Here is a 57,671-nt window from a genome sequence, read left to right as displayed (position 1 = left end):
TTAATTTGTTACAACTGGCAATTTCTTCTTTGGTGCCATTAACAGTAACAATACTGGTAACAGCACCAGGTTGGTTACTGTAGCCACAAATAAAGTAACAGATGTAAGCCAGCCAAGCGATTGTGTACCGCCAAAGCTGCTCATACAAAAAATAACAAAGCCGGCAATTAATACAAGTGATGTATAAACAATGCTCAAACCGGTGCTTTTAATGGTTGCACTTACGGTTGCCTGCACATCATTATCATAAAGCGGAAGCTCCTGTTTATAGTTTACCAAAAACCGGATGGTAATATCGATGGCAATACCGAGGGCTACGCTAAAAATCAATACTGTAGAAGGTTTCAGCGGTACTCCGGCCCAGCCCATCACACCGGCTGTTATAATTAAAGGAATAACATTGGGTATTAAAGAACATACCAGTATCCTCGCCGATCTGAAGAGGTAAAGCATACAAACAGCGATCAGTAAAAACGCATAAAAAATACTTTCCTTTAACCCGTTAATAATAAAGCGGCTGCCTTCCAAAAAGGTAATGCTGCTTCCGGTAAATGTTACTTTGTATTGCGTACTATCAAAAAGCTGGTTGGTTTGCTGTTGAATACCGTTTAACAAAACGGGCAATTTTTCTGTGCCTACATCCGCCATACTAATGCTGATACGGGTTGTTTGTTTTGCAGTATCTATAAAAGACGCCAGCATATTAGACACATTATTTTTGTTGCTGCTATCGCCCTTGCCTGCTTTTAAATAATCGCCTAAAAATGCGATGTCGGATGAATTAGGCAATTGATAATTGGCCGAATCACCATCATAAAAAGCCTGCTTTACAAACTTCAATCCTTCTGCAATACTCAGCGGTCTGTTCATTTCTTTTTGCCCGGAAACATACTGCGACAGAGAATCAATCTTACTAAAAACAGTCAGCGCCCGCATGCCACTTATACCGCGCCGTTTTTTAGAATCAACCATAATTTCAAGCGGCATCACGCCTTTAAAATTGTGCTCAAAAAATTTAAGGTCGGTATAAATTTTATTATCCTTTGGCAGATCATCTACTATATAAGCCACCGTTTTCAATTTAAAAATACCAGCGATAGCCACCACCAGCACAACAGCCGTAATACCAAACACTACCCCTTTGTGGTTCATTACCCATTGCTCAATTTTCAACAATAAATAAGTAATCCACCTGTTATGCAAATATTTTGTTTGTACCGGTTTGGGAGCGGGTAAATAACTTAACGCGGCCGGCAATAAAATAAAAGAAATCACAAAAATCAGCATAATGCTGATACCTGCCACCACACCAAATTCTTTTAAAATAGAACTGCGTGTTAACGCAAATACGGCAAAACCAATGGCAGCGGTGATATTGCAGAAAAGCGTTACCACGCCCATTTTACTCACCATATCTACCAATGACTTCATTTTATCGTGGCTGGCTAAAAAACCGGTGTGGTATTTATTGATAAAATAAATGCAATTGGGAATGCCTATTACCACTATGAGAGGAGGTGTTAATGCCGTAAGCAATGTAATTTTATAACCCAGCAGAAATAAGACCCCTACACTCCAGATAACCCCTGAAAGTACTACCAGTAAAGAAAGCAACATGGTGCTTAAAGAGCGAAAAAATACAAGTAAGATTAATGCACTTAACACCAGTGAGCCGATCAAAAAAAGCCGCATTTCTTTTTTAATCATATCAGATACAAGCGTTCTTATCAAAGGCAAACCGCTGATGTAGGTAGTGATTTTTGTTTCGCTTTCAAATGCAGTAACGGCTTTGCTTATATCGCCGACTATCCTGGTTCGTTTAGGAGAACTCAGCGAATCCTTATTAATGCGGACACCCAATAAATAAGCCTTCGTTTCAGGATTATATAAAAGCGTTCTGTAAAAAGGAAGACTAAAAAAAAGTGCTTTGGACGAATCGAGTTCTGCCTGCGTAGCAATAGAATCAGGAAATATTTTTACTGCAACCAGCTTTTCACTTGACTCATCTTTGTGCAGTGTTATGGAGGAAGGAACACTCAATACACTTTCTACATTCTTTACTTTTTTTAATTCCGCCTCCAGGTGCCGGTAAGCCTGGAAAGTTTTCAACTCAAAAATTTGATCGGTTTGTACTGCTACCACCAGCAAATTGCCATCATCACCAAATTTTTGCCTGAAGGCTACATAGTCAAGATACTTCGGATTGTCAGATGGAATAGCCTTTGCAAATTCGTAACTCAATGTTACTTTGCTGGCAAAATAGCCCATTACGGCAGTTGATGCAAACAGTATAATTAAAAGCGGTAACCGGTATTTTAATACAAATTTCGCCAGGCCTTGCCACATAATATTGTTGTTTTATTGGTAAATCAGTTACGATTTGCAAAGAAAGACTTTTTACGCCGCTTAGCCATATCTGTTGCAGTCAATGTTGTTTATACTATCTTCAATTTTATTATCAAGTCTAGACCGGAATGGGCACTAAAAGCCGCGAAATTATTTTGAAAATTTAATTTGCTCCATTTTTAGTTGCGGTAAAACAGCCGGCTTGGCGGTGGCTTTATAAGGCGATAATTAAACAATTTGCTGTTTCAATGACACACAAAACAAAAGGTATTGTTTTACGCACTATCAAATATGGCGAAACCAGTTTGGTAGCGACCATTTTTACCGAATTGTTTGGCGTGCAAACCTATATGATAAATGGAGTCCGGTCTGCAAAAAAGTCTTCCTCCAAAGCCAATCAATTTCAGCCCGGCGCTATACTGGACATGATTGTTTACCATAACGACCTGCACAATATGCAGCGAATTAAGGAATTTAAATGGGATTACTTATTTGACCAGGTTTTAAGCGATGTAATCAAGAACAGCATTGCATTGTATATGGTAGAACTTTTGCATAAATGTTTGCCTGAACCCGAACAAAACACACCGCTTTTTTATTTTTGTGAAGATATCCTGATACAATTGGACAAGGCATCTAAAGCAGTTACCGCCAATTTTGCCCTCTATTTTTCATTACAGCTGCCCCAGTTTTTTGGGTTTAAAATGAATGATGATTACGATGAGCAACAGCCTGTTTTAGACCTTCGGGAAGGGAATTTTGTTGGCGAACAGCCTGCACATCCGAATTTTATTGAAGGAGAACTCGCTTTAGTAACTTCACAGCTGCTAAAAGTTATGCAGCCATTTGAACTGGAAGATATCAGGCTGCACCATGATAAAAGAAAATTGCTGTTGCAATACTACCAGGATTATTATGCGCTGCACATTACTGACTTTGGACCAATGAAAACACTCCAGGTATTACATGAGGTATTGGGATGAACTTATTTATTAGCCGCCACGGGCAATACTATAATATTCTTTTTGCCGTAGATGCAGAAGTAAGTTTTAAGCCAGACATATGATCTATTAAAACAATCCCGGGCTTTTTATTTTTTTCAAAACTTCCTAACTCATCATCCATTTTTAAAGCTTGCGCTCCATTGATTGTAGCCCATTGTAATATCTCTGTAAGAGGTACATCTGCTGCACCCTGCTGAATTGTTTTCATCTCTTCCAGGATACTGAGTTGCCAGTTGCTGGCATAACTATCGGTGCCGATAACCAGGTTACAATTATTTTTTCTAAGCATATCAATTGGAGGAAGCTGTTGTTCAATGTATTGATTGGCATTTACACACAAACAAAAGTAAAGACTGGCTTTCTCTTCATCATACGCCTTGTAAAAATCAATATCAGCCAAGCTGGTAAAAGTATTATGAACGGACAGTATAGATTGGTGATTATTAAATAAAGGCAACCAGCTTTGCAGGCTGGTTTTTCTTGTTGGCTGAAAGCCGGAAATATTGATTCCAAAATTGTTATACAGGTTTAGAAAATCGCCCTTCTTGTTTTGATACAAATCATTTTCCGCAATACATTCCTGGTTGTGGATAGAAATAAGCTGGTTGGCAGTTACCGTGTTAAGTTGATTGAATAAGGTTTTTGAAACGGAATAGGGAGCATGCGGTGATAACGAAACAGCTTGAGGCAACCGGGCTCTAAATTCATTGTAAACCTGTTTTGCGCTATCCAGTCTTGCTGTGGCAGCTGCATCTACAAAGCCGCTTACTTCAATAAAATTATGCCAGTATAAGCTGCCTTTTTGTTTAACTGCAATTGAATCTGTAGTATTACAAATATCACCCACTGCTACTATCCCTCCTTCGTACATTTCCATTTCGGCTTGCTGGATAGCTTCCAGTTTCAATTCATCCAGCGCACCCCTGCTCTTCATCACCTGTTGTACAAACTTCACCAGCCCCGTATTTGCAGCAACTGCTCCTTTTAAATAGCTCAATTCGGTATGGCAATGTGCATTGATGAAACCCGGTATAAGTAATCCGTCAAAAAACTCAATATCATCGCCGGCATCTGCTTTATCAACAATATCTCTCACCACACCTTCCGGCGTTGTAATTAAAACACGCTGCGGGGGAAATAAATCGTAACCGTTAAAAATGTTATGGGCTGTAAATTTTCTGTACAAATTGATTGGTTGATATACTGTAATTTTGCCGCCACATCGCAAAAGCAATAGGTTGCTGCAAAGTTATAGCGTATAGTTTTCTGTCAATGGATATAGCTTTGTTTATTTTGATTGCGCAAAACAGGTATCAACCAATTATTTCAAAAACACAATTATTCCCTCTGGGAAAGAAGTACTAAACTATGTTAGATAAATTAGACGCCATTAAGGGAAGATTTGACAATTTGGGTGTTGCCTTAACCAACCCTGAAATTGTAAGTGACAATAAAAAATTCACCGCTATCAGTAAGGAATACCGCAGTTTGGAAAAAATTGTGAATGCCCGCAATGCCTACATCAAAGTACTGGATGATATTGAGTTTAACAAAGAAGTGCTGAACGGAGATGATGCAGAAATGCGTGACCTGGCAAAACAGGAAATTCCCGCTTTGGAAGAAAGTAAAGAGGCCTGGGAAAAAGCATTGCGCAACATGCTGATACCAAAAGATCCCTATGATGAAAAAAATGCCATCCTTGAAATCAGGGCAGGTACGGGTGGAGATGAGGCCTCACTGTTTGCAGGCAACCTGTTAAGGATGTATATGAAATACTGTGAGAAAAAGGGTTGGAAAACTGCTTTGTTAAGTGAAAGTGAAGGTACTGCAGGTGGCTTTAAGGAAGTACAGGTAGAAGTAGTAGGCGATGATGTATATGGCACCTTAAAATTTGAAAGCGGTGTTCACCGTGTACAACGTGTACCTGATACAGAAGCAAGCGGGCGTGTGCATACGAGTGCAGCTACAGTGGCTGTAATGCCGGAGGCGGAAGAAGTGGATTTTGAATTGAAAGAGAGTGATGTCAAAATGGAAACGGCGCGAAGTGGCGGCGCCGGCGGTCAAAATGTAAACAAGGTAGAAACCAAAGTTTTTTTAACGCATAAACCCACTGGTATTGTAGTAATGTGTCAAACAGAGCGCAGCCAGCTGGGCAACAAAGAAAAAGCAATGGATATGCTGCGTACCAGGCTTTATGATGAAGAGGTACGCAAAGCTGAGGAAGCCATTGCCCATAAAAGAAAAAGTTTGGTGAGTACAGGTGACCGCAGTGCCAAGATAAGAACCTATAATTACCCACAAGGCAGGGTTACCGATCACCGCATTGGCCTTACTGCATATAACCTGGATAATGTCCTTAATGGCGATATACAGGAATTTATTGATGCTCTTCAATTTGCTGAAAATGCGGAGAAAATGGCGACAGAAGGATCATAGCATTTTCTTGTCAATAATATATTATGCTTTATTGCTTTTGTTATGGTTTTTACCTACTTTGAGCCCTCTAAAATATATATTATGCTTGAGAACCTTTTTAACCTGATCAAAGAACAGAGCTCAGATGCGGTGATTAATAACCCAGCAATTCCCAATGAAAAAAATGATGCAGTAATTGCAGATGCTACGCATTCAGTTGCAGACGGATTGCAGGGCGTTTTAGCTAGCGGCGGATTACAATCCGTTTTATCTCTTTTTAATAATAACAACTCAGGGGGAAATGGATTACTCAACAACCCCATAGTGAGTAATATTATCAGCAGTTTTACCAACAAGCTTACAACTAACCATGGCATTGCTGCGGATCAGGCCGGTGGTATTGCCAGCAGCCTGATTCCTTCTGTATTGAGCAGCCTGGTAAATCGCACCAACGATCCAAACAATTCCAGTTTCAACATAGGAAGTATTATCAGTTCATTAGCCGGAGGCGGAAATGCCCAGGGAGGTGCAGGAGGATTTGATATAGGAAGCCTGGTAAGTAGATTTACAAGCGGAGGTTTAGATGCCAATAACGACGGACATGTCGGTATAGATGATATCATCAGTAAGGTTACCGGCGGCGCCCAGCAGCAACAAGCGCAAAGCAGTGGTGGTGGTTTAATGGATATCATCAGCGGCTTTATAAAATAGACCATTTTAAAGTATTGTTAAACCAACTTGTCTGAGTGTTTAAATTGTATGTAGCTTTGAATTATTACTTACCTTTACAGTGTAAATAAATAATTCAATTATTGATTTACAAAAAGTTCTTTTTACTTGATTTTAAGCGAAATAATGAATACTTTACATTAGGGTATTATTAACAAAAGCCGGTTTTTATGGCATTCATTTTGCAACATTGTAATCAGAACACTTTAAATTTAAAATAAACTTTTTCTCATAAGCAGTTAGTTTTGGTAAACGGCCCCGATTTCTATCGGGGCTTCTCTTTTTTATAAGATGTTCCGGTCAGTGAGATAGACAAATAAAAAATTAAAATGCTTTGCCGTCAATCAGGCATTCAAACGGAAACCAATACCGTGAATGGTTTCCAGCACAATAGAGGGATCTTCCTTAAAATGCTTTCTTAGTTTGGTTATAAAAACATCCATGCTTCTTCCTAAGAAGTAATCATCCTTACCCCAAACATTTATCAGCACTTCTTCTCTTTTTAAAACTTTGTTGGTATGCTGGCAAAAGAAATTTAAAAGGTCGGCTTCCCGCTGTGTTAATGAGATCACTTTGTCTCCGTCGTAAATTTTTAAATCTGCAAAAGAAAAACGCATTCTGCCGATGGCATATTCGTGCGATTTTTCGAAGTGCATTTTTTTAGTTCTTCTTAAAAAAACCTCCATACGCATTATTAACTCCTGCATGCTGAATGGTTTTGTAATATAATCGTCAGCGCCTGTTTTAAAACCATCGAGCTTGTCCTGTTCCATGGAACGGGCTGTGATAAATAAAATTGGCACTACGTCACTTTTTTGACGGATTTTTTTTGCAACCGTAAAGCCATCTTTTACCGGCATCATTACATCCAGCAAGCAAATGTCGAAATGATTTTTTTGGTATTGCTGCCAGGCAGCTTCACCGTCACTGCACCACAGTACGTCATACCCCGCTTCTTCCAGGTTATCTTTTATTACGAAAGCCAGTGAAGTATCGTCTTCTGCTAACAGAACTTTTGCTTTATCGGCCATGGAGATTATTTTTCAGGTAATAATATTTTGAATTCAGTACCAACACCGGGTACGCTTTTTAATACAATTTTTCCGTCGTGGGCGTCCACAATTTTTTTCACAAAATTTAATCCGAGCCCAAACCCGTTTACCTGGTGAATGTTACCAGTAGGCACACGATAAAATTTTTTAAACAAATACTTGAAATTCTTTTCCTCAATTCCTATGCCCTTATCTTTAACCGAAACAGCATAAAAGTTATTTGCCTCGTGCTGTACGTCTATGGCTATATAAGGCGCGCCATCACTGTATTTCAAAGCATTTTCAATCAGGTTTATAATAACCAGTTGCAAATGTACCTTATCTGCCATCACTAACGGATCATTTTCGTTTGGTGTAAAATGCACATCTGCATTTTTGTCTTTTATCAATGGCTCCAACTGATCGATCGCATGCTCAATCACCTCATTCAATTTACAGGGCTCCTTATTGACAATAATGTCTTTATTATCCCCCGAAGCCGTTTTTAATAACCGCTCTACCTGGTTTTGAAGGTGTTCCGTTTGTTCTTTAATTACAGTACCATATTTCAGCAACCTGCCCGGTTGGGTTGTAATAGAGGGCTGTGTCAACACATCGCTGGCAATTTTCATCACGGCCAGCGGTGTTTTAAATTCATGCGTAAAATTATTAACAAAATCCCGTTGCAGTTCGTTTAAAAACTTTTGCTTGTACAAATAAATGAGGCTTACCGAAAGGCCGATAAGCACCAGCAACAACACGATAGCAGTTACAATCCAAAAAAGCATTTCATGAATAATGTATTTATTACGGTGAGGAAAGTTCAGCAATAAATAGTCGTAAGTTTTATTCACAGGTAACAAGGTTACATTACCATTCTGCGGGTAACGGGAAGCTGCTGTAGATAGATAGAACTCATACAGAAAAGCCGATTTTCTGCTGCTGAATACGCCGACGTTACAATCCGTCCAAACATCAAAATCTTCAAATTCGTTACTCAGGTGATAATATAAAGAATCTTTATTGGGTATAGAATCCAACTTAACCAGGTAAGTATTTTGATCAATCACTTCCACAATTTGTTTTACCTGGAAGGCTGGGTTATCTGCAATTTTTACATCTTCAAACAGGCCGCGGATACTTTTAACTACCCCTGTGCTAAATTGCTGCTCCTCCAAAGTATACACCCGTTTAAGCCAGTATAACTGAGATACAATTATTAATGCAATAATAATGGTAATGCTCAGCATGATCCATCGGAGTGTGGTTGACTTCATCATTACAAAGTTCATCTATACTGTTAATATAAACCTTTGATACTGGTTAATTGCATGTTAAACGGACTTTTTGCTGATTTTTAGTGTTCTTTCTTGTACAATAGGGCATCCAGCAAAAAATTAAAAACACACAATTCCAATTGCTATTTTTATAAAATTTTGACAAAAATGCACTCTTAACAGTTTAAAACCTTACTAATTTTATAAAGCCGTATAAAGGGTATAGTTTTACATCATGAGTGATAATTCACAAATATTTCAAACCAGCAGCGCTGCACGCTGGCGTAGTTTTAAATGGTCTTTCAGAATTTTACTGATGATCGTTCTTTTCTTTTTTGTGGTGTTGGTAGTTGCCCTGGTAAGAGGGGTAAATCCATCACCGGTTAATATTGAAAACCTTTCAAAATCATACGAAAACAAACTGGATCCCTCCAACCCGTTGACATTTGCCAACACCCAAAACAAAAAATACAAGGGCTTTAAAGATTTTTTAATCAGGAAAATAAAAGAGGATTCACTAAAAGCCATTCGTCAGGCAAAGAACAAACCCGTCAACAAACTACCTTTTATAAGAGCCGCATTTTATACGCCCTGGACAGCTTCCACATCATTGCCTGATTTAGATAAATATGGAGATAAATTAAATACCATTTTTCCTGAATGGTTTTTTATTGATACCGCTAATAATTTCAGGTTACAAACCAGAATAGACACTGCAGGCCTTAAAACAATGCGGGCAAAGGGTTTGCGCATAATGCCCATACTGAACAATTTCAATTCAACTTTAAGAGATGCTGCAGGCCATCTTAAACCGGATTTTGATGGAAGACTAATCCATGGAATATTAAATAACCCGGCCAAACAAAAGAAATTTATTCAGCAGGTGGTTGATACCTTATCTTTTTATAACCTGCAAGGCATTAACATAGATTTTGAAGACCTGGTTGAGCCTACCAATGAACCGCTCACGCTTTTTCAGCAACAATTATATACTGCTTTACACGCAAAAAATATGATTGTAACCATGGACGTTGCTGTAAAAAACGATGACTATGACTATAAAAAATTATCAGACTCTAATGACTATTTGATATTGATGGCCTACGACCAGTATAACAGTGTTGAATCCGGTCCTGGCCCGGTGAGCGGACAGAAATGGATTGAAGAAGCTCTGGACTGGACTGCTTCTAAAATTGAAAGCAACAAAATAATTTTAGGAGTAGCAGGCTACGGTTACGACTGGACAACGGACGATGAGGGCAAGAAAATCGTAAAAGAAATTACTTACACTGAGGCAATCAACAGGGCTAAAATATCCAACGCGACCATTGATTATGATAATGACAGTTATAACCTTCACTTTAGTTATACTGATGAACATACAGATGATACTACCAAAGAAGTAATTAAAATAAAGCACGAAATATGGTGCACTGATGCGGCTACTACATTTAATGTGCTTCGATTCAGCGATGAGTATGCAACAGCAGGTACCGCCCTGTGGCGTATGGGCGGAGAAGACCCCCGCATGTGGAATTATTACAGCACCAACTTAAGCAATGCTGCACTCCAAAAAATCCCGTTCGATTTCAACCAGCTTGCTACCATTCCATATAACGTAAACCAAAAACCAACAGCAACAGGCGAGGGAGAATTATTACGGATCATTTATACACCGCAGGAAGGAAGGATTGATTTGCAAGTGGACAGCTCCGAATTACTTATCACCGAACAAGACTATAAAGTATTACCCTCAGGCTATGTATATCAAAAATTTGCAGAAGATAAAACAGATATCGGACGGCCGGGGCATAAAATAATTTTAACTTTTGATGATGGGCCCAGTGCAGAGTTTACGCCTAAAATATTAGACATCCTGGAACGGGAAAAAGTACCAGCCACCTTTTTTGTTATTGGCTTAAATACAGAACAAAATATTCCATTATTTCAAAGGATTTATAAAGACGGCTACGAAATTGGCAATCATACATTTACACACGGCAATATTGCAAAAATGAGTCCGCAAAGGGCCGAGCTGGAAATGAAATCCACCCGGCTGTTAATTGAAAGTATTACCGGACGGTCCACCATTTTATTCCGGGCTCCGTATAATGCGGATAGTGAGCCTCAAACCTACGAAGAAATTGAGCCGATTGCCCGCAGCAAAAAAGATAATTATATCACTGTAGGAGAAAGTATTGATCCCAACGACTGGCAAACAAATGTAAGCGCAGACAGCATTGTAGCAAGAACTATCCGGCTGGCAGAATCAACCAATGCCAATATTATATTGTTGCATGATGCAGGTGGTGAAACAAGACAAGCCACTGTGGATGCCTTGCCAAAAATAATCGCCTACTTTAAAAAGAGAGGCTGTGTCTTTACTACGGTGGCAGATTTAATGGGCAAAAAAAGAGATGATGTTATGCCCCCGCTTCCACCCAGCAAAGACAGCTGGATGAGAAAACTTAATTTCTTTTTTGCCGAAGCTGCTTATTGGGGAAGCCATATTTTGTTCGCCTTGTTTATAGTGGGCATTTTTCTTTCTGTTGGCAGAATGGTAGTTATGGCTATACTTGCAGGCATTCAAAAGCAAAGAGAAGCTAAACAAGTTCTTCCAGCCTTTTTGCCTGCCCACGGAATGCCAATGGTGAGCATCGTTGTACCGGCTTATAACGAAGAAGTAAATGCAGTTAGAACCGTAAATAGTTTGCTGAAACAGGATTACCCCAACCTGCAGGTTGTTTTTGTGGATGATGGCAGTAAAGATGCTACTTATACCAGGGTAAGCGACGCTTTTAAAGGTATCGCCAATGTAAAGGTATTTACCAAATTGAATGGCGGTAAGGCTTCTGCACTAAATGTTGGTATTGAAAAAGCGGAGAGCGAATTTGTAGTTTGCATAGATGCCGATACCCAGTTAAAAACCGATGCCGTAACCAAACTGATGCAGAAATTTACCAGCGAAAAAGTAGCTGCGGTGGCAGGTAATGTAAAAGTGGGTAACGAAGTAAACATGATTACCAAGTGGCAAAGTATTGAATACATTACGTCACAAAATTTTGATCGCCGGGCATTTGATTTACTGGATTGTATTACGGTTGTACCCGGCGCCATTGGTGCGTTTAGGAAAGCTGCCGTAATTGAAGCCGGCGGTTTAACCTCTGATACGCTGGCAGAAGATTGCGACCTTACCATGCGTTTGCACCGCATAGGGTACGAGGTGAGAAATTGCAATGATGCCATCTCCTATACCGAGGCTCCGGAAACCATGCGCCAATTTATGAAACAGCGCTTTCGCTGGAGCTTTGGAGTAATGCAGTGTTTCTGGAAACACCGGGATGCGGTGTTCAATCCAAAATATAAAAATTATGGAATGGTTGCCATGCCCAATATTCTCGTCTTTCAGATGATATTGCCATTTTTGGCACCGCTTGCCGACCTTATACTGGTGCTGAGTTTGGTTGCTGCGGGTTTTGGCATTATACCCGCCAGCATTTCTCATATTATCATCTATTATTTAATTTTCACGTTGGTAGATGTGGCAGGGGCAGCCCTGGCCTTTGCATTTGAAAAAGAAGATTACAAAAAATTGATCTGGATGATTCCGCAGCGGCTGGTATACCGCCAACTAATGTATTATATCATTATCAAATCATTCAGTAAAGCAATCAAAGGTGAATTACAGGGTTGGGGTGTACTAAAGCGCACGGGCAATGTGAACCAGCTTTCAGCGTCGTCTAAGGCGGATGTAAACATGTAAAAGCTTTATGCAGTGTTTTCTTTTCAGCTATCGCAACCGGTAACATCTCAATAATTAACTGTCAGCATCAGCAATGGTAAAACTGTTTTACTTTTGCCAGCTAAATATAATTGCGACACAACCATATTAAAATACTCAACAACTAAATAAATTGGCAACAAACGCATCCGAAAGAAAAACATTTTTTAAACGTATTGGCGGTAAAGACAAGGAAGAACCGGCAGAAATGACCTTCTTTGATCACATTGAAGAACTGCGCTGGCACCTGATTCGCAGCGTGGCTGTTTGGCTTACAGCAGTTGTACTTATTTTTATTTACATCGACTGGATTTATGATCACATCATTCTGGCGCCTACGTTTTCAACTTTTTTTACTTACGGCGCATTGTGTAAACTGGGCCACTGGCTGCATTTGGGAGATAGTTTCTGCATGCCGATTATCAAGATTAATTTACAGGTTACTGAGGTAAATGGCACTTTTACCTCTGCAATCAATATTGCCATGATTGGTGGACTGGTGGCCGCTTTCCCTTATATTTTCTGGGAGCTTTGGCGCTTTGTAAAACCTGCCCTTTCGCCAAAAGAAAAAAAATATGGCCAGAGAAGCATCTTCTTTGTATGGCTTTGTTTCTTTACCGGCGCTGCTTTCGGCTATTATCTGCTGGCGCCCTTTACCTTTAATTTCCTGGCAGGATTTACCCTCGGTAAATCGGAAGTTATTCAGTACCGCCCTTCCGTAAATGATTATGTTGATAGTCTGACCAATCTTATCCTTGGTTGCGGTATTGCATTTGAGTTACCTGTGCTTGCTTTTGTGCTGGCCAAAATTGGTATTATCACGGGGGCAATGCTGAGAAAATATTTCAAGTTTGCCTTTGTTATTATACTGGTAGTCGCGGCTGTAATTACGCCTTCGCCTGACTGGACAAGCCAATTTATTGTGGCCATCCCATTGGTGTTATTATACTGGATCAGTATTTTACTTGCCAGCAGTGTAGACAAGAAAAGAGCAAAGGATGAGGAAAAAGAATGGAGCTAAGTTTAATAGATAATTAAATAATGGATAGTTGATAATATGCTAAATTTGTAGCGTTCAATTAACAATAAAATTATCAGTCACCAATCAACAATCAGCGCCATGTCTACATTCAATTTAACACTACCAGTCGCCATTGGTTGCGACCATGCGGGTTTCGACTGCAAAGAAGACCTTATTTCTTTTTTAGAAGGAGAAGGTGTAGCATTCCATGATTTTGGCACTTACAACAAAGATTCGGTAGATTATCCTGACTTTGCTCATCCTGTAGCCTTTGCCGTTGAAAAGGGAGAAGCTGCATTTGGAATTTTATTATGCGGAAGCGCCAACGGCGTTGCCATCACGGCCAATAAACACCAGGGCATAAGGGCGGCTATTTGCTGGGGTGAAGAACTCGCGGAACTTGCACGCAAACATAACAATGCAAATATCCTTTGCATACCCGCCCGTTTTGTACGGGATGGAGATGCGGAAAAAATGCTGGATATTTTTATGAACACTGCTTTTGAAGGTGAAAGACACCAGCTGAGGATTAATAAAATGGCCTGCTGATTTTGAAGTTTCGATTTTAAAAAAGGTACATTCCATTAGCCTTTGGCAATGCGGCAGGTTGTCGTCGAAACAGTCTATTTGCTGCATTACTTACCTTGTATAACCCGGATGCAATAAGTCATTCCAAATAAATGTTCCTTCACATTACAGCAGAGAAGCCGTACATCGCAAATTATACATTAGATAATTTTCCATTCATCAATAAAAAATTTACAACTGATCGCTATCAGTTTATTTTGACATAAATTTCATGCATGAAAAAAACAATTTACCTGTTGCCCCTTGCTCTTTGCTGTTTCTCCTTTTCTTACGCTCAAAAAAAAGACAAGGCAGATAAATATGCAGCTACCATCACCGCCGGTGATTTAAAAAAACAACTCACAATTATTGCCAGCGACGAAATGGAAGGTCGTGAAACTGGTACCGAAGGCCAGCGTAAAGCTGCAGCCTATATTGAAAGCCAGTTTAAAAAAATGGGCCTCGCCCCTGTTGCCGGTTTAAATGGTTATCAGCAATTGTACCCGTTGTACCAGGATAGTCTTAGCAGTGAGATCACCGTAAACAACCAACCGCTTGTATATGGCCAGGATTACATCAGCCCTGCTCCAAATAATGAAACCGGTAACAACACATCGGCTTCCATTATTTTCGCCGGATACGGTATTGATGATTCTACTTACAGTGATTATAACAGCATTGATGTAAAAGGAAAGGTGGTAATTTTCTTTTTGGGTGAGCCAAAAAAAGAAGGCAAATATATCATCAGCGGTACCAATCGTTCCAGCAGATGGACCTACCCGGGGTTGAGTATAAAATTAGCGATGGCAAAAGCCAGAGGCGCTGTCGGTGCATTTGTAATAAGCCAGGTGCAGGAAAGCTTTACACAAAGGGCAATTGACAACAGCAAAAAAAGCACGCTGTATTTTCCGCGTGAAGGGGCTGGCACACCAGTAAATTATGCGTTGCTATCACATACTTATGCAAAAACCATACTGCCCAACACTTTTGATACATTGTTGAAGCAGGTAAAATCCTTCCAACCCATTGCTACCAGTTGGTTAACTGAAAATAAGCTTCCGGTTCAGCTTAAATATAACCGCTTTCGTACAACAGTAAATGCCAGCAATGTTGCCGGTGTAGTTGAAGGAACGGATAAAAAAGACGAATACGTTTTTTGTACCGCACATTATGACCACCTGGGTAAACACGATGGAAAAATTTATTATGGCGCTGATGATGATGGCAGCGGAACTTGCGGCGTGCTTGAAATGGCAGAAGCTTTTGCCAAGGCAAAAAAAGCAGGCAATGGCCCAAGGAGAACCATGGTTTTTATGACTGTGAGCGGCGAGGAAAAAGGATTGTGGGGAAGTGAATATTACAGTGATCATCCTTTCTTTGATTTAAATAAAACATCCGCTGATCTGAATACAGATATGGTGGGAAGAGTAGATACAGAGCGCAAAAGCGCCGACAGCTTAAATTATGTTTACGTGATCGGGCATGATAAATTAAGCAGTGATTTACCTGTAATAAATGAGGCGGCAAATACTAGAAACGGCGCCATTACACTCGATTATAAATTTGATGACCCCAGTGACCAGGAAAGAATTTACTACCGCAGTGATCATTATAATTTTGCCCGCAAAGGTGTACCGGTTTTGTTTTTTTATGACGGCATGCTAAAAGCAGATTATCACAAACCAACCGACACTGTAGATAAAATAAATTTTGAATTGTACGAGAAAAGGGTGCGGATGATATTTTACACGGCATGGGAAATTGCCAACAGGGATGATATGTTAAAGAGGGATATTCCGTTGCCTGAAGGAAGCAGGTGATGCTTAATCGATTTATATATGGAGACATTTATTTTGTAAATGCTCCATTTTTTGGTGGAATACCTAACAGAAAACAATTTTTTTAAATCGAAGTTAGCCGGTTTGTATACATTAGTGGTTAAATCAACCCGAAATGAACTTAGAAAAAAATCCGATTGCTGAGTTTATTGAAAATGACAATTATTCTCAAATTAGAAATCATAAAAACAGGGTCGGAAAACTAAGATGGTCGATTTACATATATTCTTTGATACTACTGACGCTTCTCATACTGACTCAAGTTGGAAATATTGCGGTTTTAAATTTTACTGATCTACTATTCCCGCTGGCAAGTATTATTATTTTCTTTTGCCTTGCCGTATTTAGTAAAGCAAAACCTTTTACGGCTTTGGTAATTATTTGCTGCATTTTAATTGCTGACTCATTGTTACAGATTTTTTTTATTTCCAATGCTCACTACTCTACTGTTGTGATGAAAATAGCAATGATGATTTACGTCTGTTTTTATCTTGAATCTGCAAGGCTGGTTCAATCATACGAGTCCTCTCATAAAGAAAATAAATGAGAGGACGTATGGATAGCAATTCAATATTTAAACACTTAAAAAATGGTTTACCAGCCTAGTATCCACGCAAAAATCAGTGGACAAACAATGGTAGCATCACTTTCCACAATAAATTTCGGCGTCTTGATATCCAGCTTTCCCCAGGTAATTTTTTCGTTGGGTACCGCTCCGGAATAAGAACCATAAGAAGTAGTTGAATCACTTACCTGGCAGAAGTAACTCCAGAAAGGAACATCATGCCACTCCAAATCCTGGTACATCATCGGCACTACACAAATTGGAAAATCACCGGCAATACCACCACCAATCTGGAAAAAGCCAACTCCTTTTCCGCCTGAATTATTCCTGTACCAATCTGCCAGCCACACCATGTATTCAATACCACTTTTCATGGTACCAGCCTTCAATTGATTTTTAATTACATAACTGGCAAAGATGTTTCCCATGGTACTGTCTTCCCACCCTGGTACAACAATCGGAATATTTTTTTGTGCGGCGGCCAGCATCCAGCTGTTTTTGGGGTCAATTTCGTAGTACTGTTCCAGCACACCACTCAACAACATTTTATACATGTATTCATGCGGAAAATAACGTTCCCCCTTATCTTCTGCATCTTTCCATATTTTGTGAATGTGTTGCTGCAATCTTCTGAAAGCCTCTTCCTCCGGTATGCAGGTATCTGTTACCCTGTTGTAATGGTTTTCCAGTAAATCCCATTCTTCCTGCGGGCTGAGATCCCTGTAATTAGGTACTCTTTTATAATGACTATGGGCAACCAGATTCATTACATCCTCTTCCAGGTTGGCCCCGGTACAACTAATGATACTTACTTTATCCTGCCGGATCATTTCAGCCAGGCTTAATCCCAGCTCCGCCGTGCTCATCGCACCGGCCAGCGTAATCATCATTTTTCCTCCTTCTTCCAGGTGCGTAACATAGCCTTTGGCGGCATCCATTAAGGCGGCAGAATTAAAGTGGCGGTAGTGATGCTCTATAAAACCAGAAACGGGTCCCTTGCTCATAATACTATTTATTTTTTTGGATGAATTATTTTAACTGGCCGCCTTTTTCGTGCAGAAAAGAACGGCAGCAAAAATAGTTTTTTTTATTAAGGAAGGGTGTTTCTGTTCTTCCGGTTTGTTATATTTTCTTCACATGAAAAAATGACCACTTTTAATTTTACCAGATCCGTAAACCGAGGCAGACTACTTTCATGTTGCCCACAAAAAAGCCCTTCAAAAGGATGAAGGGCTTAATAAAATTTACTCATGCATTATTTTTTTTTAATTTTCTTTTCAACTGTAATATCGCCGTTGGCACGAATTCTTAATTGAAGCGTTTTCTTTTCGTTGCTAACAAAAACCTGGTATTTTGTCTCGCCGTCATAAGTCAGTTCAGTTACCTGGTCGGGTATTGTGTATTGACTGTATTTTTCAGTCAGCGCCAGGGAAACACTTAATGGCACTTGTGCCAAAGCTATTTTTCTTGACGTGCCGACCAGCTGCCCGTTATCATCATACGCAGCATTTACCGTCATCTCATTCATTACGAATGAAGCGAAATAAAAATCTCCGTTTTTTTGCCAGGTTACATTTTTTGCCTTAACAAAATCTTTTTCAAATGCGCCTTTTACCTGCTCTGTAACGGTGTCGCCTTTGGCGGCAAAAGCAGAAGCTGAAAACAGCAAGACAATTGCTGTTAAAATGGTGGTTACCTTTTTCATGTTTTTAAAGTTTTTTGATTTTTAGTGATCCTGCCTTCACGGCAGATTTTTTTGATTGATGAAACAAATCTATAAACGCGGCAGTCCATATGCAATCAGTTATTGACGAGCAACAGCCCAATATTTGCTTTTTGTATAAACGGCACCGACAACCTTTTTTTAATCTTTAAAGAACAGCTGTAACTCAATGCCAGCAAGCATTACAAATTATTTCATAATGAAATACTAAAATTGTAAAGGAATCTGTTAAATAGTAAAAGCGGTTTATAACATTTGCTCTTGGGGCATTGTTATACCTTTATTAGAATGAATTTTTTAGCCCATGCATATCTTTCTTTTAACAAACCCGGTATTTTATCAGGTAACATGATCAATGATTATGTTAAGGGCAAAAAAAAATTCGATTATCCTTTAGTTATACAAAAGGGAATGTCCTTGCACCGGGAGATTGACACCTTTACAGATCAGCATAGAATGACAGTGCGGGCAAAACAATTTTTCCGGCCTCAATACCGGCTCTATGCAGGTGCTTTTGTAGATGTATTGTACGATCATTTTTTAGCCAATGATACCAGGGAGTTTTCCACCGAAGAAGCATTGAATTCATTTTGCCAGCTTACTTATGCCAGTCTGCAGGCAGACGTTGATTTGCTTCCTTTAAAATTTCTGCAGGTATTGCCACACATGCAACTGCACAACTGGTTATACAATTACCGCTTCAAAGAAGGCATCGAAAAGAGCTTTATCGGCTTGTCAAGGCGGGCTGCGTATTTATCTGAATCAGCCATCGCCTTTGCTATTTTTAACGAACAGTACGAGGAATTGCAAAACTGCTACAACGAATTTTTTCCGGAATTAAAGCAATTTGCCGCTGATACACTCAACAAATTGAATAACACCTGAATCTTTTATATTTGTAACTAAATCACTTGTACATTAATATGAAAAAAATAGTAATTTTTGCGATCGCTGTTTGTTGCTTAAACACTGCATTACAGGCACAGTCAAAGTTTGCACCGGTAGATAAATCTCCAATGGATATGGCTTATTATCCGTCCGGCTACCCGGTTTTAAAAATTCAGGATAAGGCAACAGAACCTGTTGCTGTAAGAGTAATTTACAGCAGGCCGCAGAAAAATGGCCGTGTTATATTTGGCGACTTAATACCCTTCGGCCAGGTATGGCGGCTGGGCGCCAATGAAGCAACAGAGATTGAATTTTACCGTCCGGCCCGCATTGGTGCTGCCAAAATAAAGAAAGGCCGCTACACCTTATACTGCATTCCAAACCAGGATAAATGGACCATTATCCTCAATAAGGAAACCGACACCTGGGGATCTTTTAAATACGATGCAACCAAAGATGTTGCAAGAATTGATTTACCGGTTCAAAAACAATCAGATGTACTGGAATCTTTCTCTATGTCATTTGACAAGTCTGCCGCCGGTGTAATCTTGTCTATGGGCTGGGATGACAGCCGGGTAGATTTACCGATAGGTTTTTAAAAATGATACTGAATAAAATAGCACATCCCGGCTGGCAGCCGGGATTTTTTTGGGATATTTACAACTATGTGTGGAATAGCGGGAATAATAAGCTCTGATACGAATGCCGTTACCAGGGAGCGATTGAAAAAAATGACGGATGCCATTGCTCACCGTGGACCTGACGGTGAAGCCCAATGGATCAACCAACGGGGAAACGTCGGGCTTGGGCACAGAAGATTATCTATTCTTGATTTATCGCCTGCCGCAGCCCAGCCAATGCATTACCAAAACCGGTATACGATTGTTTACAATGGGGAAATTTACAATTACATTGAGATAAAGGAAGAGCTCATGAAAATGGGCTACCGCTTTCAAAACAAAAGCGATACAGAAGTTATCCTGGCGGCCTATGACTGCTGGAAAGAAGATTGTCTTGAACAGTTTGACGGCATGTTTGCTTTTGCCATACTGGATAAAAAAGAACGGACTTTATTTGCAGCAAGAGACCGTTTTGGAGAGAAGCCATTTTATTATACCACTACAAATAATATGTTTGCATTTGCAAGCGAAATGAAATCGCTTTGGGCTGTCGGTATCGAAAAAAATACCGATGACAAAATGCTGCTGAATTACTTGGCCCTTGGATATGTACAAAATGCCAATGATAAAGAGCAAACATTTTTTCAGGACATTTATTCGCTTGCGCCGGGAAGCTTTTTGCAGCTTAATACCAATACTTTGCTGTACCGCACCCATATCTATTGGGAGCTTGATAAAGACAATGCACAACCGATAGCTGCAGATGCCGCAATAGAAAAATTCCGGGAACTTTTTTCAATGTCAGTTAACCGAAGGTTGCGCAGTGATGTACCTGTCGGCACCAGTTTGAGCGGCGGTTTGGATAGCTCTTCCATCCTTGCAGCAATCAATCATCCCGGGCAGCCATTTCATACTTTCTCTGCTATCTTTCCCGGTTTTGCAAAAGATGAATCCGGTTATATCAAAGCTGTTACACAATATCTTTCCAACTCAACTGCTAACGGACCTATAGAACAGCATTTTATTGAGCCTTCGGCGTTGGGCCTTATTAAAGACTTTAAAACACTGTGCTATCACCAGGAAGAACCGTTTCCATCCAGCAGTATTTATGCTCAGTATAAAGTGTTTGAACTGGCGCATCAACACCAGGTAAAAGTTTTGCTGGATGGCCAGGGGGCCGATGAAACACTCGCCGGGTACAATAAATATATACACTGGTACCTGCAGCAACTGGCGGGCAAAAGCAGGTTTCTTGCAGCCTACAGGGAAAGAAAGATGCTGTTGAAAAATAAACTACCCTTCAGGTGGGGTATCAGCAATTACCTGGCTGCTTATCTTCCTTCTCATGCGTCTATACAGTTAGAACAAAATGAATACCTGAAAAGTGCAAGACAGCCGGACATCAATAAGGATTTTGTGTTAGGATTACAGGGACGGGAATGGGAAGGTATCCGCAAACCAATCATCACCAAACTAAACGACATTTTATATTTCAATACCCAAACAATGGGTTTGGAAGAACTACTGCGCTTTGCCGACCGCAACAGCATGGCAAATAGTACCGAAGTACGGTTGCCGTTTTTACAACATGAACTGGTTCAGTTTATTTTCACCCTGCCCGCGGGTTTTAAAATCCATGATGGATGGACAAAGTGGTTGCTGCGGAAAACGATGGATACGAAATTACCGGATGAAGTTGTATGGCGCAAAGAGAAGGTAGGCTATGAACCACCGCAGTTTCAGTGGATGCACAACGAAATATTACAGGATTATATACAGGAAGCAAAAAGAAAATTGGTTAATAAAGGCGTTTTAAAAGCAACCTCATTAAACAAAAAAATAACCCCCAAAGCGGCGCATGAAAGCAACAATTTCGACTGGCGCTACTTGTGTGCAGCGCAAATGATTGCCGGCAGTTTATAAAAAAAACATTTAATAACCTGCACTCAACTTTTAATAGCCAACTTATTATTAGTTAACAATTGCTATAACAGAAGCGTAGCAGCAAAAGCATTTACTTTGCAGTGCGCAATAATTAAAAAATTAATACCATGAAACTTGCTACAAAAATAATACATGCCGGTGCCGAACCCGATCCCAGCACAGGGGCAATCATGACTCCTATTTATCAAACCTCTACCTATGTACAGGAAGCGCCTGGCGTAAACAAAGGCTATGAGTATGCCCGCAGCCAGAACCCCACCCGCAAAGCACTGGAAGACGCTTACGCCATTCTTGAAAATGCAAAATATGGTCTTGCTTTCAGCAGCGGTGTTGCGGCAACAGACAGTGTTATTAAATTGCTTAACCCGGGCGACGAAGTGATAGCCGCCAGTGATATGTATGGCGGCAGCTACCGGTTATTTACCAAAGTGTGGGAGCGCTACAACATCAAATTTATTTATGTTGATACGACCAACCCTGCCAATGTACAGGCTGCCATTACTGCCAATACAAAATTAATTTGGGTTGAAACGCCAACCAACCCACTGATGAACATAACCGATATTGAAGCTATTGCAGCCATTGCCAAAAAGGCTGGTGCTTTGCTTTGTGTTGATAATACTTTTGCTTCTCCGTACCTGCAAAACCCGATGGATTCGGGAGCTGATATTGTTATGCACAGTGCTACAAAATATTTAGGTGGCCACAGTGACGTGATACAAGGCTGCCTGATGATGAATGACGCTGCACTTAGGGAAAAACTGTATTTTATACAAAAAAGTTGCGGAGCTGTGCCTGGACCAATGGATTGCTTTTTAGTTTTAAGAGGTATAAAAACTTTGCACGTACGAATGAAGCAGCATTGTGAAAACGGTGCTATCATCGCTCACCATTTAAGCCAGCATCCTGCTGTAGTAAAAGTGTACTGGCCTGGTTTTGAAGATAACGCAGGGTATGCCATAGCTAAAAAACAAATGCGTGATTTTGGCGGCATGATCAGTTTTGAATTAAAGGACGACAGCATTTCAGCTGCCAACAAAGTGTTATCCTCAACAAAAATATTTGCCCTGGCTGAAAGTCTTGGTGGCGTTGAGTCGCTCATCAACCATCCGGCAAGCATGACTCATGCATCCATACCAAGAGAAGAAAGAATAAAAAATGGTTTATCCGACGGGTTAATCCGGCTGAGTGTTGGCATTGAAGATGCCGGCGACCTTGTTGCCGATTTAAACCAGGCAATAGGATAAGGCTTACATTTACTGGTCAAATTATTAGCTGATCAGAACTATATTGATGGCAGGTGACTGTTTGTTAATAATAACGGCAGGTTGAAAAGTTCTTCGCCATCCTGTATGGCTAGGCATTGTCTGGATGCTGTTTTTTACAATTAATACATTTTTCGCGGTGCGTACTCTTTAGTAATTGTAAATGTAAATTGGGTGATCATCACCATTGTTGAAATATTTTAAAAACACTAAAACATAAGGACAGCCTGATAAAGTGAAAACGAATTTAAAAAAGGAATTAGATGAAAAAGTCATTTTTTATAACCGGCCGGATTTTATAAAAGATGATCCTGTTTCAATACCGCATCTCTTTTCTAAAAAAGAAGATATTGAAATAGCTGGTTTTTTCGCGGCCATCTTTTCCTGGGGCAACCGCATTACCATCATCAATAAAAGCAAAGAACTGCTGCAACTGATGGACAATGCACCGCATGATTTTTGTTTGCAGCACACCCAGGCAGATTTAAAAAGGCTGGAGCAATTTAAACATCGGACTTTTAACGCTACCGACTTGCTGTACTTTGTTGAATTTTTTAAATTCCATTATTCGCAGTATCCATCCCTGGAAATTGCTTTTACAAAAGGCATGGGTAAAAAAGATATAACAGTCGAAAATGGTTTGAAAGAATTTTATAACTATTTCTTTTCGTTGCCCGATATACCACAAAGAACAAAAAAGCACATCGCTTCGCCCGACAAAAATTCAGGCTGCAAACGGCTGAATATGTTTTTGCGCTGGATGGTAAGGAGCGATGAGGCAGGTGTAGATTTTGGCATCTGGAAAAACATTTCGCCGGCACAATTAATTTGCCCCATTGACGTGCATGTAGCCAGGGTATCAAAAAGATTTAATTTACTGCAAGGCAATCATACCGACTGGAAAGCGGCGCTGGAACTGACCGGACATTTAAGAAGGCTGGATAAAACCGATCCGGTAAAATATGATTTTGCCTTATTTGGTTCAGGCGTTGTTGAAAAATACTAAGTACATTTATGCAACCTGCTGTTATAAAATAATTTCATGAACCAGGAACTACACATTTATCTGCAACAAACATTTGAATTACCTGCCACGATAAATGAAATGGAGGAAGCTGAAAACTACCTGGCAGAAAAAATTAACGGTCTTATAAAAAATAATTTTGATCACCTGGTATATATTTTATACAGGGTGGATGTGGATGAAGCTAAATTGAAAGCTGTACTAAAAGAAAATCCACAGCAGGATGCCGGCAAAATAATTGCCCATCTTTTAATAGAAAGGCAACTCCAAAAAATTACGTTGCGTAAACAGTTTACAAAAAAAGAAGATGGTATAAACGAAGAAGAAAAATGGTGAGCAGTTTTGTAAAGCAGTTTATTTAAACATCAGGTCCTTTACTTTTTCCTTGTCTTCTTTTTCCTTCGAAAGATCGAACATAGTACCAAACAACCGGTCCCATAATGTAGTGCTTACTCCAAAGCCACGGTTTTCATTTTTATAATGGTGCAGGTGATGATTGCGCCAGAGTGGCTTCATCCATTTATAAGGTGGGTTCCATGCATGTATGGCGTAATGCATTGATCCGTAAATCAGGTAACCAAGCATAAAACCTGGAAAAAAAGCAAAAATATTTTCCGTTGCGTCCATCAGTCTGGCAATAAAATACATCAGGCTGAAAATAGTAGAAGAAAGAATCAGGCTTGGAACCGGCGGCATAAATAAACGTTCCCTGTCTCTTGGATACTCATGATGGTTTCCATGTATGATGTACACAATTTTCATCGCCTGCTCGTTCGCTGCAATAAAATGAAAAACAAAACGGTGCAGCATGTATTCAAAAAAAGTCCAGAAAAAAATGCCAGAAAAAAATGCCAGAAAAATATGCTCTGGTTTCAGGCCAAGTTCAATGCGACTGTAGTAACACATAAAGACAATCACCGGCAAATAGATGCCCCATATTACCAGCGGATGAGTTTTGGTAAGGTATTCTATATATTCATTTTTAAATAGCCGCGCCTGCCCTTTGTTATGAATTTTTTCGAATTTCATAGTAATAAATCTGGTGTAAAATTACTTATTATGTAATTAAAAAGCTATTCTTATTGGCGTTACATATCAATATTTATACCCTATTTTCGTACCTGATTTATTACTATGAAATTAGTTACTTATTTAAAAGACGGCCATGATCATTTGGCAATGTGTATAGAGAATGTACTATACGACATGGATTCGATACATCCCGAATTGCCGACCAGTATGGCAATGTTTTTAAATTATTGGGATGATTATTTTCCCATAGCACAAAATGCGCTGGAACGTATTAAGAGCGGCTTAAAAAGCAATGTGTATACAACTCCGATGGAAGATGCTACCATCCTGGCGCCGGTGCCCTACCCTACCAGCTGTCGCGATGCATATGCTTTTCGTCAGCATGTTGAGACGGCGCGGCGAAACAGGAGCCTGGAAATGATCCCTGAGTTTGACCAGTTCCCGGTTTTTTATTTTACTAATCACAGCTGCATACAAGGCCCCGGAAACGTGGTATGTATGCCGGATCATTTAAAACAACTTGATTTTGAACTGGAGGCGGCAATTGTAATTTGCAAAGCTGGTAAAAATATAGCAGCAGCGGAAGCCGATGAATATATCGGCGGATTAATGATAATGAATGACATCAGTGCCAGGACACTGCAGATGGAAGAAATGCGTTTAAACCTCGGACCCGCCAAAGGAAAAGACTTTGCAACCGTAACCGGTCCCATGCTGGTTACGCTGGATGAATTGGAAACATTTGAAGTGGCGTGCCCCGAAAACCACACAGGCAAGTCATGGAACCTGGATATGACCTGTTCAGTGAACGGAGTGCGCATTAGTAAAGGCAATTTAAAAGATATGGCGTGGACATTTGCAGAAATAATTGAACGCTGCAGTTATGGTGTGCAGCTATTTGCAGGCGATATCATTGGCAGCGGAACAGTTGGCACCGGCTGTTTTTTAGAATTAAATGGCACCGGAAAATTAAGTGATCCTAACTATGAAGAACAGTGGCTAAAAGAAGGTGATGTGGTGGAAATGGAAATTGAAGGTCTTGGTAAACTGACCAATACAATTGTAAAGGATGAAAGTGATTTCTCTATATTGGATCTCAAGAAATTATGAAAACAGTATACCTGAAAGATAGCAGTATGGCTGAAGTGCAGCATTACCTGCAAACTGCAGTTGCTCCCAGGCCTATTTGCTTTGCTTCCACTATCGATAAATCAGGTAACGTTAATTTAAGCCCTTTTAGTTTTTTTAATTTATTCTCCTACAACCCACCTGTTGTAGTTTTTTCACCGGTACGCAGGGGAAGAAATAATACCACCAAACATACATTGGAAAACATAATGGAAGTGCCTGAAGTGGTGATCAATATTGTGACCTATGACATGGTGCAACAAATGTCATTAGCCAGTTGCGAATTTGCAAAAGGTGTTAATGAATTTGAAAAGGCAGGTTTTACAATGGAAACCGCAACGAAGGTTAAACCGCCGATGGTTAAACAAAGTAAAATCAAATTAGAGTGCACTGTTACTGAAATAAAACCATTAGGTGATCAAGGCGGCGCAGGAAATTTAATTATTGCACAAGTACAGATAATACATATCGCAGATGATATTTTAACCGGTGATGGAAAAATAGATCAGACAAAATTACAACTGGTGGCGAGACTTGGAGGCGACTGGTATTGTAAAGTTGATGAAAGCAATTTGTTTACAGTAGAAAAGCCCAACACCAAGCTGGGCATTGGTATAGATGCATTGCCGGATTCAATAAAAAATAGTGATATACTCACAGGAAACCATTTAGGGCAATTAGCAAATGTAAGCCTTCAGCCCCTGGTTGATCCGGCTTTTTATGATGACACGCTTAAAAACATCATTCAATATTACGCTATCAATCCCGATGAGATGGAAAAAGAACTGCATATTTATGCCGCCCGCTTATTGAATGAAGGTAAGGTTGACGACGCATGGCAGGTGTTGCTGGCCTTAAATTAATTTTTTGTAAATTTGTTTCCATGTCATCAGCAGTAAAAATATTACCTCACTATACATACAAAGACTACTGCCAGTGGGAAGGCCGTTGGGAAATCATTGAAGGTATCCCCTATGCTATGAGCCCTGCGCCGTCATTAAGGCACCAATGGGTTAGTGCGAATATGCTCTATCAACTTAAGGATGGTATCAAAAAATCTGGTTGTGACAATTGCAGGGTGTACAATTTTATTGATATAAAAGTTTCTGACGACACGGTTGTACAACCGGATGCTGTGGTAATTTGTAAGGAAGTACTCAAACCTTTTCTTGATTTTGCAGCCACCATCGTAGTCGAAATTCTTTCACCAGCTACAATGATGAAAGACCGAAATAATAAATTTTACATTTACCAGTCACAAAAAATTCCTTATTACATAATTGTTGATGTTGATAAAAACGAAATAGAAATTTATCACCTTGATGGAGAAGGTAAATATCAGTTGGATAAAATAGCATCCACCGGCAATTATACGTTTAATATGGATGACGGCTGCCAGGCCGATGTGCTGATGACAGGAATATGGGAATAAAAATAGTTCCAATAAATTTTAATCAGTATTTAACTTTTTCAACCCATGCTATTTTTTATTTTCACTGTATGAAGACACTTCTTCTCGCCTTGGTGTTTCCCTGCATCGGCCTGGCCCAGCAACAATACCCATACAAAAACCTGGTGCTGGAAGGCGGTGGTGTACGCGGATTGGCTTATGCAGGCGCATTTAAAGTGCTGGAGGAAAAACATATTTTACAACAAATAGATAAAGTAGCAGGCACATCCGCCGGAGCCATTGCCGGTGTTATGATCAGCGTTGGATACAGCGCCAAAGAAGTGGACAGCATCATGCGCTTTTTACCTGTTGAAAAATTCAACGACGGTAAAGGCGGCATCGTTGGTAAATACCGCAGGGTAAGAAACAAATATGGCCTGTATAAAGGACATAAATTTGAGTTGTGGGTACAACAACTGATTCAATTTAAAACAGGCAATAGTAATCTTACTTTTGCCCAGTTACATGCACTTCACCTGCAAAATAATCTTTACAAAGATTTTTATTGTACCGGTACTAATTTAAGCAAACAGCAGCTGGATATTTTTTCCTACGAGCATACACCTGATATGCCCATCGCAATTGCAGTAAGAATCAGCGGCGCCATACCCATGTATTTTGAGCCCGTTATCTTGGATGACCAGTATCAGAAAATTGACGAAGCCGATACCATTTCTTTTAAAAACTATTATGTAGATGGCGGCATGCTTGCCAATTACCCTATCAGTATTTTTGACAGCAGCGAAAACAATTTAAACCCGTTGCAATCAGATAAACTCTCTTTTAACCCGCAAACACTGGGCATTAAACTGGAGCGCCCTGCACAAATTGATTCACTCAAAAGAAATAGCAGTGGTATTCCTCCATATAAGATTCGCTCTTTCAAAGAATACATTCATGCCTTTAATAACCTTATTATAGAAACGTTGAACCAAAAGTATCCCGACAGGGAAAATGAAAAAAACAGAACGATATATGTGAGTTACGGAACGCTCAGCGCAAGAATCCGCAAAATGAAACCGGCAGAAAAGGAAATGCTTTTCAATAACGGTATGCAGGCAACGGTTGATTTTTTAGAGGCGCACAATTGATTAAAACAAACGCGTAATTTTCGTATTTTTTATTGAAGATTTTTTTTACACTCATAAATTTTTCCCCGAAGCGTGTTAAAAAACATGCTGCGTTCTTTCTCGCCTATCACACTGATATGGGAAGATTTCCTGATAATATTGTGGATATTTTTAGAGGTATAATCGCAAAAGCTTTTATCCTGTGTGCCAATAAAATTAAGGCCATTATGGTTTAGAAAAGTAATCTGCCTTTCCCCGGCTTTTACAAAAATGGTATTGTCGCCAATCAGACATTCGTTGATGTAGACATCATAAGGTGCACTGGCAGGGGAAAGGGATTGATTGTACAAAAACTTCTTTCCGGTTTCCGCCTGCAGCTCTATGTGGTTTAGCAATTCTTCCAATTGCAAATATACCTTTAGCAGTATGTGCTTGCTGGCAAAAATATTCGACTGCCGGTACCATTCAATCTGTCTGATAGTAACATGGACACTTTCCTCGTTCCATATTTCGGTTGAGGGAATTTCTGTATAGTGTTCAATAATTTTTTTCGCTGTTTCCAAAATATCAATGCTGGATTCTTCTCCTGTAAACTGCTGTTTCGCCAGTTCAGGATAACCAATCAATGTGCGTTTCCAGAAGAAAAATTTAAACGCACTCAATTCAGGATATTGCATATAGTGAAAAACCGGAACGTCTTTATTATAGTAAAAAATCTGAGGCTGCTCCATCTTTTTAAACAATTCCAGGTTGTTGCATATATCTTGCAGGTATTGATAAAGGCCAAAATTGGTATCAAATTTATTACCCGAAAAAATAACTGTGTTCGATTGTATCTGCAATAACTGATCTAGAGAAATTTGGTATTTATTGCACAACATCTGTACTTCATCCAGCCCGATCGGTTTCTCTCCCCTTATGCGTCTGTAGGCACTGTCATTGCTGATGTTTAGTAATTCTGCAACCTCATCCACAAAAGATAAATGCAGTGGTAATTTGGATTTAATGTGGTTGAAAAATAATTGCTGGGTTTGGTTGCTGTCCATGGCTTGTGTATTAAAAATATTTTAGGAATTGCTGCATGTGAAGCCGTGTATTATTGGCAAAAAATACTAAATAGGAATAATGCCTTTTAAATATAGTAAATTTTACTGCTATCGTCTACCAACCTGTGGCAGAAAATTATTATTTACTAAACCAATTGCTTTCAAACGATTTCTCCATTTTAAATATGCCACCACCAAAAGTAGTTTTACTAAACAAAATCATTGATAACCATAAAACCTTCAGTCATGAAAAAATTATTATTAGCATTACTGGTGTTAGCAGTAACAACTTTTAGCAGTGTGGCGCAAACAACAAAATCATCAGCGCATGGAAAATTTAATATTGGTGCGGATATAGCGGTACCAACCGGTATTGCAAGCATGGTATACAATGCCGCAATAGGTGGCTCTGTTAAATACGAGGTGCCGGCAGCAACTGATCTCTATTTTACTTTGTCCGCCGGTTATGAAGCTTTCCTTGTAAAAAGTGAATTTAAGTTTCCGGGATCGAAATCTTCTGAAGGTTATGTTCCATTAAAAGCAGGGCTTAAATATTATTTTAAGAATGGATTTTTTGGAGAAGCACAGGCAGGAGCTTCCATATATACCGGAAGTGACGGCTTTACATCATTTGTCTACTCCCCGGGTATTGGCTATTCTTTTGTCGGTGGCTTTGAGGCTGGTGGATGATATGAAGCCTGGGTAAAGAGTGGTACATTGGGGCAGGTGGCATTGCGTTTGGCGTTTAGGTTTTAATAAAAAGAATAAATGCTAACCCATGTTTTATATTCTGCCTTTTGCATTTTTACAAAACAAGCTTGTACTTTAACAACAGTTATCTTTCAGAATACCAGCTTCTGTACTCCTTGATTATTTACTGCCACATTTTTATTTTATTAAAATCTAAAACTAATAAAATAAAAAAGATCTTCTCTCTACTTACTTATATCCCGGGATTATTAATCTAAACTGTAAAAATATTTACATACAGTCTTCCTTTTCAGAATTTCAATATCCTTTGTCTTATTAGTGCTCTTCCGTAGCTGAATTAAAAGGCAATAAAATAGTGAAAAATATTTTAGCTATTGCAATATAGATACATGTATTGCAGAAATTTAAATCTTTTACCCAGGTTTAAATTATCCGGCATTCCAACAGCCACCCGACTGACTTCTTTGTAGAAATGGTTTTGTTTCTAAGTCCAAAGGCATTAATTAATTATTCAATAAATTTAAACGGAGTTAAAATGAAAAATTTTCAATCAAAAAACAGAGTAACTTTTATTAAACAGCAATTGTATTTTGTGGTTATTGTTATCACAATTTCTGTTGCCGGTTGTAAAAAAGAACTGGTATCACCAAGTAGTGAAAACCAGCTAATATCAGCTGAAAAATCCGATAACGGGCATCCTCACATTGTAGTAAAAACCGGCGCTTCCATACAGGCGGCAATAGATACAGCCAATTCCGGTACCATCATCTTTATTCAATCAGGTACGTACAGCGAAGCCATTCACGTAGATAAAGCGGGTATACAACTTATCGGTATGGAAGAAGACGGCAAGGAAATCATATTACAAAACCCTGGTGACGAAGAAAATGGCATTGAAGTTACCGCAACGGGAATCGGCTTTGTTTTAAAAAATCTAACCGTACAAAATTTTGAAGAAAATGGCGTTCTGCTAACAGGCGTTGATAATTTTATTTTGGATCATGTAAAAGCGGTTAATAACAAAGAATATGGATTGTTTCCCATTTTTTGTCACAATGGTGTTATCAGCAATTGTTCAGCAACCGGCAGTTCTGATACAGGTATCTATGTGGGACAGTCAAGCGATATCGACGTAGAGCACAACACTGCTTTCGCAAATGTTAGCGGATTCGAAATTGAAAATTGTACCAATGTAAATGCTTCTTTCAATGAGTCGTATGACAATGCCGGCGGTTTGCTCGTATTTCTGCTGCCAGGACTTAAGGTAAAAACCGCCACAAATATTTCGGTAATAAAAAATTATATTCATGATAATAACAGGGTAAATTTTTCTAACCCTGAAGGAGGCTTTGAATTTTTTCTACCAACCGGTTCAGGTATACTGGTTGTCGGCGCCGATAATACTACTATAGAAAAAAACACCATCAGCCACAATAATTTTGTAGGTATTGCAACAGTGAGTACTTTAATTATTGGCAGTCTTGCCGGTTTACCTCCTGAAGCTTTTGCAGATATTGAACCCAACCCTGATGGGGCAAAGATTATTGAAAACACACTGACTCAAAATGGTTCCGCAGCACCTCCGGGATTACCGTTACCTGCTGCAGATATTTTGTGGGATGGATCTGGTACCAATAATTGCTGGAGCAGAAATGTATTCACAACTTCTTATCCATCGGTACTACCGGTTTGCAATCAATAAAAAAATGGCGGGTTACAAAAATGATAACAACCTTCCAACTCATTGAGCTATTCATTTAACTTTTAAATACTTTTTATGTTTTACTACACTAAACTAAATGGCGGTATTTCAGTGGCGTTTGTTACAATAATATTGCTTACTGCCTGCCAAAATTATTACAAAGCAAGTCAGGTTCATTTAGCTGCCCCAACCAACAGGAGTACTGTAATTGATAGCCTTAAACAATCTGAAAGGTATTTCATTTTGCGAAGTGGCAATGACGCTTTTTACATGAAGAACCCAATGCTGAATGCTGATCAAAAAACGATGGCCTGTATATTGGATTCAGTACCTTTTTATCACCAGTTACTGTTGATAAATGGAACAAATAAAAATAAAAAATACAAGAAAGGCGACCCGTTGAATTCTATGGTATTAAACGAAGCGCATTTTTATATATCCCAGGATAATGGTGCGGCACTGGGAACCTATACACTTCAGTTAGACAGTATTCAAAAAATAGAAGTAATTGAGAAAGATAAAAAACGTACAACAGGAAGTTATGTACTCGGTCGCGTTATTTTAACCGTTGGTATAGTAGGCATAGTTGCGATTATTGCTGGTGCTGCTAGTACCAACTGGGTTTCGGGTGTATGGGGGCCATTTTAGGGAGATTACCACTAAAAGAAAATATTAAAGTTAGCAGAAAAATTATTTGCTCTGTCCGCCAAATACTTTTCTTAAAATGTCTGTTGTTCGTGCAGCAAAATTTGTTCTGATATTTTTTTCTTCCAGCGCCACCTGGTCAAATAAAGCGTTGGTTGCTTTTTGTGTAACATAACCCGCCAGGTCCGGATTTATTTTGGTAAACGTGGTTGGAAAACTATTGTACTTGTTTACAATGTCGCCATAATATTTGGTGGCCTCCACTTTATCAAGAGATGATTTTATTACAGGCATGAATGCAGCCATTAATTGCGCTGTAGTTTTTTCCCTGAAAAAGTGGGTAGCACTTGTGTCGCCATTTTTTACGAGGCCGATGGCATCCGTCAGCGTCATATTTTTGATAGCATCAACAAAAATAGGTTTGGCGTATCCTGCAGCATCTTCAGCGCCGCGGTTGATCTGTAAAATGGCTTTGTCTACCATACTTCCCAGGCCAACTGTGCGCAGCGCATTTTCTATCTTCTTTGCATCTGGCGGCAGCAGCACTTTGTATACCGCATCTTTGTAAAAACCGTCCTCCTTATTTAATTGTAAAACTGCCTTTGCCAATCCCTGGCTTAAAGCTTCTTTAATTCCGGTGGCAGCCTCGCTTTCTGTAACTCCTCCTACCCCTGCAGCCTGTGGCAATTGCTGCAAAACGTCGCAACCGCAAAATGTAAATGCAATCGTTAATAACAAAACAAGTTGTTTCATAGATAAGTTTTTATAAGACAAATATAGACAAGTATCCTGCCATTATCGGGCAGGCCGCAATGTAAGTGGACAAATCAGTTTCATGCGGTATCTTCGCAAGATTATAGCGTGATTACCAATATTTAAAAATATTCAACTATTATTATTTCATGAGCATTGCACATTTGTCAGAACAGGAAGTTATCAGAAGGGAAAAATTAGCTACCTTAACAAGCATGGGCATCGACGCTTATCCTGCGGCATTGTACCCGGTAAATACCACCTCGGTTTTTATAAAAGAAAATTTTAAGGGAGAAGAAAATAAAGATCAGTTTGCTGATGTATGCATCGCCGGCAGAATAATGAGTGTTCGGGATATGGGAAAGGCCAATTTTGCTGTGTTGCAGGATGCTGTTGGTAAAATTCAGTTCTATATCAAGCAGGATGATATTTGCCCGGGCGAAGATAAAAGCCTGTACCAAACTGTTTGGAAAAAATTAATTGATATAGGTGATATTATTGGTATTAAAGGGTATGTATTCATCACAAAAACCGGCGAAACTTCTATACACGTAAAAGAATTCTCCATTCTTACAAAATCTTTGCGGCCACTCCCAATCGTTAAAGAAAAAGACGGAGAAGCTTTTGATGAAGTCACCGATCCGGAATTCAGGTACCGCCAGCGGTATGCTGATTTGATTGTAAACCCCGCCGTGAAAGAAACATTCATCAAACGCACTAAAATGATGAATGCCATCCGTGAATTTTTAAACGACCGGGGTGCTTTGGAAGTGGATACACCCGTATTGCAATCCATCCCCGGCGGCGCTGCTGCAAGACCTTTTACTACGCACCACAATGCACTGGATGTGCCTATGTACATGCGTATAGCTAATGAATTGTATTTAAAAAGATTGATTGTTGGCGGCTTTGAATGGGTGTACGAATTCAGCCGCAACTTTCGCAATGAAGGAATGGACAGAACCCATAACCCGGAATTTACTGTGCTTGAATTTTATGTAGCCTATAAGGATTACGAATGGATGATGGAAACTACCGAGCAACTGCTGGAAAAGGCGGCACTGGCCACCAACGGCAATTCAAAAGTAACAGTGGGTGATAAAGAGATTGATTTTAAAGCGCCTTATAAAAGAATCACCATGTATGATTCTATCAAAGAATTTACAGGTTTTGATATCAGTGAAATGGATGAAGAAGGTATACGTACTGTGTGCCAGCAATTGGGCATACATGCAGATGCCAAATGGGGCAAGGGCAAACTGATTGATGAAATTTTTGGCAGCAAATGCGAAGGCAATTACATACAACCCACTTTTATTACAGACTATCCGGTTGAGATGAGCCCGCTTACAAAAAAGCATCGCAGCAAAACCGGCCTGGTAGAGCGTTTTGAGCTGATGTGCAACGGCAAAGAAATTGCCAACGCTTACAGCGAGCTGAACGACCCGCTGGAACAAAGAGCCCGTTTTGAAGAACAAACCAAACTGATGGAACGTGGCGATGATGAAGCCATGTTTATTGACTATGATTTTTTACGTGCGTTGGAATATGGTATGCCACCCACGAGTGGTATTGGTTTTGGCATTGACAGAATTGCGATGTTGCTGACCAACCAGCATTCAATACAGGATGTGTTATTTTTCCCGATGATGCGCCCGGAAAATTTTGAACAATAATAATTTATCGGCGATAGTAATAACGACCAATCAAAAATTTGATTGGTCGTTTTGTTTGCAGACACATCATCAAATAAAACTGCATGTTCCATTCATCAACCTCACTTTTCCATCTCCTTCAAAAAAACTATCTTGTCTGCCAAATTTTAAAAAGGTAAACTATGCTACTCTTTGTAAAGAAATTAACTGCATTTGCTGCATTGGCGCTGGTGTCGCTGTGTACGATGGCTCAAAAAAAAGAGCTCACCGATGATCAGTATTTTAAAAATGATTTTAAGGGTATTATTCAACCTTTGCCGGTTATTAATAAATGGATAGATGATAGCCACGTTAGTATCACCAGGACAGGCAAAGAGTTTGTGCTGGATTGCAAGACAGGTATTGAAAAAGAAGCCGCGGCAACCGATGCAAAAAGCGATGTGGCAAAGTTCGGTGCTTATCTTAAAAGCGGTAATATTTTTGTAAAAGTAAATGGTGTTGAAACACAGCTTACCAGTGATACGACAAAAAAAATAAATCCCATCATCAGCCCAGATAATAATTATGTTGCTTTTACAAGATACAATGATTTGTACACCATCAATATTGCCACAAAAAAAGAAAACCGTTTAACAACAGATGGCAGCGATGTTATTTTAAATGGATATGCCAGCTGGGTGTATACGGAAGAAATTTTAGGAAGGGCAAGTCTGTACCGTACTTTTTGGTGGAGTCCTGACAGCAAACACCTTGCATTTTTCCGAACAGATGATTCGCCCGTTCCGGTATATACCATTACGGATGGCAACGGCCAGCATGGCTATGTGGAGAAGGAGCGCTACCCCAAAGTGGGCGATACCAATCCGCAGGTAAAAATTGGCCTTGTGACGCCGGAAGGTGGCAACATTGTCTTCGCTGATTTTAATGATAAAGATGACCAGTATTTCGGAGCACCTTACTGGACGCCTGATGGAAGTGCCTTATGGGTGCAATGGATAAACAGGGGACAGAATAATTTAAAGATCTGGAGCGTAAATCCAGCCACAGGTGATAAAAAAGAAATCTATGATGAAAAACAAAAAACATGGATACAGCTGGAGGATGGCTACGAAAGGTTGCATTTTTTAAGCAGTGGTAAAAATGTTATTTTAGAAAGTGACCAAACAGGATGGAATCATTTGTACCTGTACGACATGACCGGGAAATTAATTAACCCAATCACTTCAGGAAAATTTACGGTATTGAATCTTACCAAAATAGATGAAAAAAAAGGGATAGTTTATTTTACTGCGAGAAGCAGGGAAAATACCGCCCGCATTGACTTTTACTGCATTGGTTTGAATGGTAAAAATCTGTTGCGTTTAACTTCCGGAGACTACAATAATACCAACATCAATCTTTCACCAAACGGCAGTTATTTTATAACAACCTCTTCCAACTCCGGCACGCCAACCAAATTAACACTGGTTAATAACAAGGGGAAAATAATTAAAGAAATCGGCGATTCAAAAGCGGCAGAATTTGCAACTTATAACCTGGCTACAACTGAATTGCTCAGGATAAAAAGTGATGACGGTTTATATGATCTTCCAATGAAAGTAACCTGGCCGGTGAACATGGATAAGAGTAAAAAGTACCCGGTATTGATTTCTATTTACGGAGGTCCTAATGCAGGCAGCTGCTGGGATAGCTGGGGCTTAAATGGCAACCAGCAGTTTTATGCCAAAGAAGGTTTGATACAGGTTGTGATGGACCATCGTGCCAGCGGGCACTTTGGCAAGGAAGGTGTAAACTACATGTACCGTAACCTTGGCTATTGGGAAATGAAAGATTACAGCACGATGGTAAAATGGCTGATTGCAAATGGCAGCGCAGACCCCACAAGAATTTGCATTACCGGGTTTAGTTACGGTGGCTACATGACCTGCTATGCTTTAACCTATGGCAGTGATGTATTTACGCATGGTATGGCTGGTGGCAGTGTGACCGACTGGAGTTTTTATGATACGCATTATACAGAACGTTACATGGATACACCGGCGGAAAATCCGGAAGGATATAAAACAAGTTCGGTGTTGAGTTATGTTGACAAATACAAGGGCATGTTACAAATTGTGCACGGTGTTATTGATGACAATGTACACATTCAAAACAGCATCAACCTCATCAGCAAATTACAGGATGCCAAAAAGGAATTTGAGTTTATGGAATACAGTGGCGGCCGGCATGGCTGGGGTGGTAATAAATGGCTCCATTACATGAATTTGAAAACGGAATTTATTTACAAATACCTGTTGGAAAAACCGGTAAATAAATTGATGTTGAAATAAGAAATTTTTATAAAAAGCTGCCCAAAAAAAGGCAGCTTTTTATTTCTTTTTGCGCAGCTGAAGGTAGTCGATATAGTACAACACTTTTACCGAAACGCTGTTGTTTTGTGGTGCTGCGATGGTATTGTTAAAATTTTTAAAGTACCCATTTACCACATCCCGCTCAAAAGTATTGATGCCGTTTTTCCATACCACGTTAAATTCGCTGCCTGGTGCAAAACGCCAGCTATATACCATATCAATGTTAAATGTATTATAGTTGTTATCGAAGTTGTGGTTATTACTGATATACTGTTTGATACCATTGTTGCCGGCAGGTATTGCATCAAGATTCCCTGACGCATTCAGCGTAAAAAATTCTTTATAAGTCACAGTGCCCATATAATGCCTTAGCCGCATGGTGATGTAACTTTTATTATTAAAGCTATACTTAAAATTCAAACGATTTTCAACTGTCATGCGGTTTCTGCGTCCAAACAATAATGTACTGTTATTATAAATGCCGTCAGCGCCGTTATCACTGTTACTTGTAGGGAAACCAATATTATTGCTGATGGGATCTAAATTGATGTAATGCGAGATGGAAATTTTGTTGTTGAAACGCATTATTTGTGTAAAGTCGAAATACCATTCGTGTTGATTAAAAAGATTGGTGTTTCCAAACATGGCAGTAACAACTACACTGTATCTTTTTGCATTATTGCTCTGTCCAAATGTGCCGATTGTAAAATAAGAAGGAGTTCGGAAAAACCTGCCGGCAACCCTGGGTTCGTAAAAATCATTTCCTTTTGGTGATGCGTTTGCAAACAACCCTATCCACCAAAGGTTTTTAAATTGCAGATTGGTATTGTAGTTAAACTTAACACTCTGAAAAGACCGCGGAACATACAACTGGTCGTAATTAAAATTAAAATTATTGAACCAGCGGTTATACCATTTAGTGGGCTTGGTAAAATAATAGCCAGCATAAATATATGTGTTGATATTATTGTTGTAGAACTGTATACCAAGGTCGTTGGGATTAAATTTATCATCTATCGCCTGCACCGTTGTTGAAAAAATAAAGCTACCGCTTACCTTACCAAAGCCCCCGCCATATTTATAGCCTGTACTTTTTGTATTGCTGAAAATGGTACTTGAATAGCCATTGCCATACAGATTCCATTTATTTTTTTTATCGTATAAATTAAACAGCAAGGCGGTTACGTTAGCGTCGTAATCTTTGCCATTGCGCAACACATTAGAGTTTACCAGGGTTACGGATGAATTATTTTTAAGGCTTTGATCAAGCACCAGGATATTGTAATTGGTGAGCGGATTGGTTTCAATTTTTTGTTTCTGGCCTTGGTCATTCTCTATAGTAGCATACATGGTTTCAGTGACGGCGTTAAAAAAGCCTATCCCTAATTTATTTTTATTGCGCCCTGAGATCTTGGTTGCGTTCAACAGCTTTGTTTCCGATGGATTATTAACGATATGCTGGGTACTATCCAGTTTTCCACTTACCTCGTGTAAATGAATTGGCGGAGCCCCGATACGCCTGCTATAAAACAAATTACCTTTGTTAAAGAGCTCCGTACCTTCTGTAAAAAAAGTCCTGTTCTCATTATACTTTACTTCAAACGGCGTCAGGTTCAATATATGGTTGTCACTCTGCGTTTGTCCAAAATCAGGCACCAGAGTGGCATCCAGCGTAAAGCTTTCGTTGATGCCGTACTTGATATCCATACCGCCATTAAATGCATTGGTGGTGTTTTTTACCCCTGCGGTATTGTAAGGATAGTTATTTACATAACTGGAAAAATAGGGTGAAAAAGATAACCTGACTGGCGGAGATATTTTATCAGGAATCGTTAAGAGTCCTTCCTGTGTAAGAAAACCGTTTACTTTAGGATCTATCGGGTTCCAGAATAATTGCTGACCGCTTTTGTTTCTTCTCCGCACAATATTTAAACCCCATGACTGTATATCTTTTTTGCTAAAACGCAAGGCTGAATAAGGGAGAAACATTTCAAAACTCCACCCATCCGGTTGCATTTTACAGGCACTTTGCCAAACACTGTTCCAGGAAAAATCTTCAGAGTTGCCGTTGTTATCCTGCGGTATTGCCTTGGCATCCATTTGTTCGCCGAGCGGCGTAACAAAATATTCAAAGCCGTTAATTTTATCAAGATAAGTGTCCAGCACAACACCTATAAAATCGTTGTTGCCAAAATTATCTCTGCCTATTAATTCAGTTGCAATGCTGTCTTTATTTTTTTCGTAACAGTATCCTCCAAAATAAACGCCCTGGTTATTATACAGAATATACATTTCAGTTCTGTTGGCAGAATCTTCTTTTCTAAAAGGGACAGGCCTTAACTCAATAAATTTGCCAACCACCGGAGCCGTCTTCCAGGCAGGCTCATTCAGCATTCCATCTATTTTAAAAACAGCATTCGTTTTAGTAGCAGTTATCTTTCTAATTTCTGTTTGAGCGCAGGCAAAAAAATGGCCTCCAAGCAATGCGATAAGCATCCCTGCAAATTTGGTCGTCATGGTAATTTTTTTTCGGTTGAGTGGCTTTAATTACAACAATTAAAGCGCTACGAAATTAGACGTACAACCCCGGCAGAAGGTTACCGCTTATCAAAATAAAATTGGGATTAGGATTTCTTTAACAGCATCTCACACCAAAAAGAAGGGGATACTTTCTATTACCTGCTTTAAAAAGCCTTGCAATTGTTAGATGCAAACTGATATATAAGTTCTAATTATTTTTTTACAGAAAAAGGTCAGTGTATAATTGTGCACCCGGCACAACGGAATATTTTTCCAAATCCGTTATACCTTCTTCTGCCAAAACAGCTTCATCAATAAAAGTATTGCCCGTACATTCTGCTGCCGGCTTTGATAAAATATACCAGGCCGCGTCGGCGATAATATCCACGGTACGGCTCATATTCATCAGCATTTGGCCACCCAGTAAATTGTTTACCGCGGCGGTAGCAATGGTTGTACGCGGCCACAAAGTGTTGGCAGCAATGTTGAACTGTTTTAATTCTGCTGCCAGTCCGAGGGCAATCATACTCATATCATATTTGCTGATGGTGTAAGCCAGGTGGTTGGCAAACCATTTCATATCCATATTGATGGGGGGAGACAAATTTAAAATATGCGCATTCGTACTTTTTTTCAAATGCGGAATACAGGCACGGCTTACCATAAACGTTCCCCTCACGTTGATATCGTACATTAAATCAAAACGTTTAGGGTCTGTTTGTTCCGTATTTGTAAGGTTGATGGCGCTGGCATTATTAACCAAAATATCAATACCGCCAAAATGTTCTACTGCTTTTTCTACCATCTGCTGCACCTGTTCTTCAAAGCGGATATCACATTGCACAGCAAGGGCCCTTCCACCTGCCGCTTCCATTTCTGCCGCGGCAGAATAAATAGTACCACCCAGTTTGGGATTTTCTTCCACACTTTTTGAGGCGATCACAATATTGGCTCCGTCTTTTACCAATCTAAGGCCAATGGCTTTTCCTATTCCCCGGCTGGCGCCGGTAATTACAACCGTTTTATTTGTAAATGGCATGGCGAATATTTTTTCAAATCTAATCAAAAAGCCGTTGCACAAACTGTTTGCGTAGTTCATTTGAACATTGTTTTTTGCCATCCGGGTAGTCGTTAACAATAAATTAATTAAACATTTGTTTGATTTTAATTAAACGTTTGTTTAACTTTGCATTTCAATTAGTCAATGGCATGGAATTTAATGACAAACAAATACAGATAATAGAAACCGCCGAGCGGCTTTTTGCGGAAAGAGGTTTCGATGGAACTTCTGTTCGCGACATAGCGGATGAAGCCGGTATCAATGTGGCGATGATCTCTTACTACTTCGGGTCCAAAGAAAAACTGATGGAAGCTTTGTTTGAATTAAGGGTGGGTTCAGTAAAACTAAGAATGGAAAATCTCATAAAAGACGACAGCCTTAGCCCCATTGAAAAAGTGAATATGCTGATTGATGAACACATTGAAAGAGTAATGCTAAAGCCCTGTTTTCAGAAAGTAATGCAGGGTGTGTTGGTGACCAATAAAAACCCGGCCATATTAAAAGCTGCCAACAATGTAAAACTACGCAGCATTGCGGTAGTGGCTGAACTGATAAAAGACGGGCAGAAAAAAGGCGTTTTTAAAAAGAAGATTGACGTGGTATTGATGCTGAACACCATGGTAGGCACCGCATCACAGAGCCTGATGAGCATGGAGTATTACAGGGAATTTAATAACCAGCAGGATCTACCTGATGAAGAATTTAAAAATATTTTCAAAAGAAGACTAAGCATACACATAAAAACTTTATTCAAAGTAATATTAACCAATGAAGCATAAACTAACAGCAGGATTGATCGTGTTGCTGTGCCTTGTAAATGTACAGGCATTACAGGCGCAGGACAGTACAAGAACAATTACCTTAAAAGAAGCAGTTGACCTGAGTGTAACTAACAGTCACCTGCTAAAAAACAACAAAGCAAAAATAAGTGAGGCTACGGCTGCTATCCAGGAAGCAAAAGAGCGGCTGCTACCCGATGTAAACGTGAGCGGCACCTATATGTACCTGCCAACTTCACCTAACATTCACCTGGCATCTGATACTTCCGGAAAGGGCTTTGGGGGACCGAAAGTTTCCCAGGTTGCATACGGCAGTTTGAATGTATCACTGCCACTTTATACCGGCGGTAAGTTAAAGTATGGTATCGAATCCGCTAAATACCTTCAGGAAGCCGCCAAACTGGATGCCGCTGACAATAAAGAAGCTGTGATTATTAATACCATCAACGCTTATAGCAATTTGTATAAATCACTCAAAGCTGTAACACTGGTTAAGGAAAACCTGGAACAATCTAACCAGCGGGTAAAGGATTTTACCAACCTGGAACAAAACGGGCTGATAGCAAGAAATGATCTTCTGAAAGTGAAACTGCAATCCTCCAACATTGAGTTAACACTGCTCGATGCGCAAAGCAACTATAAAATTGCCAGCGTAAATATGGCGCTGATGCTGGGATTACCGGAACAAACCCTGCTGGTGGCCGATTCGGCCAGCCTGCAACAACCCGGCGATGTAAAAAGCATTGAAGCATATGAACAGCTGGCGCTTCAGTCTCGTAATGATATCAGTGCCCTGGCCTTGCGCAAAAAATCGGCAGAATTGGGCATCAAATCGGCAAAAGCCGATTATTACCCCAACATTGCATTAACTACCGGGTACATTGCAGCCGACATCCCTAAATTTTTAACCGTCACCAATGCGGTAACGGTAGGGCTTGGCGTAAAATATTCGCTTTCTTCTTTATGGAAAACAAAATCAAAAATAGAACAGGCTGATGCAAGAATACAGCAGATTACCGCCAGCCAGGATATGCTGAATGATAACATCAGGTTACAGATAAACCAGGCCTACCAGGCTTATTTACTGAGCCGTAAAAAAATAGAAGTGTACCAGCAGGCGGTTGAACAGGCGGCCGAAAATTACCGCATCACAAAAAATAAATATGATAATGCGCTGGCCACCACTACTGATTTACTGGATGCGGATGTGGCGCAGTTGCAGTCGAAATTAAATGTAAGCAACGCGACAGCAGATGCTGTGGTGGCCTACAATAAATTATTACAAACAGCAGGCATTTTAAACAATTAATATCAACACCAAAACATACAATACATTTTTATGCAAAACGATACAACGGCTAAAGCAGCACCTAAAAAAAGCAAAGTTTTTTTAATTGTACTAATAGCGCTGGTAATTGCCGGCGGCTGGTTTGGCATCACCAAATACCTCCATGGGCAACATCACGAAGAAACTGATAATGCGCAGATAGAAGCCAACATAAGCCCGGTAATACCAAGGGTGGCCGGTTATGTTAAAGAGGTACGTGTAAAAGACAACCAGATTATTAAAAAAGGCGACACCCTGTTAATTCTTGACGACCGGGACCTGGCTGTAAAAGTGCAGCAGGCCGAAGCAGCATTGGCTACCGCCCAATCTAATCTTGGCGCAGCCAAAGCCAATACAAATGCTTCAAGGGCAAATATTGCTACTACAAGGGCCGGCATATCCACCGCAGATGCACAAATAGAAGCTGCCAAAATAAACCTGCGCAGAGCGTCACAGGATTATGATCGTTACTCAAACCTGATTAAAGATCATTCAATAACCCAGCAACAATTTGACCAGGCAGAAGCTGCCAAACAAACCGCAGAACGCCAGTTACAAATATTGGTACAGCAAAAAAACCAGGTAGCTCAGCAAACCAGTGCCGTTAGTTCTCAAAGCAATGCAACCTCATCTCAAATTGGCGTGGCAGATGCCATCATCAAGCAAAAACAGGTAGATGTTGCAGAAGCAAAACTGAATTTATCTTATGCAGTAATAACTGCACAGGAAAGCGGCATGGTATCAAAAGTAAATGTGCAGGAAGGCCAGTTTTTACAGCCCGGCCAATCAGTTTTCAGCATTGTATTAAACAACGATATCTGGGTAGTGGCCAATTTTAAAGAAACGCAGTTTGAAAAAATGAGGATTGGTCAACGGGTAGTTTTACGTGCAGACGCTTTTCCCGGGCACGAATTTGAAGCAAAACTGACATCCTTTTCACCCGCTACCGGCTCACGTTTTGCCTTACTACCTCCGGATAATGCAAGCGGTAATTTTGTAAAAGTAGTGCAACGGCTGCCTGTGAAAATTGAATTTGCAAATCCTTCGGATTCGCTCGTAAAACAGTTAAGGCCGGGTATGAATGTGGATGTGGATGTAAATTTATAATCAGCCCACATTTTAGAGAGAAAGCTCTCTTGCTTTTTCTTGTAAATGAAACCGTAAAACATTTGAACCAGGCATAGTACTACTATTAAGCTTCATTGGCGTTGCAGCCGGTAGATATCGGCTCTTGTACAACATGCCATGGATGAACATTATAGACCATGACTGTCAGTAAAAACGGTTTCCTAATCAAGCGCCTTAGGCCTCTTTGAGGCAATAAAAAATATTGTATGCAACAACAAATGGATTCTTTAATTGAATATGGCTCAAGAAGGGTAATTATTACCATTACGGCCATATTTTGCGCCCTGCTTGAAATTGTGGACACCACCATTGTAAACGTGGCATTGAATGATATGCGCGGGTCACTGGGAGCAACCTTGACAGAAGTTGCCTGGGTGATCACAGCGTACGCAATTGGAAACGTAATTATTGTACCAATGACCAGCTGGCTTTCCGTGCAGTTTGGCAGGCGTAATTATTTCGCCGCTTCAATTATTCTCTTCACGGTTTGTTCGTTTTTATGTGGTAATGCAACCGGTATTTGGGAGCTGGTAATTTTTCGTTTTTTACAGGGTATCGGCGGCGGCGCTTTACTCGTAACTTCTCAAACCATTATTACCGAAAGTTATCCACCCGAAAAAAGAAGTATGGCCCAGGCCATTTATGGATTGGGTGTTATCATTGGTCCAACGTTGGGACCGCCTTTAGGTGGCTACATTGTTGATCATGCTTCATGGCCTTATATTTTCTACATCAATATTCCCATCGGCGTTATTGCAACTTTACTTACACTGCAGTTTGTCCGCAGTCCCAAGTACGGCGAAAAAAGTACCGGAAGTGATATTGACTGGCTGGGTATTGGATTGCTGGCGCTTACGGTTGGTTCTTTACAATATGTGCTGGAAAAAGGTCAGGATGATGACTGGTTTAACAGCAGCGTGATTATATATCTTATGGTGGCCGCCTTTTTGGGTTTATTCTTTTTTATCTGGCGTGAAACGAGTTTTAAAAACCCTATTGTAGAATTGCGTGTATTAAAAAACGGTAATCTGCGGGTAGGGACTATTCTTTCCTTTATAATGGGTTTTGGATTGTATGGATCTACTTTTATCATTCCACTATATACGCAATCTATACTGGGCTGGACGGCTCAACAGGCCGGTATGCTAATGGTACCAGCCGCATTAACAACAGCGTTTATGATGCCCATCATCGGCAAGTTATTAAGCAAAGGCGTACCACAGCAATATCTGGTTGCCGGAGGTATGGTATTGTTTGCCATCTTTACCATATGGGGATATTTTATCTTGACACCTGATACCAACTCGGATGCATTTTTCTGGATGCTGATTGTGCGTGGCCTTGGCATGGGGATGTTATTTATCCCAATCACAGCCTTGTCATTGTCAACATTAAAAGGCCAGCAAATAGGCCAGGGTGCTGCCTTTACGGGCATGATGCGCCAGCTGGGCGGTTCATTTGGGGTGGCACTGATTACCACTTTCATGGCCCGTAAAAATATGATTCACCGGAATGACCTGGTAAGTAAACTGGATATAAATAATGCTGCCGTGCAACAGCGGGTACAGGGCCTGCAGCATACCTTTATCAATAAAGGGATGAATACAGACGAAGCACTTAAAACAAGTTATGCCACACTGGATCATATGGTAACCAAACAAGCCGCTGTACTCTCCTATATGGATGTGTTTATGTACCTCGGAATCATGTTCTTAATTTGCGTACCATTTGTGTTAATGGTTAAAGGCAATAAGGGTCAGAAGGTAGATTTAGGCGAAGCGATGCACTAATGGAGTTATGAGTGATAAGTTGAAGCAGTAAAATCCAATAATCTCCCAACCTGGAAGAATTATTTTACTTTGTACAAATTATAAATTGAAAGCCGCCGAATACGGAGTTGTCACTCTATCCCGGCGGCTTTTTAATTTTTACTTTTGATTTTTTACTTTGTATACGCTTACAACAATGTTGCTTCGTGTGTAATATTTGTATTCAATAATTTTGAAATCGGGCAATTTGTTTTTGCATCTGTAACTGCTGTATCAAACTGTTCTTTACTGATACCCGGAATTTTTGCTGACACGGTTAAGTGAGATTCAGTAATCACACCCGCCGCAGGGTCCAACGTAATGTCACACTTGGTATTAATCTCATCTGCGGTAAAACCGGCTGCATTCAACACAAAGCTCAGTTTCATACTAAAGCAACCGGCGTGCGCTGCAGCCACGAGCTCTTCAGGGTTTGTGCCAACACCTTCCGCAAAACGGGAATTATACGAATATTGAGTTTTGTTTAAAGTGGTGCTTTGTGTAGTTAGGTTACCTGTACCTTCTTTACCAGTGCCGTTCCATACGGCGGTTGCATTGCGTTTCATTGTGTTGTGTTTATTGTTTGGAAAAATTTGTTTCATTGAACCCTACCAAAATATTGCCATTTATTTCAATCACTGGCCTTTTGATAAGGCTGGTATACTCCTGCATCAGTTGTATAGCCGCTTGTTCGCTTGTAATTTTTTGTTGGGTTTCCCGCGACAAACTTCTCCAGGTAGTACTTTTTTTATTTAAGAGTATTTCATACCCCACTTTTTTACTCCAGGCCGCCAGTTTTTCTTTTGTAATCCCCGCCTTTTTATAGTCTACAAATTCAACAGTAATATTTTTCTTTTTGTACCAATCCAATGTTTTTTTAATCGTATCACAATTGGGTATTCCGTAAACAATAATTTTATTCATGGTTAAGAGGTAAATGCTGCTTTGATAGCGATAACTTATTTCCGATGCTTATTTTTAGAAACAGGCAAAGTCCCCGCTTCTCTTTTAAGTTAAAAATACAACAACAATTAAAATTGTATTATTGTTGCTGGTGAATTTCCTTAATTAGGAAACTGCGCTGCAGGTACCGAAACAATGCCGGTAGGTTTGATAATATGATATTCTTTGAAATCCTGGCTGGCTTCCATCCCAATACCGTTCAAAGTTTCTTTCCTCGTTCTGATGCGTACCGGTTTATCAGTATAAAATTCTGTTCCGGTGCGGGCCCTGTCCCAATACAATTCGTTACAATACAATGTGTCTCCTTTTACATTAATCACCCGTACACTGTCTTTTAAAAACACCCTGCTCTGGGTTTCCTTGTACTGTGCATATTTTGCATCCAGCTTACTGTCAAGACTGTCACGAATATCAAAAAAATCTACATGGATGCTTTTGGGAAACTCAATGTAGGGAATGGTGTCCTGCACCCGGTACATTACCGGCCCCGTTAAAATGGCTTTCTTCCTTCCGCCAACAGAATATTTAATCACCACATTTTTTCCCTCTTCAACAGCAATGTCTTTATGATTGAATTTGTCAAGCTCTTCCTGAGTATTTTCGCAACTGCATAAAAAAAAGCAGCCTGCAAATACGGCTGCCAAAATGGGTATATATAAATCTTTATAGTTCATTAACTGGTATCGGTTTAATCGTATTTATATCTTCTAAACCACAGGTCGCCCAAAGATAAACCAATACTGAGTCGCACGGTATTTTCTCTTACGTTCGATTTTTTATCTCCCCTGCTGCCGATTTCAATGGCGGTGTTCAACATAGAAGATTGTGTCTCAAAATAACCTCTTCTCAATTTTAGCGGAAACCCTGCGCCAAATGTAAAGCCATACTCTGGCAATTTGCTGTTTACATTGATGTAGTCGGGACCGTAATTAAAGCCAATGCGATAATGTACAAAATTGAAATACTTGTTGATAGGTGTGTTGTAAGATGCCGGGAAATATTCCACGCCGGCTCTTATTTTCCAGTTATTGTTAACCAGGTCCGGCTTGCCGTAAAAGCTATATTCCTGCCACTTGGTAACCTCGTAATCAGCGCCAAAGCTCCAATGGCCCGCGCTATCGCGGTAGGTAAAACCAACGGCATAAGCAGACGGACGTACGATATTTCCTTTTATTTCATTTTCATAAATACTGTCAATTCGTGAATTCGTACCATTTGCGTCGGTTGCGAATGTCTCTCTCAACGTACTTTGTGTTCCTTTGTATGTTTGTTTCAGATTGCCATAGGCGCCTAATCTTAATATCGCCTTGCTTTTTAGTTTGATTTCATACTGCATACCCGCATTAAAAAATCCGCCGCCAAAATGGGTTCTTTCAGATGAGTTGGAAGAATAGTAATGGACAGTGTCATTTAAAAAACTAAGCCTGGTACTGTAGTCCTTATTGCCAAATGCATACCCTGCATTAAATCCCAGACTAAGGCCTTTGATACGAATACCAAGGCCACCAGCCACTTCATTTAAACCACCGTTGCCTTCGTAAACTGTGGCTAAACTATCAATACCCTGTAACCGCTCAAACTTTGCGATTTTATAATTTATTTTTGAAACCGGTTTAAGGCCAAAGTTGGCGCCTAAAAACACGCCTTTTTTATTTGCCTGCTTCATTTTTATAGGAAAACCCAGCTGCACGTAAGACATGCTGACGTTATTGGAGGTAAACTTTGTAAGGGGAGTTGTACTTCTTAAAATACGTGTGTCTATTTCAGCACCAAAATCAAATATGGTGCTGCGCTGATAATTTGGATTGCCCTTTACTACTGCAGGGTCTACATAGCCAAGGTTGCCATAGCTGGCGGGATTGGTAAAATTCACACTTTGAAAATCTGAATAGCCTGCAGTTATTCCACCCATAGCCCTGGTGATGATATTGTGATTGGGGGTAAGATCTCCCAAACCATAACGGGAATAAGGAGAGTTTTCCTGCGCAGAGACAGATGTGTAAAAAAGTACGGTTAAAACCAGGCCTGTCAGTCTCATCATTATTTGCAGTTGTTAACTTCGCTGATTGCGTAAAGTCCTTTGAATAAAAAATTTAAGTCTGCAAATATCCTGTTTTTAAGTTGACCGGCAAAATAGGCCGAATCACCCCCGGTTAAAACCACGTTAAAGTTGCCGTATTTACCTGCATAATAATCGATGAATCCATCAATTTCAAAGGTAATTCCGGCTATTACACCGCTTTGAAGATTCGTTTTTGTGTCGTAGGCAATTACCGGAAAATTCCAGTCTTTTTGAACCAGCGGTAAAAATGCGGTATGATCATGCATTGATTTAAACCGCATTTCCATACCCGGCGAAATGGCGCCACCAATAAACTCGTTGTTTTGGGTAATGAAATTATAGGTGATACAACTGCCCAAACCAATCACCAGGTTATTTTTGTCTGGATAAAAATGCACGGCGGCGGCAATCAACGCCAGCCGGTCTGCACCAATGGTTTGGGGTTTTCCCACAGCCGTAGTGAAATTTACTTTACTAATATGGGATAGTTTATGAAAGTTTGTTTTTTCACCCAATAGTGTTTCAATAGCACTGTTGTGTTCTATAACGGATGCCAGAATAGTGTTGTCAGGTTGGTATTGTTCCAGCAGCTTTTCAATGGTTTCCAGGCTGTCGTCTGCCACCGCAATGTCATTTTTAAATACATCATTTTCAAAGAAGCCGCATTTTTTACGGGTATTGCCAAAATCGAAGCAAAGTGTTTTTTTCATGTATGTATTTTTCTAGATAAACTTTAGCAAGAGTAGCAATCGCAGCAGATTGATAATTGTAAAAGGAAAGATAAATCGCTCTTTTGAATCTGCTTACAAAAACGGATTGCTAAAAAAACAACCTGGTAAAAAAGATGATTGTTACAAATTAAACCCTTCCAGGTTTTTAAAATGCCCGTTTAATTTTATCCGCTTTTTTAGTGTTTCCATTTCAGCCACTATGGGCAATACTTTTAGCAGGTGTTGCTTTAAATATTCCTGCCGCTGCATTTCATGAAACAGGCCAAGCAATTCATATTCTTCCTTCAGCGAAAGACCGGCGTGGTGGGCTACATCATAACTGCGTAACAAGGCTTCCGTTTTTGAAAAGGTTTTTTTTACTTTTAAAATGGTATGCAGCTGGCCTATAATTTCCACCACTTTTTGCATTAATAGCTGATTACTCTTTTCTGAATTTTCAGGATAATTGACAATGGCACCATTGTATAATTTCCCGGGCACATCTTTTACAATTTCCAGGATGCGAAATACTTCCAGGCCCCTGGTTTTAATATCCATTTCGCCATTATCATACACTTCCGTTATTTCAACCAGTTCTACCAGCGTTCCCAGCTCACCGATTTTATCATCAATAACTGCCGGTATGCCAAAAGGCTTTTGATTTTCCTTGCAATCGTTAATCAGCTGTTTGTAACGGGGTTCAAAAATGTGCAGATTGAGTTCTTCGCCAGGATATACCACAATGGCCAGCGGAAAAATATTTATAAAGTTAGTCATAATACGCCCTGAATTTTTAACCGAAGTTAATAACAAACAGCCATGATAAAATCGTGCCGTCCTGGTATTATAACCGCTATAAACAATCGGGGTAACGGCATTGTTTGCGACAGTTCCCCACGGTTTCAATTATTTGGAATTTGATTTATTTACAGTGAATTTTGTTGCATGTGGCAACAATACCTGCAACAAATTCAGCACGGCGATATTAAAGCTCTGGCCAGGTGTATTTCGCTGGTAGAAAACCAGGTAGAAGGGCATGAGCGTTTGTTGCAGCTTTTACCTCCTTCAACCACGCCCGTTATTGGAATTACAGGCCCTCCCGGGGCGGGAAAAAGCACACTGGTGGATGCATTGATTGGTCATATTACCGGTGAAGGAAAAAAGGCAGGTGTACTTTGTGTGGATCCATCTTCTCCTTTTAATTCAGGAGCACTTTTAGGCGATCGTATCCGGATGAGTGAGTGGTATACCAATCCCAATGTATATATCCGCTCGCTGGCCTCCAGGGGCTCGCTGGGAGGGCTGCACCCCAAAATAATTGAGATCAGCGATTTGCTGAAAGCCGCCCGCTTTGATTATGTAATTGTTGAAACTGTCGGCGTTGGACAAAGTGAAATTGAAATTGCCGGGCTGGCAGACTGTACTGTTGTGGTATTGGTGCCCGAATCGGGTGATGATGTACAAACTATGAAGGCCGGGCTGATGGAAATTGCTGACATTTTTGTTGTAAACAAAGCCGACCGCCCAGACGCCGCTGTTTTTATGAAAAATCTACGCGGAATGCTTGCCCCCGCGTTTAATACCAGGCGCATTCCTGTTCCGGTTATCAAAACAGTGGCATCGCAAAAAACGGGTATTACCCAGCTGATGGAAGCCATAGCAGAAAGCCTTGCTCAACAAAAAAACAGGGATAAAAAATACTGGCTGTTAGCAGAAAAAGCGTACTATCTCATCACACAAAAAAAAATGGTGGGTGTTAAAAAATCTTTTTTGAAAACCCAGATTGAAAAGGCTGGGAAAGATTTTAACCTATACCGGTTTATACAACAATTTTAGGGGAGTGCCAGCATGTTGCCGGCAGAGCAACGACCTATGTCAGGCGTCCGGCATTTCATCAGCTTCTTTATTGGTTTTCCACCAACGGTAGCCGATAAAGCCTACTATAATAAAGGGAGTAAACATTAAATACATAATACCACTGTTTAAGCCCTGGGCGGGCCCTTCGCCCAATTGCTGGGCAGTTTTAGTGCAAATAGAACATTGCGCCTGGACAATTTCCGCAAAAGCCGCGGATATCAAAAACACTAAAAATAAAGGGAGCATTTTTTTCATTGCAATACAAAGATAAAGCATAAAAATATTCCAATTGCTACCCTGTTTAACCGCCGGCAATCATTACCACAATATTATTTTTGTTGAATTACTCTACAAATTATTCTCAACAGCACATTTTCCACTGTATGAGCAATGCCTTTGCCAACAAAACAAAAAGTGAAAGGCTGCTTTATTTAAAAAAAACTTCATTTCTTATACCATCGATTATTTCGGGTGTAATAATCTCCGTTGGGTGGGTTTGTTTATACTGTTTTAGTCTTGCGTTCATTTCTTCAATCTTCAGTTCGTATTCCTGGGCCTCCTTGTTTTCGGGCAATACGTTTTGGCTAAAATATTTTGCATTTTGGGCTAGATGGTAAAACAGGGCACCTGCAAACATGCAGACAAACAGGAAAAAAACATAATCGTGTAAACTGAAGCCATAGGTGTACCAAAACCAGCCGCAAAAAAACAGTGGGATCATAAAAATTATCTTTTGCTTAATGGCCACCAGCATCACCCCCGTATAATAACACACTAACCCGAATAAATAAAACCAGTTACCTGCTCTCGACGCCATAAAAGGAATTACAACAAGTGGAAATATAATATAGAAAATGGTAAGTATTTTAAACATCCCCTTCATGGTACCGGTAAGTTTGACTTAATTGGGAGCAAAATTAGCAATGTTTATTGACTATCCGTTATCATGCCCTTTAATCTGCTGTTTGGTTCAGGGAGTTAGCCCGGGATTGGAATTGCCCGTGCTTAACAATATGTTATGCAAAGAAAATGTCGTTTCTTATACTATCAATTACGTCAGGCGTTATAGGTGCAGTCGGGTGTTTTTGTTTGTATAAGTTCAGCCTGGCATACATTTTTTCAATTTTCAATTCGTATTCTTCAGCAAGTTTGTTTTCTGGCAAAACCTTTTTAATAAAATGTTTTACATTTTGAGCAAGCTGATAAAAAAAAGCGCCTGAAAATATGCAAATGAACAAGAAAAAAGTAAACCCACGCAAATCAAAACCGTAGGTAAGCCAAAACCAGCTGAAAAATAGTACAGGAATCATTAAGATTATTTTTTGCCTGGCAACAACCATCAGGATAGACAGGTAATACAACACAATACCAAACAAAAAAGACCAGTTTCCAAAAATGGATTGCGAAAAGGCTTGTCGCATTAGTAGCACAATTATTAATGGAAATACGATATAAAAAACGGTTAACGCTTTATACAGGTTTTTCATTTTTTTGCTGATATTTTTTGATGTTGGGCTTATAAAGCTACTTGTCCGCCTCCTTTTTATTACAATAGTTTACGTTTAAATCACGGTTAGAATATATCAACGTCGATTTTGTCTAAATAGTGTAAGCTGGAAACATTTTTATATTACAAAAAAGGGTTGGGTGTAACTGCGCTATGTATAGTTATATTTGTGTTTTATGGCACAAAAAAAATTACAACGCTTTGCAGACATTAAGACCTTTGCCAATGTGCTGGAATATCCGGAAAATATGCAGGGGCAATGGCATGCTTTCTTTAAAAACACCGGGCCTGTAGTGCTGGAACTTGCCTGTGGCCGTGGAGAGTATACAGTTGGTTTAGCAAGATTATTTGCCGGAAAAAATTTTATAGGGGTCGATGTAAAGGGCAATCGCATTTATATAGGGGCAAAAAAATGCCTGGATGAACAACTTATTAATGCCGCTTTTTTAAGAACACAGATTGCCATGCTGCCCAACTATTTCTCAGCCGGCGAAGTGAGTGAAATATGGATCACATTTCCCGATCCTCAGCTAAGGACCGCCAAGGCTAGAAAGAGATTAACCCATCCACAATTTTTGCGCTTGTACCAGCAGGTATTGGTAAGTGGCGGTTACCTGCACTTAAAAACCGATTCGCCGGACCTGTACCGTTTTACAAAACGGGTAATCGGATTGTATGGCTTACACCTGCACGAAGATAGTGCTGATATTTATGCAGCCAACCCTTCACCAGAACTGCAGATAAAAACACATTACGAAGCGCTTGATATCGCACAAAGTAAAAAAATTCATTACCTGAAATTTAGCCTGCCTGCAACCATTGGTGATTTGGATGACGCTCTGCAGGAAGAACTTAAATTAACAGAAAACATTTAAAAGTTGTATGCGCCGGCTAACTGAAGGAAAAGACTTTTATTACAACGAGGAAAGGAATGTTGTATTTACCGCAAGCTATCATTTGCAAAGAGGCAGCTGTTGTGGTAATGGTTGCACGCATTGCCCGTTTAACCACTGCAATGTAGAAGATGAGATTGTAAAAAAACAATGCCGTCCGGTTTTAAAGAGGATAGAGAGGAATAAAACTCCGTAAATTCTGTAACTTTTAAACTATGAAAAAGAACTCAGCCGTTAAAAAAGATCCTGTTAAAGAAACTGCCAAAAGCACTGTAAAAGAATATAGCTTTTTTGCTGACGTATATGATGTAGTAAGACAAATACCAAAGGGCAGGGTTACGTCTTATGGTGCCATTGCTGTTTATTTAGGCACCAAACTTTCTGCCCGAATGGTCGGTTGGGCAATGAATGCGGCACACACCGCCAAACCAACAATTCCTGCACACAGGGTAGTTAACCGAAATGGAATGCTTACCGGCAGACATCATTTTGCAACACCCACTTTAATGGAAGAGTTATTAAAGAAGGAAAAGGTGCAGGTGAAAGACGACAAAATAATTGACTTCAAAAACATTTTCTGGGATCCTGCAACAGAGCTGGTGTTATAAGCGACGCCTTGTTCAATTAAACTTACTTTTGCCTGCTACAACATTAATATTACTGCAATGGATACAAAGACCATCATGGGCAAAATAACTTTTATCAATCATGATAAAGAGTATGCCACTATTGAATATGAACTCAATGGCAAAAAGAAAAGTATCAGCGGTAATATTAGTGAAAAGGAGCAGTTGAAATTAAAGAAAGAAAAAATAATAAAAAAAATTCACCAGTTCCATGTGGGGGATGAAGTGAGTTTTGTGATCGCTTTATCAGCCAGGGGCGATAAGATGATTGCTGATTGTTTGCAGTTTCATTTTAACAACGCACTTGATAATCTTATTAACAAATCATATGTAGAAAACCGGTTTGTTGGTTATTTAAAAAAAGTGGATGACGATTATTTTGTTAAAGAAACCGGTAGTTATATATTTTTTCCGTTGATTTTATCCTCCTGGGAAAAAAGGCCGAAAGAAGACAATTTAAATGAACCTGTATTTTTTAAGCTGGAAAATACAGACAAGCCCGACAAGGCCACAGCGGCATTATTTAAAAGTGAATACATTCCGGAATATATGTACGCTATGCAATGCTTTAAAAACAAAACTGTAATTGATGCAACTGTTTTTAAAGTAACGCCCCACGGTGTTTTTGTAAATGTGGTAGATAAGAAAATACAGGCAAAGATTGCCGTTAATAAAAGTGACCAGTTGCCGGTTGCGCAAATTGGAGACGTTGTACAAGTGCGTATTACTTACCTTGGCACTTCAAAAATTATTGTAGAAAGAGTGTAGTAAAACAGTTTATTTTGTTAGGGCCGGCTCCCCACTTATTTTTTCGCTATTTATATTGGCATATTTTCTCTTAAAATAAAATGCTGCAATAAAAGTTCCTGTTATACCAACTACAGAAATAATCAACACGGCATCTATAAAAAAATTCGTCCAGGATAACTTTACGCCGATAAATTCTTTTAAAAATAATACCAGCACACTTCCCAGGTAGCCAAACGCATCTGCCACATACATGATAAACCCAATGTTGCTTTTTACCCTGTAAGTGGCTATCATCCTTTCAAAATACAACGCATTAAAAGGAACATAACTCAGGTACAAACCCGTACCAATCATGGTCATCCAAATTACCGGATTAATCTCCCTTGCCATGAACAACAGCGTTGAAATAAATGCCAGAGCATACCCACCAATGATGATAAAATGATTGATCATAAAGGCGCTGATATTGTTTTTTACCAGTATCAGCAAACTCATGCACAATAAAACAATCAGCGATACATAAGTCTCCGTTTCAGTAAAAATCGCGGCGTTATTGCCATACCCCAATTCTTTCCATAATTCGTTTGAAAAATTATCACGAAAATCCCTCAGAATAGTCAGCAATACGTACGTAAACACAATGATGATGATACCTGGTAGAAAAGTGCCAATGAAAGCTTTTCGCTCCACGCCTGTCATAGGCTTTCGTGCACTCCGTAAAATAATATCTGCCGGCGAAGGATGCGGAATATGATTGAGCAGCCAGGTAAATACAATCATCGGAATAACAAAAAATGACCCGGCAATAAAAGGCATCCACATTTCGCTTACATGCCAGTACAGTACAATTGATTTGCCCACACTTTTTACAACACCGGAAGAAAATATAAAACTGATGGCAAGTACTGCACCCATAAACTCCGTAGACTTGCGGCCTTCGAGAAAACTGAATACCAGTCCCCAGACCATTCCCAGCGGAAATCCATTTAAAAAAAGAAAGATGATATTGTAGGGTGCTGGTGTAACGGCAAACAGCAGTAATGCCAGCCAGGCGAGCAGTATCAGTTTTACAATGGTGATTGCCCGCTTTTCGCCCTGCATGGCCGAAATGAATTTTATTCCATAAAATTTGCTCAGCATGTAGCCTATTACCTGCGCTGTAACCAGCCAAACTTTGTAATCGAACCCAAGAAATTCCATACCGGCAAAGCCAGCTGCAGCAAAAGGTTTGCGAAAAGCATACATGCAGAAGTACACACAAAATGCACTGAGGGCCGCATAAAGAGAGAGTGCCCATAACGGCATTTTTTTTAGTTGATCCCGGAGCAGCGCAGAGGTATACATGTGTGTATAAGGTTTACAATGCAATCTTAAAAGTTGTACAAAATAGCATTATTCATCCAAAAAGCCTTGTTACAAATAACACGGCACTTTTTATGGGTAGAATTATTTTAATAAAGCGGAAACGGAATTCCGCCATCAGGAAATAATTCTGTTGTACTTCCCAATGCATATTCAAATAAAAATAATGAAAGTGCGGGTATACAAATAGCAGCAGATTCAGGTGGGCTGCGTAACAACTACAAGCGGATCAACCGAAACCTGCAACAAAGGCAGTGCTCTTTTTCGCCTGTAAAAAAAGAGGGTGGTAAATAACAATATCCCCAAAGAAACAGCAGATTGTATGTAGGAGAAGTTGATCAGCAACCTGCTCCAGTTAAGATCCTTCATAAAAAATTCTTTGTACAATGTTAATCCCACGCTTCCAAGATAACCGGTAGCATCGCAGATATAAACAAAAAAACCGGCGTTAGCCCTCATCCTAAACAGGGCGATGGTTCTTTCAAATAAAGCAACCTGCATCGGTATATAAGCCAGGAACAGCCCCATCCCCAGTAACACCATCCACCAGAAAGGTGACAGTATGTGCAGTTGAAACAGCGCTGTTGAAAGCCCGCCCAGCAGCAGGCCAAAACCTATTAACCCGGTGGTAACCCAAAATCCTTTTACGTTACTTTTAATGAGCGACAAACTGGCCAATACCATCAGTACAATAAAACCAGAAATAGTTTCTGTTTGCGCAAATACAGCTTTGTTCCA

At 39.8% G+C, this 57,671-nt stretch carries 54 protein-coding genes (1 of these 54 cut by a window edge); 32 read left to right on the top strand and 22 right to left on the bottom strand.

Going from position 1 to position 57,671, the window contains the following annotated elements; all coding sequences use genetic code 11:
• Entirely contained in the window at positions 1 to 2,346 is a 2,346-nt protein-coding gene (locus JWR61_RS09030) for an RND family transporter (RefSeq protein ID WP_301927507.1), read from the bottom strand.
• Between the two features lie 248 nt (positions 2,347 to 2,594).
• Here JWR61_RS09030 and recO point away from each other — a divergent pair, with 248 nt between their 5' ends.
• Positions 2,595 to 3,329 (top strand): DNA repair protein RecO, encoded by a 735-nt coding sequence (gene recO, locus JWR61_RS09025; protein WP_301927506.1) that lies wholly within the window; start codon positions 2,595 to 2,597, stop codon positions 3,327 to 3,329.
• A gap of 28 nt (positions 3,330 to 3,357) precedes the next feature.
• Here recO and JWR61_RS09020 read toward each other — a convergent pair whose 3' ends face one another.
• On the bottom strand, positions 3,358 to 4,536 hold the full coding sequence (locus JWR61_RS09020; RefSeq protein ID WP_301927505.1) for an amidohydrolase family protein: 1,179 nt from the start codon (positions 4,534 to 4,536) through the stop codon (positions 3,358 to 3,360).
• Positions 4,537 to 4,718: 182 nt separating this feature from the next.
• Between JWR61_RS09020 and prfA the strand changes: the two genes are divergently transcribed.
• Positions 4,719 to 5,786: a peptide chain release factor 1 gene (prfA, locus tag JWR61_RS09015; protein WP_290340823.1), complete on the top strand. Its 1,068-nt coding sequence runs from the start codon at positions 4,719 to 4,721 to the stop codon at positions 5,784 to 5,786.
• A gap of 81 nt (positions 5,787 to 5,867) precedes the next feature.
• Entirely contained in the window at positions 5,868 to 6,476 is a 609-nt protein-coding gene (locus JWR61_RS09010) for a hypothetical protein (protein WP_301927504.1), read from the top strand.
• Positions 6,477 to 6,838: 362 nt separating this feature from the next.
• Here JWR61_RS09010 and JWR61_RS09005 read toward each other — a convergent pair whose 3' ends face one another.
• The gene (locus JWR61_RS09005) at positions 6,839 to 7,525 is read right to left on the bottom strand and encodes a response regulator transcription factor (RefSeq protein ID WP_301927503.1); all 687 of its coding nucleotides are present in this window, start codon (positions 7,523 to 7,525) and stop codon (positions 6,839 to 6,841) included.
• A gap of 5 nt (positions 7,526 to 7,530) precedes the next feature.
• Positions 7,531 to 8,817, bottom strand: coding sequence for a cell wall metabolism sensor histidine kinase WalK (locus JWR61_RS09000; RefSeq protein ID WP_301927502.1), 1,287 nt, complete (start codon positions 8,815 to 8,817; stop codon positions 7,531 to 7,533).
• A 220-nt stretch (positions 8,818 to 9,037) separates the two neighbouring features.
• Between JWR61_RS09000 and JWR61_RS08995 the strand changes: the two genes are divergently transcribed.
• From JWR61_RS08995 to JWR61_RS08975, 5 genes are all read left to right on the top strand, one after another.
• A complete protein-coding gene (locus JWR61_RS08995) occupies positions 9,038 to 12,565 on the top strand; it encodes a glycosyltransferase (RefSeq protein ID WP_301927501.1) in 3,528 nt (1,175 codons plus the stop codon).
• Between the two features lie 151 nt (positions 12,566 to 12,716).
• A complete protein-coding gene (tatC, locus tag JWR61_RS08990) occupies positions 12,717 to 13,604 on the top strand; it encodes a twin-arginine translocase subunit TatC (protein ID WP_301927500.1) in 888 nt (295 codons plus the stop codon).
• A gap of 99 nt (positions 13,605 to 13,703) precedes the next feature.
• Positions 13,704 to 14,153, top strand: coding sequence for a ribose 5-phosphate isomerase B (gene rpiB, locus JWR61_RS08985; protein ID WP_290340830.1), 450 nt, complete (start codon positions 13,704 to 13,706; stop codon positions 14,151 to 14,153).
• A 254-nt stretch (positions 14,154 to 14,407) separates the two neighbouring features.
• Positions 14,408 to 15,991, top strand: coding sequence for a M28 family peptidase (locus JWR61_RS08980; protein WP_301927499.1), 1,584 nt, complete (start codon positions 14,408 to 14,410; stop codon positions 15,989 to 15,991).
• 133 nt (positions 15,992 to 16,124) lie between these two features.
• Positions 16,125 to 16,556: a hypothetical protein gene (locus JWR61_RS08975; protein WP_301927498.1), complete on the top strand. Its 432-nt coding sequence runs from the start codon at positions 16,125 to 16,127 to the stop codon at positions 16,554 to 16,556.
• A 47-nt stretch (positions 16,557 to 16,603) separates the two neighbouring features.
• Here the strand turns inward: JWR61_RS08975 and JWR61_RS08970 are convergent, their stop codons facing one another.
• Both JWR61_RS08970 and JWR61_RS08965 read right to left on the bottom strand, forming a co-directional pair.
• The gene (locus JWR61_RS08970; protein ID WP_301927497.1) at positions 16,604 to 17,578 is read right to left on the bottom strand and encodes a deoxyhypusine synthase family protein; all 975 of its coding nucleotides are present in this window, start codon (positions 17,576 to 17,578) and stop codon (positions 16,604 to 16,606) included.
• A gap of 251 nt (positions 17,579 to 17,829) precedes the next feature.
• On the bottom strand, positions 17,830 to 18,279 hold the full coding sequence (locus JWR61_RS08965; protein ID WP_290340834.1) for a hypothetical protein: 450 nt from the start codon (positions 18,277 to 18,279) through the stop codon (positions 17,830 to 17,832).
• Between the two features lie 306 nt (positions 18,280 to 18,585).
• Between JWR61_RS08965 and JWR61_RS08960 the strand changes: the two genes are divergently transcribed.
• The 6 genes from JWR61_RS08960 to JWR61_RS08935 all read left to right on the top strand — a co-directional run bounded on the left by JWR61_RS08960 (position 18,586) and on the right by JWR61_RS08935 (position 24,374).
• A complete protein-coding gene (locus JWR61_RS08960; RefSeq protein ID WP_301927496.1) occupies positions 18,586 to 19,182 on the top strand; it encodes an ACP phosphodiesterase in 597 nt (198 codons plus the stop codon).
• A 38-nt stretch (positions 19,183 to 19,220) separates the two neighbouring features.
• The gene (locus JWR61_RS08955; RefSeq protein ID WP_301927495.1) at positions 19,221 to 19,784 is read left to right on the top strand and encodes a DUF2911 domain-containing protein; all 564 of its coding nucleotides are present in this window, start codon (positions 19,221 to 19,223) and stop codon (positions 19,782 to 19,784) included.
• A 66-nt stretch (positions 19,785 to 19,850) separates the two neighbouring features.
• Entirely contained in the window at positions 19,851 to 21,728 is a 1,878-nt protein-coding gene (gene asnB / locus JWR61_RS08950; RefSeq protein WP_301927494.1) for an asparagine synthase (glutamine-hydrolyzing), read from the top strand.
• A gap of 128 nt (positions 21,729 to 21,856) precedes the next feature.
• Complete coding sequence (locus tag JWR61_RS08945) at positions 21,857 to 22,996, top strand: cystathionine gamma-synthase (protein WP_301927493.1); 1,140 nt, start codon at positions 21,857 to 21,859, stop codon at positions 22,994 to 22,996.
• 253 nt (positions 22,997 to 23,249) lie between these two features.
• The gene (locus JWR61_RS08940; RefSeq protein ID WP_301927492.1) at positions 23,250 to 24,020 is read left to right on the top strand and encodes a TIGR02757 family protein; all 771 of its coding nucleotides are present in this window, start codon (positions 23,250 to 23,252) and stop codon (positions 24,018 to 24,020) included.
• A gap of 36 nt (positions 24,021 to 24,056) precedes the next feature.
• Positions 24,057 to 24,374, top strand: a complete 318-nt coding sequence (locus tag JWR61_RS08935; RefSeq protein ID WP_301927491.1) for a hypothetical protein — start codon at positions 24,057 to 24,059, stop codon at positions 24,372 to 24,374.
• Positions 24,375 to 24,392: 18 nt separating this feature from the next.
• On the opposite strand, the gene JWR61_RS08930 is transcribed toward JWR61_RS08935, so the two are convergent.
• Positions 24,393 to 25,067: a sterol desaturase family protein gene (locus JWR61_RS08930; protein WP_301927490.1), complete on the bottom strand. Its 675-nt coding sequence runs from the start codon at positions 25,065 to 25,067 to the stop codon at positions 24,393 to 24,395.
• 105 nt (positions 25,068 to 25,172) lie between these two features.
• Here JWR61_RS08930 and JWR61_RS08925 point away from each other — a divergent pair, with 105 nt between their 5' ends.
• The 4 genes from JWR61_RS08925 to JWR61_RS08910 all read left to right on the top strand — a co-directional run bounded on the left by JWR61_RS08925 (position 25,173) and on the right by JWR61_RS08910 (position 28,739).
• Positions 25,173 to 26,180 (top strand): fumarylacetoacetate hydrolase family protein, encoded by a 1,008-nt coding sequence (locus JWR61_RS08925; protein WP_301927489.1) that lies wholly within the window; start codon positions 25,173 to 25,175, stop codon positions 26,178 to 26,180.
• A complete protein-coding gene (locus tag JWR61_RS08920) occupies positions 26,177 to 27,061 on the top strand; it encodes a flavin reductase family protein (protein ID WP_301927488.1) in 885 nt (294 codons plus the stop codon). Before JWR61_RS08925 ends, JWR61_RS08920 begins: the two co-directional genes overlap by 4 nt.
• Before the next feature lie 20 nt (positions 27,062 to 27,081).
• A complete protein-coding gene (locus tag JWR61_RS08915; RefSeq protein WP_301927487.1) occupies positions 27,082 to 27,630 on the top strand; it encodes a Uma2 family endonuclease in 549 nt (182 codons plus the stop codon).
• Positions 27,631 to 27,698: 68 nt separating this feature from the next.
• A complete protein-coding gene (locus tag JWR61_RS08910; RefSeq protein WP_301927486.1) occupies positions 27,699 to 28,739 on the top strand; it encodes a patatin-like phospholipase family protein in 1,041 nt (346 codons plus the stop codon).
• A gap of 29 nt (positions 28,740 to 28,768) precedes the next feature.
• Here JWR61_RS08910 and JWR61_RS08905 read toward each other — a convergent pair whose 3' ends face one another.
• Positions 28,769 to 29,764 carry a hypothetical protein gene (locus tag JWR61_RS08905; RefSeq protein ID WP_301927485.1) on the bottom strand — a complete coding sequence of 332 codons (996 nt, stop codon included), beginning with the start codon at positions 29,762 to 29,764 and terminating at the stop codon, positions 28,769 to 28,771.
• A 246-nt stretch (positions 29,765 to 30,010) separates the two neighbouring features.
• Between JWR61_RS08905 and JWR61_RS08900 the strand changes: the two genes are divergently transcribed.
• From JWR61_RS08900 to JWR61_RS08890, 3 genes are all read left to right on the top strand, one after another.
• Positions 30,011 to 30,454 (top strand): hypothetical protein, encoded by a 444-nt coding sequence (locus tag JWR61_RS08900; protein ID WP_301927484.1) that lies wholly within the window; start codon positions 30,011 to 30,013, stop codon positions 30,452 to 30,454.
• A 556-nt stretch (positions 30,455 to 31,010) separates the two neighbouring features.
• Positions 31,011 to 32,177: a parallel beta-helix domain-containing protein gene (locus JWR61_RS08895; protein WP_301927483.1), complete on the top strand. Its 1,167-nt coding sequence runs from the start codon at positions 31,011 to 31,013 to the stop codon at positions 32,175 to 32,177.
• Between the two features lie 75 nt (positions 32,178 to 32,252).
• A complete protein-coding gene (locus tag JWR61_RS08890; protein WP_301927482.1) occupies positions 32,253 to 32,825 on the top strand; it encodes a hypothetical protein in 573 nt (190 codons plus the stop codon).
• Positions 32,826 to 32,867: 42 nt separating this feature from the next.
• On the opposite strand, the gene JWR61_RS08885 is transcribed toward JWR61_RS08890, so the two are convergent.
• On the bottom strand, positions 32,868 to 33,575 hold the full coding sequence (locus JWR61_RS08885) for a DUF4197 domain-containing protein (protein ID WP_301927481.1): 708 nt from the start codon (positions 33,573 to 33,575) through the stop codon (positions 32,868 to 32,870).
• A 149-nt stretch (positions 33,576 to 33,724) separates the two neighbouring features.
• Here JWR61_RS08885 and lysS point away from each other — a divergent pair, with 149 nt between their 5' ends.
• Together lysS and JWR61_RS08875 are read left to right on the top strand one after the other, a co-directional pair.
• On the top strand, positions 33,725 to 35,251 hold the full coding sequence (gene lysS, locus JWR61_RS08880) for a lysine--tRNA ligase (RefSeq protein ID WP_301927480.1): 1,527 nt from the start codon (positions 33,725 to 33,727) through the stop codon (positions 35,249 to 35,251).
• 161 nt (positions 35,252 to 35,412) lie between these two features.
• The gene (locus JWR61_RS08875) at positions 35,413 to 37,560 is read left to right on the top strand and encodes a DPP IV N-terminal domain-containing protein (protein WP_301927479.1); all 2,148 of its coding nucleotides are present in this window, start codon (positions 35,413 to 35,415) and stop codon (positions 37,558 to 37,560) included.
• 39 nt (positions 37,561 to 37,599) lie between these two features.
• Here JWR61_RS08875 and JWR61_RS08870 read toward each other — a convergent pair whose 3' ends face one another.
• The gene (locus JWR61_RS08870) at positions 37,600 to 40,098 is read right to left on the bottom strand and encodes a DUF5916 domain-containing protein (RefSeq protein ID WP_301927478.1); all 2,499 of its coding nucleotides are present in this window, start codon (positions 40,096 to 40,098) and stop codon (positions 37,600 to 37,602) included.
• Between the two features lie 223 nt (positions 40,099 to 40,321).
• Positions 40,322 to 41,200 carry an NAD(P)-dependent oxidoreductase gene (locus tag JWR61_RS08865; RefSeq protein WP_301927477.1) on the bottom strand — a complete coding sequence of 293 codons (879 nt, stop codon included), beginning with the start codon at positions 41,198 to 41,200 and terminating at the stop codon, positions 40,322 to 40,324.
• A gap of 110 nt (positions 41,201 to 41,310) precedes the next feature.
• On the opposite strand from JWR61_RS08865, the gene JWR61_RS08860 reads away from it, so the two are divergent.
• The 4 genes from JWR61_RS08860 (at position 41,311) to JWR61_RS08845 (ending at position 46,185) form a co-directional block, all read left to right on the top strand.
• Positions 41,311 to 41,940: a TetR/AcrR family transcriptional regulator gene (locus JWR61_RS08860; protein ID WP_301927476.1), complete on the top strand. Its 630-nt coding sequence runs from the start codon at positions 41,311 to 41,313 to the stop codon at positions 41,938 to 41,940.
• Positions 41,930 to 43,249, top strand: a complete 1,320-nt coding sequence (locus tag JWR61_RS08855) for a TolC family protein (RefSeq protein ID WP_301927475.1) — start codon at positions 41,930 to 41,932, stop codon at positions 43,247 to 43,249. The genes JWR61_RS08860 and JWR61_RS08855 overlap by 11 nt, the downstream gene beginning before the upstream one ends.
• Positions 43,250 to 43,279: 30 nt before the next feature.
• Entirely contained in the window at positions 43,280 to 44,374 is a 1,095-nt protein-coding gene (locus JWR61_RS08850; RefSeq protein WP_290340863.1) for an HlyD family secretion protein, read from the top strand.
• Between the two features lie 227 nt (positions 44,375 to 44,601).
• A complete protein-coding gene (locus JWR61_RS08845) occupies positions 44,602 to 46,185 on the top strand; it encodes a DHA2 family efflux MFS transporter permease subunit (RefSeq protein ID WP_301927474.1) in 1,584 nt (527 codons plus the stop codon).
• Between the two features lie 167 nt (positions 46,186 to 46,352).
• On the opposite strand, the gene JWR61_RS08840 is transcribed toward JWR61_RS08845, so the two are convergent.
• The 6 genes from JWR61_RS08840 to JWR61_RS08815 form a co-directional block, all read right to left on the bottom strand.
• Positions 46,353 to 46,769, bottom strand: coding sequence for an OsmC family protein (locus tag JWR61_RS08840; protein WP_301927473.1), 417 nt, complete (start codon positions 46,767 to 46,769; stop codon positions 46,353 to 46,355).
• 10 nt (positions 46,770 to 46,779) lie between these two features.
• Positions 46,780 to 47,127, bottom strand: a complete 348-nt coding sequence (locus JWR61_RS08835) for a Spx/MgsR family RNA polymerase-binding regulatory protein (protein ID WP_301927472.1) — start codon at positions 47,125 to 47,127, stop codon at positions 46,780 to 46,782.
• A gap of 140 nt (positions 47,128 to 47,267) precedes the next feature.
• Positions 47,268 to 47,840 carry an LPS export ABC transporter periplasmic protein LptC gene (gene lptC, locus JWR61_RS08830; protein WP_301927471.1) on the bottom strand — a complete coding sequence of 191 codons (573 nt, stop codon included), beginning with the start codon at positions 47,838 to 47,840 and terminating at the stop codon, positions 47,268 to 47,270.
• 14 nt (positions 47,841 to 47,854) lie between these two features.
• Positions 47,855 to 49,207, bottom strand: a complete 1,353-nt coding sequence (locus tag JWR61_RS08825) for a hypothetical protein (protein ID WP_301927470.1) — start codon at positions 49,205 to 49,207, stop codon at positions 47,855 to 47,857.
• Positions 49,207 to 49,938: a type III pantothenate kinase gene (locus JWR61_RS08820; RefSeq protein ID WP_290340869.1), complete on the bottom strand. Its 732-nt coding sequence runs from the start codon at positions 49,936 to 49,938 to the stop codon at positions 49,207 to 49,209. The genes JWR61_RS08825 and JWR61_RS08820 overlap by 1 nt, the downstream gene beginning before the upstream one ends.
• Before the next feature lie 141 nt (positions 49,939 to 50,079).
• Entirely contained in the window at positions 50,080 to 50,715 is a 636-nt protein-coding gene (locus JWR61_RS08815) for an LON peptidase substrate-binding domain-containing protein (protein WP_301927469.1), read from the bottom strand.
• A gap of 168 nt (positions 50,716 to 50,883) precedes the next feature.
• Here JWR61_RS08815 and meaB point away from each other — a divergent pair, with 168 nt between their 5' ends.
• Positions 50,884 to 51,774, top strand: coding sequence for a methylmalonyl Co-A mutase-associated GTPase MeaB (gene meaB, locus JWR61_RS08810; RefSeq protein ID WP_301927468.1), 891 nt, complete (start codon positions 50,884 to 50,886; stop codon positions 51,772 to 51,774).
• 39 nt (positions 51,775 to 51,813) lie between these two features.
• Here meaB and JWR61_RS08805 read toward each other — a convergent pair whose 3' ends face one another.
• From JWR61_RS08805 to JWR61_RS08795, 3 genes are all read right to left on the bottom strand, one after another.
• Complete coding sequence (locus tag JWR61_RS08805; RefSeq protein ID WP_301927467.1) at positions 51,814 to 52,050, bottom strand: hypothetical protein; 237 nt, start codon at positions 52,048 to 52,050, stop codon at positions 51,814 to 51,816.
• Positions 52,051 to 52,222: 172 nt separating this feature from the next.
• Positions 52,223 to 52,678 carry a hypothetical protein gene (locus JWR61_RS08800; RefSeq protein WP_301927466.1) on the bottom strand — a complete coding sequence of 152 codons (456 nt, stop codon included), beginning with the start codon at positions 52,676 to 52,678 and terminating at the stop codon, positions 52,223 to 52,225.
• A 133-nt stretch (positions 52,679 to 52,811) separates the two neighbouring features.
• Positions 52,812 to 53,282: a hypothetical protein gene (locus JWR61_RS08795; protein WP_301927465.1), complete on the bottom strand. Its 471-nt coding sequence runs from the start codon at positions 53,280 to 53,282 to the stop codon at positions 52,812 to 52,814.
• 196 nt (positions 53,283 to 53,478) lie between these two features.
• Between JWR61_RS08795 and trmB the strand changes: the two genes are divergently transcribed.
• The 4 genes from trmB to JWR61_RS08775 are packed head-to-tail and all read left to right on the top strand — an operon-like array spanning position 53,479 to position 55,589.
• Complete coding sequence (gene trmB / locus JWR61_RS08790; protein WP_301927464.1) at positions 53,479 to 54,177, top strand: tRNA (guanosine(46)-N7)-methyltransferase TrmB; 699 nt, start codon at positions 53,479 to 53,481, stop codon at positions 54,175 to 54,177.
• 7 nt (positions 54,178 to 54,184) lie between these two features.
• Positions 54,185 to 54,391: a DUF5522 domain-containing protein gene (locus JWR61_RS08785; RefSeq protein ID WP_301927463.1), complete on the top strand. Its 207-nt coding sequence runs from the start codon at positions 54,185 to 54,187 to the stop codon at positions 54,389 to 54,391.
• 19 nt (positions 54,392 to 54,410) lie between these two features.
• Positions 54,411 to 54,803: an MGMT family protein gene (locus JWR61_RS08780; RefSeq protein WP_301927462.1), complete on the top strand. Its 393-nt coding sequence runs from the start codon at positions 54,411 to 54,413 to the stop codon at positions 54,801 to 54,803.
• A 57-nt stretch (positions 54,804 to 54,860) separates the two neighbouring features.
• A complete protein-coding gene (locus tag JWR61_RS08775; RefSeq protein WP_301927461.1) occupies positions 54,861 to 55,589 on the top strand; it encodes a hypothetical protein in 729 nt (242 codons plus the stop codon).
• A 9-nt stretch (positions 55,590 to 55,598) separates the two neighbouring features.
• Here the strand turns inward: JWR61_RS08775 and JWR61_RS08770 are convergent, their stop codons facing one another.
• Together JWR61_RS08770 and JWR61_RS08765 are read right to left on the bottom strand one after the other, a co-directional pair.
• Positions 55,599 to 56,915: a DUF5690 family protein gene (locus JWR61_RS08770; protein ID WP_301927460.1), complete on the bottom strand. Its 1,317-nt coding sequence runs from the start codon at positions 56,913 to 56,915 to the stop codon at positions 55,599 to 55,601.
• A gap of 216 nt (positions 56,916 to 57,131) precedes the next feature.
• Positions 57,132 to 57,671: the 3' end of a DUF5690 family protein gene (locus JWR61_RS08765; protein WP_301927459.1), read on the bottom strand. Its footprint extends 786 nt past the window's final position; the window shows 540 of its 1,326 coding nt (coding positions 787-1,326); its start codon lies off the right edge, out of view; it ends in the stop codon at positions 57,132 to 57,134.

It is taken from the genome of Ferruginibacter sp. (assembly GCF_028288465.1).
In the GTDB taxonomy this organism is placed as follows: domain Bacteria; phylum Bacteroidota; class Bacteroidia; order Chitinophagales; family Chitinophagaceae; genus Ferruginibacter.
This window is presented reverse-complemented; position numbering and strand designations above follow the sequence as displayed.

Bases quoted from the DNA above. Each gene is read 5' to 3' on its own strand.
- JWR61_RS08925 (WP_301927489.1), top strand. From the start codon at position 25,173: ATGAAATTAGTTACTTATTTAAAAGACGGCCATGATCATTTGGCAATG.
- JWR61_RS09010 (WP_301927504.1), top strand. From the start codon at position 5,868: ATGCTTGAGAACCTTTTTAACCTGATCAAAGAACAGAGCTCAGATGCG.
- meaB (WP_301927468.1), top strand. From the start codon at position 50,884: ATGTGGCAACAATACCTGCAACAAATTCAGCACGGCGATATTAAAGCT.
- JWR61_RS08920 (WP_301927488.1), top strand. From the start codon at position 26,177: ATGAAAACAGTATACCTGAAAGATAGCAGTATGGCTGAAGTGCAGCAT.
- JWR61_RS08805 (WP_301927467.1), bottom strand. From the start codon at position 52,050: ATGAAAAAAATGCTCCCTTTATTTTTAGTGTTTTTGATATCCGCGGCT.
- JWR61_RS08975 (WP_301927498.1), top strand. From the start codon at position 16,125: ATGAACTTAGAAAAAAATCCGATTGCTGAGTTTATTGAAAATGACAAT.
- JWR61_RS08785 (WP_301927463.1), top strand. From the start codon at position 54,185: ATGCGCCGGCTAACTGAAGGAAAAGACTTTTATTACAACGAGGAAAGG.
- JWR61_RS08955 (WP_301927495.1), top strand. From the start codon at position 19,221: ATGAAAAAAATAGTAATTTTTGCGATCGCTGTTTGTTGCTTAAACACT.
- JWR61_RS08795 (WP_301927465.1), bottom strand. From the start codon at position 53,282: ATGAAAAACCTGTATAAAGCGTTAACCGTTTTTTATATCGTATTTCCA.
- JWR61_RS08945 (WP_301927493.1), top strand. From the start codon at position 21,857: ATGAAACTTGCTACAAAAATAATACATGCCGGTGCCGAACCCGATCCC.
- lptC (WP_301927471.1), bottom strand. From the start codon at position 47,840: ATGAACTATAAAGATTTATATATACCCATTTTGGCAGCCGTATTTGCA.
- JWR61_RS08930 (WP_301927490.1), bottom strand. From the start codon at position 25,067: ATGAAATTCGAAAAAATTCATAACAAAGGGCAGGCGCGGCTATTTAAA.
- JWR61_RS08935 (WP_301927491.1), top strand. From the start codon at position 24,057: ATGAACCAGGAACTACACATTTATCTGCAACAAACATTTGAATTACCT.
- JWR61_RS08890 (WP_301927482.1), top strand. From the start codon at position 32,253: ATGTTTTACTACACTAAACTAAATGGCGGTATTTCAGTGGCGTTTGTT.
- JWR61_RS08820 (WP_290340869.1), bottom strand. From the start codon at position 49,938: ATGAAAAAAACACTTTGCTTCGATTTTGGCAATACCCGTAAAAAATGC.
- asnB (WP_301927494.1), top strand. From the start codon at position 19,851: ATGTGTGGAATAGCGGGAATAATAAGCTCTGATACGAATGCCGTTACC.
- JWR61_RS08845 (WP_301927474.1), top strand. From the start codon at position 44,602: ATGCAACAACAAATGGATTCTTTAATTGAATATGGCTCAAGAAGGGTA.
- JWR61_RS08840 (WP_301927473.1), bottom strand. From the start codon at position 46,769: ATGAAACGCAATGCAACCGCCGTATGGAACGGCACTGGTAAAGAAGGT.
- JWR61_RS08965 (WP_290340834.1), bottom strand. From the start codon at position 18,279: ATGAAAAAGGTAACCACCATTTTAACAGCAATTGTCTTGCTGTTTTCA.
- JWR61_RS08825 (WP_301927470.1), bottom strand. From the start codon at position 49,207: ATGATGAGACTGACAGGCCTGGTTTTAACCGTACTTTTTTACACATCT.
- JWR61_RS08850 (WP_290340863.1), top strand. From the start codon at position 43,280: ATGCAAAACGATACAACGGCTAAAGCAGCACCTAAAAAAAGCAAAGTT.
- JWR61_RS08780 (WP_301927462.1), top strand. From the start codon at position 54,411: ATGAAAAAGAACTCAGCCGTTAAAAAAGATCCTGTTAAAGAAACTGCC.
- JWR61_RS08995 (WP_301927501.1), top strand. From the start codon at position 9,038: ATGAGTGATAATTCACAAATATTTCAAACCAGCAGCGCTGCACGCTGG.
- JWR61_RS08875 (WP_301927479.1), top strand. From the start codon at position 35,413: ATGCTACTCTTTGTAAAGAAATTAACTGCATTTGCTGCATTGGCGCTG.
- prfA (WP_290340823.1), top strand. From the start codon at position 4,719: ATGTTAGATAAATTAGACGCCATTAAGGGAAGATTTGACAATTTGGGT.
- JWR61_RS08855 (WP_301927475.1), top strand. From the start codon at position 41,930: ATGAAGCATAAACTAACAGCAGGATTGATCGTGTTGCTGTGCCTTGTA.
- JWR61_RS08960 (WP_301927496.1), top strand. From the start codon at position 18,586: ATGAATTTTTTAGCCCATGCATATCTTTCTTTTAACAAACCCGGTATT.
- JWR61_RS08870 (WP_301927478.1), bottom strand. From the start codon at position 40,098: ATGACGACCAAATTTGCAGGGATGCTTATCGCATTGCTTGGAGGCCAT.
- JWR61_RS08915 (WP_301927487.1), top strand. From the start codon at position 27,082: ATGTCATCAGCAGTAAAAATATTACCTCACTATACATACAAAGACTAC.
- JWR61_RS08800 (WP_301927466.1), bottom strand. From the start codon at position 52,678: ATGAAGGGGATGTTTAAAATACTTACCATTTTCTATATTATATTTCCA.
- recO (WP_301927506.1), top strand. From the start codon at position 2,595: ATGACACACAAAACAAAAGGTATTGTTTTACGCACTATCAAATATGGC.
- JWR61_RS09005 (WP_301927503.1), bottom strand. From the start codon at position 7,525: ATGGCCGATAAAGCAAAAGTTCTGTTAGCAGAAGACGATACTTCACTG.
- JWR61_RS08970 (WP_301927497.1), bottom strand. From the start codon at position 17,578: ATGAGCAAGGGACCCGTTTCTGGTTTTATAGAGCATCACTACCGCCAC.
- JWR61_RS08835 (WP_301927472.1), bottom strand. From the start codon at position 47,127: ATGAATAAAATTATTGTTTACGGAATACCCAATTGTGATACGATTAAA.
- JWR61_RS08775 (WP_301927461.1), top strand. From the start codon at position 54,861: ATGGATACAAAGACCATCATGGGCAAAATAACTTTTATCAATCATGAT.
- JWR61_RS08770 (WP_301927460.1), bottom strand. From the start codon at position 56,915: ATGTATACCTCTGCGCTGCTCCGGGATCAACTAAAAAAAATGCCGTTA.
- JWR61_RS08860 (WP_301927476.1), top strand. From the start codon at position 41,311: ATGGAATTTAATGACAAACAAATACAGATAATAGAAACCGCCGAGCGG.
- JWR61_RS08895 (WP_301927483.1), top strand. From the start codon at position 31,011: ATGAAAAATTTTCAATCAAAAAACAGAGTAACTTTTATTAAACAGCAA.
- JWR61_RS09000 (WP_301927502.1), bottom strand. From the start codon at position 8,817: ATGAACTTTGTAATGATGAAGTCAACCACACTCCGATGGATCATGCTG.
- lysS (WP_301927480.1), top strand. From the start codon at position 33,725: ATGAGCATTGCACATTTGTCAGAACAGGAAGTTATCAGAAGGGAAAAA.
- JWR61_RS08865 (WP_301927477.1), bottom strand. From the start codon at position 41,200: ATGAACTACGCAAACAGTTTGTGCAACGGCTTTTTGATTAGATTTGAA.
- JWR61_RS08980 (WP_301927499.1), top strand. From the start codon at position 14,408: ATGAAAAAAACAATTTACCTGTTGCCCCTTGCTCTTTGCTGTTTCTCC.
- trmB (WP_301927464.1), top strand. From the start codon at position 53,479: ATGGCACAAAAAAAATTACAACGCTTTGCAGACATTAAGACCTTTGCC.
- JWR61_RS08815 (WP_301927469.1), bottom strand. From the start codon at position 50,715: ATGACTAACTTTATAAATATTTTTCCGCTGGCCATTGTGGTATATCCT.
- JWR61_RS08900 (WP_301927484.1), top strand. From the start codon at position 30,011: ATGAAAAAATTATTATTAGCATTACTGGTGTTAGCAGTAACAACTTTT.
- JWR61_RS08910 (WP_301927486.1), top strand. From the start codon at position 27,699: ATGAAGACACTTCTTCTCGCCTTGGTGTTTCCCTGCATCGGCCTGGCC.
- JWR61_RS08885 (WP_301927481.1), bottom strand. From the start codon at position 33,575: ATGAAACAACTTGTTTTGTTATTAACGATTGCATTTACATTTTGCGGT.
- JWR61_RS09030 (WP_301927507.1), bottom strand. From the start codon at position 2,346: ATGTGGCAAGGCCTGGCGAAATTTGTATTAAAATACCGGTTACCGCTT.
- JWR61_RS08905 (WP_301927485.1), bottom strand. From the start codon at position 29,764: ATGGACAGCAACCAAACCCAGCAATTATTTTTCAACCACATTAAATCC.
- rpiB (WP_290340830.1), top strand. From the start codon at position 13,704: ATGTCTACATTCAATTTAACACTACCAGTCGCCATTGGTTGCGACCAT.